The sequence below is a fragment of the Chryseobacterium sp. SSA4.19 genome, assembly GCF_022601875.1.
Taxonomy (GTDB): domain Bacteria; phylum Bacteroidota; class Bacteroidia; order Flavobacteriales; family Weeksellaceae; genus Chryseobacterium.
In genome coordinates, this window is the sequence record NZ_JAKVIP010000008.1 from 1 (window position 1) to 57,671 (window position 57,671).

The following is a 57,671-nucleotide window of genomic DNA, read 5'->3' on the forward strand; positions in this document are numbered from 1 at the left end:
GAAAAATTTTTTGAGCTGTAAGGGCTCAAAATTTTCCAGAATAACTTTTTAACTTACACAGTTAGTGAGACACTACCTGTTAAGGGGAGAACTCAAGCTCTGCACCTCGCAGGTCCAGCTGAAGGCCGGGAAGATCTACTGGCTCGCAGTATTTGAATTTGAAAAGGAAGACCACCTTGTAAAACCCGAAATCATTGCCGAAGCTTCCCTGTCTCTCGAACATCCCATCGTAGCAAAAGCCAACAACGTACGGATCAACATTGGGTCAAAAGAGGAGTTTTTATACCGTAGGCTGGCGATCCAGGCAAGCCAGAAGAGGATTCAGGCCGGCATTGCCTATGTCCGTTCCGGGAAAGGAGCCAAGCGGAAACAGAAGGCATTGTATAGAACAGAAAACCCGGAAAGCCAGTATGTCAGCCACCGGCTCCATGTGTACAGCCGGCAGCTGATCGATTTCTGCATCCGGCAGCAGGCGGGCACCCTGATCCTTAAAAACCAGGAAGACAAGATCGGCATTGCCAAAGAACAGGAATTCGTGCTCCGAAACTGGAGTTATTATGATTTGCAGGCCAAAATAAAATACAAAGCCGAAAAAGCAGGCATTGAACTGATCATCGGATAGCTGAAAAAATAACGAGGGTGCTTGTACACCCGCAGGGTGAGGTTGTGATATGGACACTCACTAAATACCCAACAGTATATACAACGGCGTGGGCTCCTTTTTTACTTAAAATATTAATTGTAAAAAGAGTAAACAATTACTGTAGTAGTACAGAAGAAATTTGTAAGAATCCTCCAAAGAGAAAAATATTTTGAATTTTAAATACCAAAATATTGATGAATTGCAAAACCTATTACAAACCTGCCCTATCGTATTTATACGTAACCTTACAATTGGTAACTTCTACGCTACTGCGGATGTGTTTTTCTCCGTTACTTTGGAATACAAAACAACCCATAAAACCAATAACATGGAACAGACAAACACAAGCTACAATGCAAACTCTTCAGGACAATTACAATTAGGAGGAGGAGCCCAATTTCTGGTGTATATTTCACCGCAAAACGATACGGCTAAAATGATTACCCAATGGAGGGTAACCTTTTCACAGGGAAACTGGAGCCAAACGATTTCAAATGATAAGCCTAATGAGATTCAGACCCCTAATCTTTCAGGAATTTTTGACATCAAAGTGGAACTGTTAAGCGGCTCTACCGGAACATGGCGCGAAATCCCTGCTCAGGAAGGAAGCAGAAATCAGATTGGCTGCAACTCCAACTGCGCTTCTATGGTAGGAATTGTCGCAGACAGCACTTCTCCGGCTCCGGGAGCAATCAATGCTCATTTCTGGACTACGTGGGACGCATTCTGCAAGTCAGGCGCAGAGTAATCTGAAAAACTAACTAAAAAGATTAACAATTTATTGCCGCGGTATTCTGTAACAGCCATTTACAAAATACCGTGGCAATGATTTTTATAAAACAGATGCCGATCCAGCGGCTCCGGATCAGTACAGGCACGGAAACCTACCAGCCAATGACATCAGGTATTTCACAAGATGGCGCAATACATATCACATTCCGGCGCAAGCAGCACTCTCCCCTGCTCACCCTTAAATCCTGAATAGATTTCTGCATTTTAAAGGTCTTGCAAAACGGATATGCCTGTCCGTTTTTTTCATTCTTAAAAAGAGGTTGTTTTATCCGCTCTGTTTATATCATTTTATGATGGGTTTTCTTCGGGTCTTGTTCGATAGTTGTTCGGAAAAAGCATGCTTTTTCCGAACAACTATCGAACAAGACCCGAAGAAAGGTGAAAAAAATCTGGCCGAAACCGGTCATCGTTGGCAAAGCGAATCAAGGTAAAAATATTACCGTTAACCCATGGATTACTTAACTGCCTTGGCATCTTTACCCGGACCTTTTACCGTCGCTTTTTTATTTTTTATTCTTTTCCTTCCTGAAATCCCACGGTGAGAAGGCATACCGGTCTGCCCACAAGCCCAGTTTTTTTGTTTTAGCCTCATTCTGCAGTTTCAGAAGTTCCGTATTTTTTGAAGCCTTGAAATACCACCATCCGAATCCTGCTTTAATGATTTCCTTGGAAAGATATTTATCACCATCGTAAAAGATTCCGGCGACAGTCCTTCCGTACCGGTCTTTTCCCAGGCTGTAAAAAGTAACGGTTTTGCCAAACACCTGCGTACCGGTAAACTGTTTAGCATTTTTTCCGAACGCCTGGCTGTTCTCGGGACAGTCTACTTCAGCCAGCCTCAAGGTTTCCTGACGGTTACCGGCCAGTAAAACAATAACGGTGTCACCGTCATTTATTTTAATCACCTTTCCTTTGGTTTGGGAAAAAATTAAAGCAGAAATAAAAAACAGCGTAATGAAGATTAATTTTTTCATTAAAATGTAAGGGGAATCTTTTATTATGGATTTTGGATTTAAGATAAGATAGAATCAGGAATTCTTAATGAACTCATTACCTACCGATAAGGGCTTCCCAAATTTAAATCAGTATCAAAGATGAGGTAAAATATCCTTTCATACAAATGGATTAATGACCTATTTATCACATTGCTATGTCAAGAATAAAATTTTATTTAACCGCCAATAATGCATAATTGTAAAACAACACCCTATAAACTGTTGAAAACTAAAACACTAAACTGCGTACACATAAAATAAGTACCCACAGGGCACAAAAAAGACTAAAAAAATGTTTTATCGTAAAGAATTTTATATATTTGCACCATCTAACAATTAAAAAAATAATTTACTATGTCAGACATTGCATCAAGAGTAAAAGCTATCATCGCTGATAAGCTTGACGTTGAAGAAACTGAAGTGACTCCTGAAGCTAGCTTCACTAACGATTTAGGAGCTGATTCATTGGATACAGTTGAATTAATCATGGAATTTGAAAAGGAATTCAACATTCAAATCCCTGATGATCAGGCTGAAAAAATTACTACTGTAGGTCACGCTATCGCTTATATCGAAGAAGTAGTAAATAAATAATATTCTTCAACAAAAAAGAACATTAAACAAAGTTTATGGAATTGAAAAGAGTAGTTGTAACCGGTTTTGGAGCAATAACGCCGATTGGGAATAATGCAAAAGAATACTGGGAAAACCTGTTGAAAGGCGAGAGCGGTGCCGCTCCGATTACTCTTTTTGATGCCACAAACTTTAAAACAAAATTTGCCTGCGAGGTGAAGAATTTCGATCCGCTACAGCATTTCGATAAGAAAGAAGCTAAAAAAATGGACCGGAATACCCAGCTTGGACTGGTAGCTGCCAGAGAAGCAGTAGGCCACTCAAGGATTATTGAAGATCATGTAGATAAAAACAGAGTCGGAGTAATCTGGGGTTCAGGAATCGGCGGACTGGAAACATTTGAAACTGAAGTCTTAGGATGGGCTAACACGGATATTCCGAGGTTCAATCCGTTCTTCATTCCTAAAATGATTGCAGATATCACCCCTGGGCATATCTCAATCGAATATGGTTTCCACGGGCCGAATTACACAACGGTTTCTGCCTGCGCATCTTCAGCAAATGCCTTAATTGACGCCAAAATGCTGATCCAGCTTGGAAAGGCTGATGTCATTGTATGCGGAGGCTCTGAAGCAGCCGTTACAGCAAGCGGTGTCGGCGGATTTAATGCGATGATGGCGCTTTCTACAAGAAATGACGATCCTACTACCGCTTCAAGGCCTTTTGATAAAGACAGAGACGGGTTTGTACTGGGCGAAGGCGCAGGGTGTATCATTCTTGAAGAATATGAACATGCAGTAAAACGTGGTGCAACAATTTACGCAGAATTAAAAGGAGGAGGTCTGAGTGCAGATGCACATCACATGACCGCTCCTCATCCTGAAGGGTTAGGTGCCTACCTGGTAATGAAGAACTGCCTGGAAGACGCAGGCTTAACAGCTGATGAAGTAGACCACATCAATATGCATGGTACCTCTACTCCATTAGGTGACATCGCAGAATCCAATGCCATTTCAAAATTATTGGGAGAGCACGCTTTCGACATTCAGATTAATTCTACAAAATCAATGACCGGACATCTTTTGGGTGCTGCAGGGGTTATTGAAGCAATTGCTGCGTTAGGAACGATTATTCATGGTATTGTTCCTCCTACCATCAACCATTTTACTGATGATGAGAATATCGACAGCAGACTGAACTTTACGTTCAATGAAGCTGCGAAGAAAGATGTAAAAGTAGCCATGAGCAATACTTTCGGGTTTGGCGGGCACAACGCCTGCGTTCTATTTACGAAAATCTAATTTTACTGAATGGAGTTACAGAAATACTTTTCTAAATTCCTTCTCAAGCAAAGAAAAAGAACATTAACGGAGAGAGATTATTTTCTCAGTACCCATCTTAGCAAGATTCTTGGTACCGAGGTACAAAATATTGCGCTCTACCGTGAAGCTTTTTCTGTAAAAAGTTCTTCTAAAAACAAAGACAGCAACTACGAAAGGCTGGAGTTTTTAGGAGATTCTGTTTTGGGCACCATCATTTCCTGCCATCTGTTTCATACCTATCCTCAAGCCAATGAAGGATACCTGACACAAATGAAGTCTAAGATTGTGAACAGGAAGAACCTCAATAAACTGGGTGAAGACCTGAAGCTGACCGATCTGCTGCAGAAACAGAATTCCGTAGCTTTAGGGGAAAATATCGCCGGGAATTTATTTGAAGCCTTAATTGGTGCGGTTTATCTAGACTTCCAATATGAAACCTGCAAAAGGATCATCCTGGAAAGGTTGCTGACAGCGACCGAGATCAATAAACTTGAAAATAAAATTGTCAGCTACAAAGGATTGCTGCTCGAATGGAGCCAGAAGAAGAAGCTGAATATAAAATACGAGACCTGCGAGGAAATCCAGGTCAATAAATCGATTGTCTTTCGCTGTCATGTCTGGCTCGGAGAAGAGAAAATCGCCAATGCTACGGAAACTTCCAAGAAAAAAGCGGAAGAGAAGGCAGCGCAGAGGGCATTTTATATCTTAAATAAAAAAGAAAACATACTTGGAAATTCAAAAACTTTATGATCCTGACGATATAGAATTTGAAAATATTACCATCGGATTGGTAAGATTGGCAAAGCATATCCCCGACCATGAGTTTTTCTATACCGTAAACCAGAAAAATGACCTAAATTTCAAACGGATTGATGATTTCATCTTTCAGGGGTCTTACTATGATTATTATTTTTCAAGATTCGAGGCCTACCATAAATTTTCAAAAACCTGTTTTACTTTTATTTCAAACCGGTCTTTTGAAAGTAGACAAAAAAAAACACACACTGAGCTCTTCCTACAAGAAGAAAACATTAAATTTTTATTAAATAATCAGGCAGAAGTGCAATATATTTTGCACAGTTCAGAACAGTTTCCTGATTTTTCCGTAATTTTGCTCCCTGAAAATCTTGTGTTTCCGATTCAAGATTATATATTAAGTTCAGAAGAAGAGCTTTATCAAATTATCCAGTATTATGAATAAGTATTTAAAGAAGACAAAAATTATCGCGACACTTGGTCCGGCGTCATCGTCGAAAGAAGTTATGTTGGGGTTAATGAAAGCAGGTGTTGACATTTTCAGAATCAACTTTTCTCATGCAGACTATGATTTAGTTCGATCAAATATTGAGATCATCAGAGAACTCAACAAAGAATACGGTTTTTCCGTAGGAATTCTGGGTGACCTTCAGGGTCCGAAATTAAGAGTAGGAGTCGTAAAAGAAGGTTCTTACCTTAATCCCGGAGATATCCTAACTTTTACCAATGAAAAAATAGAAGGGGATTCGACCAGAGTTTATATGACCTACCAGCAGTTTCCTCAGGATGTAAAGGCCGGGGAAAGGATCCTTATTGATGATGGTAAACTGGTTCTTGAAGTTACCGAAACCAACGGAATAGATACGGTAAAAGCTAAAACCATTCAGGGAGGGCCTTTAAGCTCTAAAAAAGGGGTTAACCTGCCCAATACACAAGTTTCTCTTCCTGCTTTAACGGAAAAGGATATTCAGGATGCTAATTTCATGCTGGATTATGATGTAGACTGGATTGCTCTTTCTTTTGTGCGCCATGCACAGGATATCATAGACCTTAAAGAATTAATTTCAAAACATCCTAACGGAAAATTCAAGACTCCGATTATTGCAAAAATCGAGAAGCCTGAAGGGGTAAAAAATATTGAGGAAATTTTATTGGAATGTGACGGATTAATGGTGGCCCGTGGTGACTTGGGCGTTGAGGTTCCAATGGAAGAAGTTCCTGCAATTCAAAAAACATTGGTTGAAAAAGCAAGATTCTATTCCAAGCCGGTCATCATTGCTACCCAAATGATGGAGACCATGATCAACAGCTTAACGCCAACAAGAGCAGAAGTAAATGACGTGGCCAATTCGGTATTGGATGGTGCAGATGCCGTTATGCTTTCCGGAGAAACATCTGTAGGAAGATATCCTATTCAGGTGGTTGAAAATATGTCTAAAATTGTAAAAAATATTGAGACGACTCATTTTTATCAGCATAAGAACGAGCCGATTGAGAAAGACTTCAACTGTATTGATGAGAGATTTATTACGAACAGGGTATGTCTTGCAGCGGTAAGAATTGCTAAAACGACCAATGTGTCAGCCATTATTACACTGACAAGCTCAGGATATACTGCATTTCAGCTGGCCGCCCACAGACCGAACTCCCATATCATTGTATACAGTGGAAACCGAAGAGTCATCACTATGCTGAACCTGCTTTGGGGCGTTCATGCCTATTATTATGACATGAAGAAATCTACTGATGAAACGATTATCCAGGTGAATATGCTGACGCATAACCACGGTTATATTGAGTCCGGCGATTTTGTCATCAATATTAATGCAACCCCATCTTATGAAGGTGGTAAAACGAATACATTAAGATTAACTACAGTTTAATCGGTATAGAATATTCTGATCAACGATCAGGTATACATAAAAGCTCGCGGAAATGTCCACGAGCTTTTTATTTTTATACAGAGTCTTATTTTTTAAATAATAAGATATTTTTATGTAAACATTAATTTCCGACAATTGTTCTTGGTGTTACAAACTCTTTTAAAGCCAGCAAGGAAAGCTCCGTACCGTATCCTGAAGTTTTGGTACCGCCGAACGGGAAACGCGGATCAGAACTTGTCATTCTGTTAATATTGACAGTTCCCGATTCTAAGTTATCAATAAAGAATAACTGCCGGCTGCTGTCTTTTGTCCAGACCGAATTGGAAAGACCAAAAGGGATATTATTCGCGATCTCTACAGCATCATGATCATCTTTAGCAATCATCACCATTCCGAGCGGTCCGAAAAGCTCTTCCTGTAAAATCGGGTTTCCCGGCTGTACCCGGATCAGTCCCGGTTTGAATTCATTATCGGAAATCCTTTCAAGCGGAATAATAATTTCTGCACCATGTTCCAGCGCTTTCCGGAATTGTTTTTCAAGGTCATCTGCAAGGTCAGGCCTTGCCATCCCAGCAATTTTGGTTTCCTTATCCAAAGGATCAGCAGGAACATACTTTTTATATTCTTCAATAAATTTAGGAAGGAAGGTATCCTCTATTTTTTCATCAATAATAAATCTTTTGGCAGCTACACAGGTCTGCCCGCAGTTCTGAAGCCTTGCCTGCGCTCCTACTCTTGCTGCTTCTTCCAGATCCGCATCGTCAAGAACGATAAAAGCGTCACTTCCTCCCAATTCAAGCAGTGATTTTTTAATTTTTTGTCCTGCAATGGAAGCCACTTCAGCGCCGGCTCTTTCGCTCCCGGTTAAGCTTACTCCTGCAATGGCATTATGTTCCAGGACCTCTTTTACATCTCGGTGCCCGATTTCAAGATTCTGGAAGACACCTTCGGGAAAACCTGCTTCCAATAATACGTCTTCAATGGCATTGCCACTTCCGAAACAGATGGAAGCATGCTTAAGCACAACTGTATTCCCAGCAAGGATAGCCGGCACCGCAAATCTTAATACCTGCCAGAAAGGAAAATTCCATGGCATAACCCCTAAAATTACGCCTTTAGGAACATACTGAATTTCAGAATAATGATATTCTGATTCTACTTTTTCAGGTTGTAAAATATTTTCTGCGTCTGCATAATAATTCATCATCAAGGCGCATTTTTCCACTTCAGCAATCGACTGTGAGATCGGCTTATTCATTTCTGAAGTAATGATCTTTCCGTATTTTTCGGAATTTGCTTTCAGTATTCCTGCAGCTTTGGCTATATATTTCTGGCGGTCTTCAAACGGCACTTTTTTCCATTCTTTAAACGTATTATCCGCTCTAATTAGTTTATTTTCAATTAATTGTTCCATAATGTCGATCTGTCTAAATTCAGATAATTCAGTGAGTAAGTAATGCTTTTTTAAGCATCGAAAGAATATCAAATATTGTTCCCCTCACCTTTGTGGTATACTGATTTTATCTATGGTAATGTATTACGCCATAAACCATTCATTAATAAGTGTTGCTGCTAATCTTGCCGTCCTGTCCTGGATATCATAAGAAGGATTTACTTCTGCCACGTCTAAAGCCAAGAGTTTGTTACTTTTTAAAATGTGTCTGTAAAAATGCATAAATGAAGCATCAGCGAAAAGCCCGTTGTATGCAGAAGCTGAAACTCCCGGTGCAATTGAAGCATTGAAAACATCCATACAAATGGTAAGATAAAGATAATCCACTGTGTCGAGCAGATCATCAATACGCTGGTATACGGACGGAAGGTTTTCAAAAAAGATTTCATCAGCCAGAATATATTTCATCTTGTATTGATGAGCGGTATCGAACAGCTTAAGCGTATTGGAATTTCTCTGGATCCCGATATGCAGCGAATTGATTTCCCCTTCCTGTGCAATCTGCCAGAACCCGGTTCCGGAACTTGCTCCTACTCCGCTTTCGGGCTGCCTGTTATCGAAATGGGCATCAATATTAATAATTCCGATTTTCTGTTCGGGGAAAGCCGTTTTTACTCCTAAATAATGAGCATAGGTAACTTCATGTCCCCCGCCTACGACCACTGACTTGCCGCCCTTCAGTAAAACCTTGGAAACTTTTTTGGCCAGATCATTCTGCGTATGTTCAAGATTGCCGTCAGTACAGGTAATATTACCGAAATCCAGCAATGAAAAATCAGGAAGAATAACCGGAAAATTAGCCATATTTCTTCTAATGATATCCGGAGCATCTTTGGCTCCCTGCCTGCCTTTATTTCTTCTAACACCTTCATCTACAGCAAATCCGTGTAAAACGAAATCATTCGTTGAAATTGCATCGTAATTACTTTCTTCACTTACTCTCTGAAATATCCTGTGATAAAGAAGTTCTTCACCGTCTAATCTTCCTTGCCAGATCATTTTAAATTCTTTTTTTTAAAATAGAGGTTTTAAATAATTGAAAAATACTACTTATACATTTTAAAAAGAAATAGATAAATAGAATATTTAAACAAAAAAAACTTATAACCATATACCGCAAATTAATATTGAGGTTAATTTTAATTCTTTCTCTAAAGAGATTAAGTAATAGCATATATATTGCCAAGCATCAGCTAAAATCAAAATTGAATAAAATGATATGACAAGGCCAATAACATAAACAATTATTTTTCCCATTTATTCTATTCGTTTTACTCCATCAATATATACATCTGCTGTTTTCAGGCTTCCCTGCTGATACAGGATATTCTGGAAATTGTCGGTTTTAAAAGTAATAAAATCCGCCTTCAACCCCTTTTGTAATTTACCTCTGTCTTCCAGTCCAAGAGCAAATGCTGAACGGAAAGTAATACCCGCTAAAACTTCCGCTGTCGTGAGTTTTTCAAATGTTGCCAAAACCGAAGCCTGAGTAATCAGATTACCCATAGGTGCGGATCCCGGATTCCAGTCACTGGCAATAGCCAGAACAGCACCGGCATCCAGTAATTTCCTGGCAGGAGTAAATTTTTCTCCTAAACCTAAACTTGCTCCTGGTAATGCAGTAGCCACGGTTTCCGATTGTGCTAGAAATTCAATATCCTCGTCCGCCGTTGCTTCAAGATGGTCTGCAGATTTTGCTCCGACCTCCACAGCAATCCTGGAACTTCCGGGTGTAAATTGATCTGCATGGACGGTTATATCAAAACCTAGCTTTTTAGTTTCAAGTAAAAAAGCCCTGCTTTCTTCGGGTTGAAACGCTGATTTCTCAATAAAGATATCCACACGTTTGGCAAGATTTTCTTCTTTTACTTTAGGCAGAATTTCAACAAGAATATACTGCAGATATTCTTCATTGTTCCCTTCAAAATCCCTTGGCTTCAGGTGCGCAGAAAGACAGGTGGGAACCAATGTTGCCTTTGTCTGTTCCCGGGCTTTTTTAACCGTCCGAAGCATTTTCAGTTCATTTTCAACGTCCAAACCATAACCGCTTTTTACTTCAATGGTTGTAATTCCCAGAGAAATTAAAAAATCAATCCTTTCTAATAATGTTTTTAATAATTCTTCTTCCGAAGCATTCCGGGTATGCTGTACCGAGCTCCAGATTCCGCCTCCGCTTTCAGCAATCTCCAGATAGGTTTTTCCTGCATTCCGCATGGCAAAGTCATTGGCACGGTTTCCGCCAAAGCAAATATGGGTGTGAGAATCTACAAAGGCAGGAAGTACAATTTGCACATCTTCAACAGTTTCGATTTCTACAGTTGGATCTTGAGATTTCAAAATTTCAAAATTTCCGACTTGTTGAATTTTATCATTATTGATGAGAATTCCTCCGTCAGTGATGATGTCAATTTGCTCATCGGAAAGTTTTCCTCTTAACGGAAGATTTGCCAGGGTTATCACCTGCCTGAAAGGGCCTATAAGTTTCATGTATCGGATTTACTGCTAATTTTTAATAATGTCGGCTATGATCTGATTTTAAGGACGGAATATTATATACTCATACATTATCCTAAAAGAATCCAGATTGAAATAAGACTGACACTTTCTTATCTTTAAATTTTCCCTCTAAAATAATCAAAAAATCTCTTCTTCTCAAATCTTAATTTTTCCTCGATCTCAACCTCAAATTTTCCTATCTTTACGGTAAATGAAATTGAATTAATGCCTGATTTTTTACATCCCGATAAAGATAATTTTTCTCATGATGAACTCATGCAGGAAGAGCAGATCCGTCCGCAGAGCTTTAAAGATTTTGCAGGACAGAGAAAAACTTTGGAGAATCTTGAGGTTTTTGTAAATGCTGCCAAAAGACGTGGCGGCGCCCTGGATCATGTTTTATTGCATGGTCCTCCCGGTTTGGGTAAAACTACCCTAGCAAATATTATAGCTAATGAACTCGGTGTTAACTGCAAAATTACATCGGGTCCTGTACTGGATAAGCCGGGAAGCCTGGCTGGCCTTCTGACCAATCTTGAGGAAAATGATGTTCTTTTTATTGATGAAATCCACCGTCTTTCCCCGGTTGTGGAAGAATATCTGTATTCTGCCATGGAAGACTATAAAATAGACATCATGCTGGAAACCGGCCCGAATGCGAGAAGCGTTCAGATCGGACTGAATCCATTTACTTTAGTTGGAGCCACCACCCGGAGCGGAATGCTGACCAAACCGATGCTGGCAAGGTTCGGGATACAAAGCAGGCTCGAATATTATACCATTGAGCTCTTGTCTATGATTATTATCCGGAGTGCAAGAGTTTTAGGTGTAAAAATCTATGAAGATGCAGCTATTGAGATCGCCAGAAGGAGCCGCGGAACTCCAAGGATTGCCAATGCTCTTTTAAGGAGAGTCCGGGATTTTGCCGAGATTAAAGGAAACGGTGAAATTGAAATCAACATTACCAAATATGCTCTTGATTCTTTACATGTAGATGAGTTTGGCCTTGATGAGATGGATAATAAAATCATGCGTGTCATGATTGAAAATTTCAAAGGAAAACCTGTAGGAATTTCGGCATTGGCAACTTCCATTGCAGAAAATCCGGAAACGCTTGAAGAAGTATATGAACCGTTTTTAATCCAGGAGGGATTTATTATCAGAACTCCGAGAGGCAGAGAAGTGACTGAAAAAGCATATAAGCATTTAAATATTGCCATCCCTAAAAATCCGGGAGAACTATTTTAAATTCAAGCTTTAATTCAGTCTTAAATCTTTGACTTTTTTATAAAATCGTCAGATTTACAGTTAAAAATTAAGAAATTATGTTTATCCCAAAAATATACAGAAGTGAGGATTACCACCTGATGAAAGAAATCATCAGAGAGAATGCTTTTGCTTTATTAATTTCTTCTGTTGATCAAATCCGGGCGACTCATTCAATGATGCTGCTTAATGAAGATGATCCTGAGAATATCTATATTGAAACCCATGTATCAAGAGCTAATCCGCAGGCAAAAACGCTAAAAGACGGTGATGAGGTTTTATGCGATTTTTTGGGAGCACACAGTTATATTTCAAGCAGCTGGTATGACCACATCAATGTTTCAACGTGGAATTATGAAGCCGTACAGATTCGTGGAAAGGTGCAGTTGATGAATCAGGAGGAATTATACAGCCACCTGGATAAGTTAACAACCAAATTTGAAAATGCTCAAAAATGCCCTGTCATGTTAGAAGATATGGGAAGCTCATTTGTAAGAAAAGAAATGCAGGGGGCCTTCGGAATAAAAATTATTCCGGATGAAATTTTTATTAATCAGAAACTTTCACAGAACAGAAAAGAAGATGACTTCCGGAACATCATTTCACATCTTGAACACGGGAATGACAATGAAAGAAAAATAGCCGATCAGATGAAACGGCTGCAAGATAAAACACAATAAAATCTAATATTATATGAAATTATATCCAATACAATGTGGGAAATTTAAACTGGACGGCGGTGCCATGTTCGGAGTCGTCCCAAAGAGTCTGTGGGAAAAAACAAACCCTGCAGACGAAAGAAACCTGATCGAACTGGGAACCCGTTCCCTTCTTGTGGAAGACGGAAAAAAATTAATATTGATCGATTGCGGGCTTGGAAATAAGCAGGATGAAAAATTTTTCGGACACTATTCGCTTTGGGGAGACGATCATTTGGATAAAAACCTAAAGAAATACGGTTTTATACGGGAGGATATTACTGATGTTTTCCTTACCCATCTCCATTTCGACCATTGTGGCGGCGCCATTGAATGGAATGACGATAAAACAGGATACAGACCGGCTTTTAAAAACGCACAGTTCTGGTCAAATGAAAACCACTGGAAATGGGCTACTGAGCCTAACGCAAGAGAAAAGGCAAGTTTCCTGAAGGAAAATATCATTCCGATACAGGAAAGCGGACAGCTAAACTTTGTATCTCTTCCCAATACAGGAAATTATGGCTTCATGCCTGATCTGAAAATGGATGTGATTTTTGTAGACGGCCACACGGAAAAACAAATGCTCCCGGTTATTCAGTATCAGGAAAAAACAGTTGTTTTTGCAGCAGACCTCATCCCTACAGCCGGCCACATCAATCCGGTATATGTAATGGGATATGATACGAGACCTCTTTTGACGGTAGAGGAAAAGGCAAAATTCCTGAAGCAGTGCATAGATAATGAATATTTATTGTTTTTTGAACATGATGCAAACCATGAGCTGGCCAGCCTTAAAATGACTGAAAAAGGAGTGAGGCTTGATGAGACTTTCAGTTTTAATGATGTTTTCGGATATTAGTTATTAATATGGAAGAATTACATTCAGAAAATCTTAAGACAGAGCCTGACCCGTTATCGGGACCTAAGGTAATCGGCCTGACCGGCGGTATCGGTTCGGGAAAAACGACCGTTGCCCGTTTTATTGAAGAGTTCGGGTTCCCGGTATACTATTCAGATGAACGTGCCAAAGCCATTGTGAATGAAAATGATGGTTTAAAGCTGAGAATAAAAGCACTTTTAGGAGATGAAGCATATGACGAGCATGGGCTTTATGACCGAAAATCAGTATCCGAGAAAGTCTTTAATGATAAGGAACTCCTTCATCAGTTAAATGAAATCATTCATCCTGCTGTGCGGATTGATTTCGAAGACTGGCTTAAAAAGCAGACCAAATATCTGGTTTTTAAAGAGACCGCATTATTGTTTGAATTAAAGCTAAACCAGCAATGCTACAAATCTCTTCTGATAACTGCTGAAGATAATATCAGAATAAAAAGAGTCATGGACAGGGATAGCAAAACCTACCGCGAAGTACAGGCTATTATGGAAAAACAAATGCCTGAAAAGGATAAAATTAAATTGGCAGACTGCATCATTTATAACAATACGAACATAGACGATTTAAAGGACCAGACTGAAAAAGTTATCTTTGATATCGAATAAAAATAAACAAATACATACAGAAACCGTTGGATATTTTCTAACGGTTTTTTTGTGCCTAAGAAATAAAAATAGGCTCCCGTTTCCGAGAGCCTATAAGGATTAATAATTAAATGTAATTTATTCTTTGATAAATTTCTTCTGAGCAGAGATCTCGTTTCCATCCTGGATGTCTATCACATAGACTCCATTAATCAGGTTACGTACATCAATACTGTTATTTAAGATAATTCCGCTGGATACCAACTGTCCTGCAGCACTATAGATTTTATAATTAGCTTTTTTGCTGATATTTTTCACATATAACATTGTTTTAACCGGGTTAGGATAAATTAATATATCCGTCTGATTAATCGGGTTAGGAACAGGAAGTTTAGAAATTCTAACAGTATAATCTTCCACCTCACCATTAGCAAAGTTAGTACAGTTTACCGGGATGGCATCTTTTGACATCGCTACTCTCATAACTACGTATTTATAGTCTGTCAAGCTGATAAATGCATCTGAAGGCACTGTAAATGTTCCGCTGGCTGTATCATCAGCACTCGGATCAGCAGCTAAGATTCTTTCGTTGATATCAAAATAACCGTTTCTGTTGAAATCGATCCAAACCGCTACACCAGCCTTGGTATTTCCTGTAAGCTTCTTATCAATGGTAATCTGGTTTCCTGTAGAACCCTGTACCAATTCAATAAACTTGTTGGTAACACCTGTAAAGTCTGTGTACGTAGAAGCATTAGAAGCATTTTCCATCTTCGGTTTACCATTTGGTGTAACAGTCACTTTTGAAATGTACTCCGTACTCGTTGTAGAATGCATCTGACAGTAAATAATAGTAGGCGTTGTAAAGAAATACGGCAGTGTATAATTACCCGGCGTACCGCTACATACATTTGCCACCTGCATTTCATACTGTGTAAGTTCAGTCAAGCCGGTTAATGTAACTGTGTTAGTAGTCACAGCAACTGTTGTCCAGCTTGGAATGCCTATTTTTCTATATCTTAAAATATAGGTTGCTCCAGGGAAAGGATCCCACACTACAACCGCAGTCGTCGGAGTAAGGCCTGTAATCGTTAATCCCGGAGGAGGCAGTTCGCAGGTTCTGTCTGTAGTAAATACTTTAGGATTTGACCAAGGATTCACCGTTGTTTCCCCATTACAAATATTAGCCACCTGTACTTCATATGTAGTATATGGAAGTAAACCTGTAATCGTATATGTATTGAGAGGCGGAGTAGTAACATTCACGGTTGCCCATCCTGTTGGTCCGCTTCCTACAATTCTATATCTGATCTGATAAGTAGAACTTGCTGCTACAGGAGCCCAATTGATTACTGCCGAATTTGCCGTTACCGTACCGATTGTTACATTCGGAGGGGTAGGATCACATCTCGTAGTAAAAGTCTTTATAGGGGTAAATGTTCCCGGAGATGTTCCGCAGCTTGAAGCGATCTGTACTTCATATTGGGTCGCAGGAGTTAATCCTGATAAATTTAACGGCGGGTTTCCTGTTAATGTAGAAGCCACTACTTCGGTCCATGTACCTGTTCCAAAGACTCTGTATCTTACAATAAATGTAAGACTGCCTGTAGGTACTGTCCAGGTAACATTGGCTGAAGTATGTGTGATTGTGTTAAATGCTAAATTATTAGGTACAGTTGTAGAACAAGGTCTTAATTTAACTGCATAGTCTTCAACTTCTCCATTTACTGCATTCTGACACATTACCGGTGAACTTGAACGTTTCAGAACAACTCTCATTGTAGTTGTTAATGCTCCGCTGTACGCTGTTGCAGGCACATTAAATAATGCCGTTACAGGAGTAGTCGTACTCGCTGCTGAACTCATAATCTGTTCAGAAGCTTCAAATACACCATTTCTATTAAAGTCGATCCAGGCAGATACTGCATCACTCTGTGTAGATCCGGACCATCCTTTAGCTACGGAAATCTTATTCCCTGTAGAACCAATTTCTAAATTAACCAGTGTAGCCGGAGCGGTATAGCTGATATAATTTGTCTGAACGGATGTATTACTCATTGGAGGGATACCCGGATTCACTGAAGTCATCGTCACATTGGAAATGAAATCTGTAGTTCCGGTACCCGTCATATTACAATAAGTAATTGGGGTTGTAGTAAATGGTACAGACGTAGACCAAGGTCCTTGCGTTCCACCACAAATGGTTGCTACCTGTACTTCATATGCGGTCTGTTCCGTAAGACCTGTAATATTATAGCTGTTGCCCGTGATAGGAGTAGGAGATACAATCCATGGTCCAACCGGGTTGGTTGTTCTCCATCTTACCAGATACGTAGCCCCGGTAGATGATATCCAAGAAGCCGTAGCTGTAGTAGCACCTATATTCGTCATAACAATACCTATCGGTGCTGCTGTAGTACATGGCTGGATATCTACGAATTTAACCTGATAGTCTTCAACTTCCCCGTTACTTGTCAAAGTTGAACATGCATCAGTTGGCGTTAAGTAATATACAATAACACGCATCTTCGCTTTATTGGTTCCTGCATACGCTCCTGCCGGAACAGAGAAGTTAGCAGTAACCGGTGTCGTAGAAGAATATCCCAGGTTCATGATTCTCTCACCACCAGGAACAGTAGTCGGGTTATTGTTGAATAGCCCGTCTCCGTTGAAATCGATCCACGCATAAGTGGAATAAGTTCCAGAAGTTATGGTTCTTCCTACGGAAAGTACATTATTTGTAGAGCTACGGGCTAAAGTGATGATTTTCGTAACATCAGTAGAATAATCCGTATATGTACTAGGTCCGGAGTTATTGGACATTGCCGGCGTATTAGTACCTGATACCGTAATATTGTTAATATATGCATCACTAACAGTTGCCGTACCTGAGCTACAATATGAAATTGCAGGCGTGGTAAAGTTAACAGAACCAGACCATGCTCCCGTAGTACCGCCACAAATTGTCGCTACCTGTACTTCATAGGTTGTTGAGCCATTAAGGTTAATAATAGTATAAGGATTGGTTGCTGCTGCAATAGTCGTCCATGCTCCCGTTCCTGTTCTGTATCTTAATGTATAAGTAGCTCCTGTTGCACTGATCCATGAAACCAAAGCGGTAGAAGCCGTTACGTTGGTAACAACCACCGGAGATGGCGGAGCTGTAGTACAAGGTGAAAGATCAATAATCTTTACTGCATAATCCTCAATTTCTCCGTCAGCTACCGTAGCACAAGGGTCCGTGATCGTGTTTGTAGAAAAGATCACCCTCATTCTAAGCGTTTGCGGGCCATTATAGGAAGTGGCAGGAACTGTAAATGTTGCCGTAATCGGTGTCGTAGTACTTGTTGTAGTGTTGATTACTCTTTCATTTGTTTCAAAGATACCATTCCTGTTAAAATCAATCCAGGCTCCGACTGCTAATGAAGACATCGAAGTTGTCAACCATGACTTAGAAACAGAAATGCTGTTATTTGTTGACGTACGAACCAATGTAATCAGTTTCGCAGGATCAGCAGAATAATTTGTATACGTATTCGCTCCTGAGTTATTGCTCATCACATAAGAGTTCGTAGGAGTAACGGTCACATTGGATATATAACCATCCGTATTACTACTTGAGGTGATGTTACAATATGTAACTGCAGGTGTTGTGAAAGGCATCGGCGCTGTATATGTTCCTGTTGTACCTGAACATATATAGGCTACCTGAACCTCGTATTGTGTCTGTTCCGTTAAACCATTAATGGTATATGCACTTGTGGTTAAAGGAACTGTAGTCCATGTTGTTGAACCAAGAGGTCTGTACTGCAATACATAGGTAGCACCCACTGCCGGATCCCACATGACGTAAGCTGAAGTTGCAGTAATATTGGTTACAGCAAGGTTCAGAGGAGCATTGCTTGTACAAGGGATAGGCTGGATTAGTTTCACGGCATAATCTTCTACTTCCCCATCTCCAAAACTCTGACACATTACAGGAGAATCAAAATATCTCATAGCCACTCTCATTCTTGTTGTTGCCGGGCCGCTGTAAGCAGTTGCCGGAACATTAAATGTAGCAGTAACAGGAGTTGTTGTACTTGCAGGAGAATTCATTACCCGCTCGTTGGCTTCAAAAATTCCGTTTCTGTTAAAGTCAATCCAAACTCCTACAGCTTCACTATAGCTAAAGCCTCCAGGATAGAACTTGGATACAGAAACCGTATTTCCTACAGATCCTATAACAAGATTCACCAAGGCACTTGGTACCGTTGTATAATCCGTATACGTAGATCCTACCGAGTTATTGTTCATTACTGCAGCTCCTACCGGCGTCACCGTAACATTGGAAATATATTCTGACCCGAAATTACTGGATGTCATGGTACAGTAATTAAGTCCTAAAGTGGTAAAGTTTACTGATGCAGAGAAAGGCCCCTGAACACCTGTACAAACCGTAGAAACCTGAACTTCATACTGAATCCCGTCACTTAAACCTGTAAGATTCACAGAATTTCCTGTAGAAGGTACGGTGGTCCACGTTGTACTTCCTAACGGGCGGTACTGCACTACATACGTTGAGTTTGCTGTAGCTGCCCATGAAACGGTTGCAGTCGTCTGGGTTATCGCTGAAACGGCAATACCTGTCGGAGCGGCTCCTGTACAACTGGCTAATGAAGCGATTGTAGAACTTCCTATAGCATAAAATACATTTCCTATGGAGCTTACTCTAATTTTAACAGTGCCTCCCAGAGTAAGACCTGTTAAGTTTATAGATTCATTACCGTCATTAGCCGTGGAAGCAGAAACTACAGTCCAAGTTACTCCGTTATCAGTTGTATAATCGATTTTTACATTGGCAACATTATAAGGAGCAGCTGTTGTATTTACAACATCCCATGTAATATTGGTAGGACCATTGTTATAAGCAGTAGTGGTCGTCACTTTGAAAGGACCGTTATTGCCTACAATGATCTGCTGATTGGCAAACTGGGTCTGCTGCTGGGTCGCTACCGGATTATTGTCACGCACCGTAACTCTGAAATTCGTGGTTCTGGCAACTGTAGAAACAGATTCCCATCCATTATTCGAGTTATTTAAAACTCCTGCCAATACTGAAGATAATTTAGGAAAATATCTCGTAGGGCTGGTGGTTGGATTAAATGACCTGAAAGATGCACCTGTAGCAGTAGTCCCTAAATTATTTTTATTGATTGTAGTAGACGCATTATCTACTTCTTCCCAGGTATACGTCATCGGGTCATTTTCAGCATCTGTTGCAGAAGCTGTTAATACAAATGCTGTCCCTTTTGGAATATTGTACGTAGGTAATGCTGTAATTACAGGCGGATTGTTCGTGATAGTAGTTTCTACATCACACGTCTTACTGTTAAGGTTATTCTGAACCTGGGTAATACTTACTGCATGGAAGTAAGGATCTGAGTGTGGCTGAACATCCGTATTCGGGCCCGTAATCCCTGCATATCCCATAATTGTAGAACCGGAACCCGGCTCGACATTAACTCCCGCACCCTCCAATCCATGAGAGAACGTATGGTTAGCTCCCAATTGATGGCCGATTTCATGCGCAACGTAATCGATATCAAAATTATCCCCCTGTGGAATACCGTCTGCCGGGGAAGTATATCCTGAACCTTTCCCTTTCGGTACCGAGGTAGTAGGATTTATACAAACACAGCCTATACAGCCTGCGTTACCACCCCCACCTGAAGCACCAAATAGATGGCCAATATCATAATTATCATTGCCTACATTAGCTGTAAGCGTTTGCTGTAACTCTTCGTTCCATGCTCCTCCTGCTCCGGCTGCAGCTGGTGAGTAAGGATCGGTAGCAGGATTGGTATAAATAACCCCTGGAAAATTCTGTAAATTCAAATGCAGAGCGAAGTCTTTTTCAAACACCCCGTTTACCCGGGTCAAACTCGCATTGATTGCCACTAACGCATTGGCTACAGTTCCCCCAAAAAACTGGGTATATTCTCCTGTTACAGACATGGCTAGCCGCATCGTTCTGTACTTTTTGTCAGAAGATTTCGCAAAGTTGGTTGTCTGGTTAGAAAAAGCTTTGCCGGTTGTATACAGCTTTTCTATTTCTTGTTTAGACAGCCGGTCTTCGTTCATGGAACAAAGGAAGCCTTCATTGCTTTTATCAGTTTTTGGATGCACACCATACACTGTTTTAGACTTGTCAGCCGGCTCTATGAATTCATACTGACCTTCCTTGATGATCATCGACTGAAAATCATCAGAAGCAAGACTGAATCTCAGGTACTTGCCGGGATCATCTATCCCAACCCCTACATATGAGCCTAATTGATACTGATCTGCCAGTTCTTTTACGACCACAGGGAAGCTGTAAACGGCAAATTTTTCAATTTTTCCTCCTAAAGTTGGCAAAGAAATGGTGACGGGCTTTGCATTTCTGCCCGTTTCCTGTGCTTTTGCCAATTGAGACTTTAGTAAAGAAATGTCTAGAGAATAATAGTTCTTAATATCAGAACCTACTCTGGATTTTTCTCCTCTGAATGTCGTCGGACTCCATTGTGCACTGGTTATCGCAAACAAAAAGAGGAAAAAGAAAGAAGTAAAATTTTTCTTCATAACTTTCTCAATATATTAATTAAACAAATCTAATCATTTTTTATTATTAATTTATAAGATATAACTAATTTTTTTTATAGAAATTCCACAATAATTCAGACCTTATATATGAAATAAAAAAAACACATATTGATAAATGAAAGTTCACCAAGCAAACATTTTTAGTTTCTCTGATAATGTAATATAATTTATCTTTCTCCTAATATCAGGCTCATATTAAAACAAAAATCCCCGGGGATAACCCGGGGATTTTATAGTATTAAAATCTATTAATTATTTCTTGATAAATTTGGAATTGAATGATTCTTTTCCTTTTTCTTCAATAGTAATAACATATGTACCTTTAATAAGCTCAGAAACATTAATTTGTCCGTTACTGATATTTCCTTGTCTCACTAACTGACCAGCTGCGCTGTAAATTTTATAAGAAGATTTATCAGAAACTTTAGTCACATTTAAAATGTCTGATACCGGATTCGGATAAATCTGGATATCATTTTTAGGTCCTGCTATATCATCTGTGGCTAATTGAGCATTTACAATCACACTGTAATCTTCAACTTCTCCGTTCGGAAAAGCTCCACATGCAAATGAATCCGGAATAGAACTTCCTGCAGATTCTGGTGTCATTAAAACAGTAACAACTCTCATTCTTAATGGAGTATTCGTTAAAGCTGTTGCCGGAACAGCAAATGTTCCCGTTTTAACAGTTGCTCCTAACGGTAAAGCATTTGTAGGCATATTAAGAACTCTTTCGTTTGCATCAAAAGTTCCGTTCTTATTAAAGTCAATCCAAACTGCCATTCCATTCATTGCCGCAGCAGCAAGTGTTGTCGTAATAGAAACACTGATTGTATTATTTGAGCTGTTAAGCAACAGGGTAGGCCGCAGTGAAGGATTTGCAGTAAAGTTTGAATACGCTGTACCAAGTGTTGTATTGTTTACAGCTCCTAAGGTTAAGTTAGAAATATAGTTATACTGTCCGCTGCTGCTGCCTGCAGTACAATAGGTAATAGCAGGAGTTGTAAATGTTGTAACAGCAGAATAAGCACCAGGAGTTCCTGAACAAACTGCAGCTACCTGTAATTCATAGTTCGTCGAATCTGCCAATGCCGTCAGTGTTACGGTAGGTGTACTTGAAGTGGTCTGTTGCCAGGTTGTTTCTCCCACTTTTCTATAACGAATAATATACGTAGCATTTGAAACCGGAGTCCAGTTTACAGTTACCCCATTATATGTAATCCCGCTTGTAGTAACCCCTGCTACAGCCGATCCGTCACACGGAGCATATGTTGCTACATTAATTTTACCAATTGCATAGAATACATTATTGATAGAAGATACTCTTAATTTGATAGCCTGCCCATCCAACGTGGAAGGGAAAGTAAAGTTTTCACTCCCGTCATTAGGAGTAGAAGCGACTAATGTAGTCCAGGTAGTTCCGTTATTGGTTGTATAGTCTATTTTAACATTGGCAACATTATAAGGAGCAGCGGTTGTATTGGCTACAGCCCATTCAATGGGTGTTGGTGTGTTAACATTAGCATATTGAGTAGTCACCCTAAACGGCCCGTCGTTTCCTACAACAATTGTTTGAATTTCATAATTTGTTTGCTGCTGATTAGCAACAGGGTTATTATCTCTTGCAGTAATAGCAAAGTTGGTTGTTCTTGCAACTTTAGAAACAGCTTCCCAAGTATTCCCACTATTATCTAAGACTCCGTTTAATACAGACTCTAATTTAGGGAAATAACGAGTTGGGACTGTACTAGGAGCTACCGATCTAAAGGATGCACCTGTACTTGTATTTCCTAAGTTTGTTTTATTAATAACGACATTCGTATTATCAACTTCCTCCCAAGTATAAGTCATAGGGTCATTTTCTGCATCTGTTACATTGGCAGTTAGCACAAAAGCCGTTCCCTTTGGAATGTTATATGTTGGCAAAGCCGCAATTACAGGAGGGTTATTTGCAATTACAGTTTCAACATCACAAGTTTTTGAGATTAAATTGGTTTGTATCTGCTGTATACTTCCTACGTGAAAATACGGATCTGAATGAGGCTGTACGTCAGTTGTAGGCCCCGTAATACCGGCATATCCCATAATCGTAGAACCTGATCCCGGCTCCATCTGAACAGGCGCTCCCTGCATTGTATGTGAGAAGGTGTGATTTGCACCTAATTGGTGGCCCATTTCGTGAGCAACATAATCAATATCAAAATTATCTCCGGAAGGTGGGTTTGCAGCTGTCGGAAGTGTAGACCCTGTGGCCGGGGAAGTAATCCCTGAACCTTTACCATATCCTACCACCGAGTCATAACCGGTTCCAACAGGACTCATACAAACGCAGCCTATACAGCCTGCATTTCCTCCTCCTCCAGAAGCACCGAATAAATGACCGATATCATAATTAGCCTGTCCTACCTCCGTAGCCAGTATATCACGAAGAGACGTATTCCAGGAAGCAGGTGGTTGGGAAGCATTTGTAACAGCTGCATACGGGTCAGTAGCCGGATTAGGATACACCAATGCAGGATAGCTTAATAAGTTTAAGTGTACTGCAAAATCCTTCTCAAATACGCCGTTCACTCTCGTTATTGTAGCATTAATTTGGGTTAAAGCACCCGCAACGCCTCCAAAAAACTGAGTATATTCACCTGTTGTAGACATTACCAGCCTTAATGTCCTGTACTTTTTATCAGAATTCTTGGCAAAGTTTGTTGGTTGGTTAGCAATAGACTGACCATTTTTTAATAATAAATCTACTTGTTTTACAGCTGTTGGATCCTCCCCTGTAGAACATAAGAAACCATTTTCATTCTTTTTAGATTTGGGATGTACTCCATAAACCGTTTTATCAGAATTTGCAGGTTCGATAAATTCATATTCCCCTCCTTTAATAATCATGGACTGAAAATCATTAGGAGCAAGTGAAAACCTTAAATATTTAGACGGATCATCAATCCCCACCCCAACATATGAACCTAATTGATATTGATCAGCAAGATCTTTTGCCATAACAGGGAAACTGTATACTGCAAACTTTTCTACTTTACCACCCATTGTCGGTAAAGAAATTTCCACTGCTTTAGCATTCGGGCCGGTTTCCTGAGCAGTTGCCAGCTGAGATCTTAAAACAGAAATATCCAATGAATAATAGGCCCTAACATCAACCTCTTTTCTCACTTTCTCTCCTTTAAATACAGTCGGCGACCATTGTGCAGTTGCAGCACCCAGCATAAAAAGAGAAAAGAAAGAAGTAAAAAATTTCTTCATAGCTTTTCAATTAAATTTAAAGCCAAATATACTTAATTTAAGGTATTCATATTATATTCTAATCACAATTAACTAAAAAAATCATTTTCAGCAGTATATTAACATAAAAACAAATAATCCCCAGAAAAATCTGAGGATTATTTTATTATTCAAAATGAATAAGTAATATTATTTTTTGATGAACTTGGAATTAAATGATTCTTTTCCTTTTTCATTAACGGTAATAACATAGGCTCCTTTAATTAATTCAGAAACATTGATCTGTCCCTTATTAATATTGCCCTGTTTTACTAACTGACCAGCTGCACTGTAAATTTTGAATGAAGCTTTATCAGAAACTTTAGTGATATTTAAGATATCTGATACCGGGTTCGGATAAATCTGAATATCATTTTTAGGACCGGCTACATCATTAGTACCTAATGTTCCACTTACCATTACGCTATAATCTTCAGTCTCACCATAGTAGAAATTTGTACCACAAGCGAAAGCAGAAGGAAGAGATGCGCCATTATTTCCAGCACCTGCATATATATACACTACCCTCATTCTCAATGGCTGATTTTCTACTGCTGTAGATGGTACTGTAACTGATGAAGTATATTGCGTTAAAACAGCAGAAGATACCTCAGCGTTCAATACTTTTTCAGAATCTTCAAATGTTCCGTTTCTATTCCAATCTATCCATACAGAAGCCGCATCATAAGAAGCTTCACCTCCTACACTTACAGTTAAAGTATAAGGAGAAGTTCCTTTTACCAAATTAATCTGCAATGCAGGGTTAGCAGTATAATTTGTATAGGTAGAAGCGGTAGAAGGATTATTAACATTTGCCAATGATACATTAGAGATATATTCGTCTGTAGTATACACAGTAGAAGAATCACAATAGGTAACTGTAGAAAAAGTAGTCACTGTAAAGTTTACTGATGCAGAATACGATCCTGTAGTACCCGAACATACTGCAGCTACCTGCACTTCATATAACCCTGCTGTTAAGCCGTTAATATTGATTGCAGATCCTGATGTTGTAACTTCTGTCCAAGTAATGTCAGAAGTTTTCTTATAGCGCACAATATAGCTTGTGGTTGTTCCTGAATAAGGGATCCAATAGATTGAAGCACCTCCGAGTGAAGAAATTGCTGTAAGACCAGATGGTGCAGTACTGCTACAAGGTGACAAAGTAGTAAGCGCTACACTTCCTATAGTATAAAATACATTTCCGATAGAAGAAACTCTCACTTTAATAGTACTTCCATTCAATGAAATCGGGAATGTAAAGCTTTCAGAACCATCATTGGGTGTAGAAGCAGAAAGCACAAACCAAGTAGTACCATTATCTGTAGTATAATCAATCCTTACATTAGCTACGTTATAAGGCGATGCCGTAGTATTGGCAACAGCCCATGAAATAGGTGTTGGAGAGCCATTTGCTTCCGCTACGGTAGTAGTAACCTTAAATGGGCCGTTATCTCCCACAACAATAGTTTGCGTAGCAAATTGAGTTTGCTGTTGAAGTGCATTTGCATTGTTATCTCGTACCGTTACGGCAAAGTTAGTCGTTCTCGGAACCATAGAGACTGATTCCCAAGCATTTCCTACATTATTCAATGTCCCATTTAATACAGAAGAAAATTTAGGAAAATATCTTGTAGGATTAGTAGATGGCACAACAGAACGGAATGATGCGCCGGTAGAAGTTGTTCCTAAATTATTTTTTTTAATAATTGTACTTGCATTATCTATTTCTTCCCACGAATAGGTCATTGGATCATTTTGTGCATCGGTAGCAGAAGCCGTCAAAACGAATGCTGTTCCTTTAGGAATACTGTATGTAGGCAGAGCAGCAATTACTGGAGGGTCATTCGTTATAGACGTTTCTACGTCACAAGTTGTACTTTGTAAAGTCTCTAATACCTGCCCTATACTTACCTTGTGAAAATAGGCATTTGAATGAGCCTGTACATCGGTAGTAGTACCTGTGATTCCAGCATATCCCATAATTGTACTTCCAGATCCCGGCTCAACATTTACTCCCGCACCTTCCAATGCATGAGAAAAGGTATGATTACCCCCTAATTGATGCCCCATTTCGTGCGCAACATAATCGATATCAAAATTATCACCTTGAGGAATACCATCTGCTGGAGAAGTAAAGCCTGAACCTTTACCTTCTGGTTCCGCAGTCGTCGGATCTGTACATACGCAACCTATACATCCAGCATTACCGCCTCCTCCGGTAGCACCAAATAAATGTCCAATATCGTAATTAGCATTACCAACTTCGGTCGTAAGTGTTTCCTGAAGCTGCAAGTTCCAATCTGGGCTTCCACCACTAGAAGCAGGAGAGTAAGGATCCGTTGCTGCATCTAAATAAATAATTCCAGGATAATTCTGAAGATTTAAGTGTAGAGCAAAATCTTTTTCAAATACTCCGTTTACTCTGGTCATTGTGGCATTAATCGCAGCTAAAGCACCCGCTACTGTTCCTCCATGAAATTGAGTATATTCTGCTGTAACAGACATAGCCAGTCTCATCGTTCTATATTTCTTGTCAGAGGATTTAGAAAAATTGCCAGGTTGATTAGTAAAAGAACTGCCGTTTTTCAGCAATCCAGCAATCTGTTTCTTCTGATTAGCAGTTTCGTTTGTCCCACATAAAAAAGGGTTGGTATCTTGTGCCTTTTTTGTTTTAGGATGTACCTCGTAAATGGTTTTATTATTAAGCTGAGGCTCAATAAATTCATACCCTTCATTTCCAACAATCATCGATTGGAAATCATTTGGAGCTAAGGAAAATCTTAAATACTTAGTAGGATCATCTATCCCTACTCCTACATAAGAACCTAGCTGATATTGATCTGCCAGTTCTTTAACTACAACAGGAAAGCTATATACGGAGAATTTCTCTATTTTCCCAGTAAGGGTAGGTAAAGAAATAATTACCGGTTTTGCATTTGCTCCCATTTCCTGCGCATTACTCAATTGAGATCTCAGTAAGTTCAGGTCTAGTTTATAGTACCCGTTACTTCTTACATTGGATTTGCTGACATCAAATTCCGCACTTCTTTTCTTAACATCATCTTTTTTAAAGGAAGTCGGTGTCCATTGCCCGAACACAGCCCCCCCTACCAAAGAAAACATTAAAGTAGTAAGTAATCTTTTCATAAATTAATTTAATTATAATTTTTGCCAAATGTAACCATTTTTAAACATCATATCATCAAAAATCATAGTATTTTTTCACTACAATACTGTTAAAATAACATTAATCTTAAAAAAACAAAAACTCCGGCATAAACCGGAGCTTTATATTATAAATAAGTTTTACAACAATATTATTTATTTTTAGAATTTATACGCAATATTCCAAGCAAATCCCATATTGAATTTGGAAGAGCTTTTTCCGAAACCGGGTACGATCATCGGTTGGATTTCATCCTGTTTTGTCGTAAATAGCAGATATCTGGGCTGTAGATTTAAATCAATAAAAAAATCAGACTCAAACAACTGTACCCTTCCTCCGAGGGTACCTTCCAACCAATAAGAAGACTGGCTGGATGAAGGGAATCCTACAGAGGAACTGCTTCCTCCATATCCACGGACCGGCACCGCCCTGTATTCCTGCCTGTAAAATGAGCCCCCTATTTTTCCGCCTCCGTAAAATCCGTTGAATTCATTTTCAGGATCTTTTGCCAGCATATAAAATGCGCCCAGCTTCAGGAAAGGGCCGCTCACTTTTGCATCATAGCTGTTTTTCTGATATACATTAGACTCAAAACCGGCTTCTATGATGCCATGAATATTATCCTTTATTTTTGATGATATAAAACCCTGGTATAATTTCCGGTCTGAAAAAAAAGAAACCCCTGCGTTGAGAATATCTCCGCCTACCATAAAATTAGGTTCATATTTCCATTTTTCTTTCTTAGTTTCCTGCTTATTATCCTGAGCGAAGCTCAGCACGAATAATACACTAAAAAAGAAGGTAAAGATTTGTTTTTTCTTCATTTTCTATAAAATTTTGTCCTTCTTCTATACCTTTTACCGGGACTGCTGTTGATGGAGTTAAAACTGAATTCACATTTTCATACGTTTTTTTTATTCCGCATCCCGGGGAAACATAAATAGATTTTGTTGTGTAATTTACTCTTACCTTAGATTCGGCTCCTTTATTGGCAATTCTAAAATAGATATCGGTATAGGGAGCATCATCCACTCTTAAAGGGATTACCCTTGAGGTTATCTTTGCCTGTCCCCCCAATTGTACTTTTCCCGATCCGTAATCAACTGCAACATAAAGTGAGTCTAAAGTACTTTCTTTCCCACTTTCAAAGTTTCTGAATGACACTTTCATTCTCGGGGTTCCTTCTCCGCTTTCACAGATATCATCATCTCCTCCGCATGAAAAAAGGAGATTAAAAAAACAGACGGTGATAAGAAATTTAAAATATTTCATAATAGGATCTGATCGTATTCAAATATAAATAAAATTATTTCTTAATCAGTAAAGCAATATTTTCCACATGATGTGTTTGCGGGAACATATCCACCGGCAAAATTTTCACCACATCATAATGTTCTTTCATCAAAGCAAGATCCCGTGCCTGCGTTGCTGAATTACAGCTTACATACACCACTTTTTCAGGAGCAAGTTTCAGAATCTGTTCTACCACTTTCTGATGCATCCCGTCTCTCGGCGGATCGGTAATCAGAACATCTGCTTTGGGATGACTGGCAAGGAATTCATCATTGAAAATATCTTTCATATCCCCGCAATAGAACGTTGTATTGGTAAGGCCGTTAAGTTCTGCATGTTCAATTGCCGCATCAATGGCTTCCTGCACAGATTCAATTCCAATCACCTGTTTTGCATTTCTGGCCACATACTGGGCAATGGTTCCGGTACCCGTATATAAGTCATACACCACTTCCTCTCCTTGCAGATCAGCAAATTCAAGTGTTTTTCTGTATAATTCCAAAGCCTGCTTATAGTTGGTCTGAAAGAAAGACTTCGGTCCGATCTTAAATTTCAGTCCGTCCATCTCTTCCATTAAATAACCTTCCCCGAAATACACATTGATATCCAGATCGTAGATGGAATCATTCGGTTTAGGATTGATGGCATAGACCAGCGTCTTAATCTGAGGGAAGGTTTCCAATAGAAACTCAAAAAGCTTTTCCCGGTTTTCTTTTTCTTCTTTGTACAGCTGGAAAAGAACCATCCATTCTCCTTTTGAGTTTTGCCTCATCATTAAAGTTCTTAAAAAACCTTCGTGATTCCTGACATCAAAAAATTCCAGACCGTGTTTTACAGCATATTCTTTTACTGCCAGGCGTATGGTATTTGAAGGCTCTTCCTGAAGAAAGCATTCTTTAAGATCAAGAATTTTGCTCCACATTCCGGGAATATGGAAGCCAAGCGCATCCCTGTTGCCGAAATTCTCTTCGGAACTAATTTCATACTGGGTCAGCCAACGCGCATTGGAAAAAGAAAATTCCATTTTGTTTCTGTAAAAATACTGTTCTTCAGATCCAAGGATAGGAACGGTTTCAAAATGATCAATACCACCGATTCTTTTAATGTTGTTGTACACTTCCTCCTGCTTGAAATCAAGCTGTTTTTCATAACTCATATTCTGCCATTTGCAGCCGCCGCATACGCCAAAGTGAATACATTTGGGATCTACTCTGTACGGTGACTTTTCAAGCAAATCCACAGCCTCACCTTCATAGTATTTCGATTTTGCTTTTTTCACCCTTACATTTACAATATCTCCGGGAATTGCTCCGGAAACCATTACTGTCTTTCCTTCTTCTGTCCTGCCTATCGCAACCCCTTTCGCGCCGGCATTTAAAAGCTTTATATTTTCAAGAATAAGATTCTTTTTCTTTTTCATCCGTAATCTTCTGTTTGTCCCATGGAACTGTCCCGTCTCATGAGTAATTTATTTATTTGCTGAAACAGCTTTGTTTCATCCTGCAAAAATACAATAAAAAAAACCTTATCCGGAGACAAGGTTTTTATATGTATTCAATTTAAATTATTTTGTCTGTGCCGGCTGAGGGTTTGCCTGTTGTGCCGCCTGAGCTGCAGGATCGATTTGCATACCCTGACCTTGCTGCTGCAACTGAACCCCAGGATTCACTTTCGGAGCGGATAGCCCTGTCTGTTTATCCAAAACGGTTACCAGTTCAGGATCGCCTAAATTAAAGAACGGTTTGCTGGCAATTTTACCGTCTTTATCTACAATAATGAAACAAGGTAATTTAAATCCGTAAACTCCGTATTTTTTAGCAATATCAGAGTTCAATCCTCCGTCGCCATATACATTAGTTCCCGGTATTCCTTTTAACAAAGAGTTACTTGTTTTTACAAACTGATCCTTAGTATCGTCAACGTTAATAAAAACGAAGTTCATTTTAGATTTGTAGAAATTCACGACTTCTTTCAATACCGGAATAGTAGCTTCCCCGATATAAGGGTTCCAGGAAGCGTAGAAAGCAAGCATGTAAGGTTTGCCTTTATTTTCAGAAAGATTGTAAGATTTTCCGTCTGCCTTTACCAATGCAGCTTCCGGAGCCTGCTCCCCGATTTTAAAGCCGTTGATGGCAAACTGAATTTTCTTCAAATCTTCTTTAATGGTTGCATCTTTAATATCCGTATCGATGATCTTTTTAATTTTTTCAGCCGTTTTTTCAGGAGTACCAGGGTGGATATCGGATTGAGCCATTACAAAAGCCAATAAATAATCCTTAGCAGTCTGTGAAAGGTCTTTCTGATTCTTTTTTAAATATTCTGAAAATAATTCCGAAGTGGTAATATCTTTTTTCCCAACACTGTTTGCCTGAGCATATTTCTGGAAGTCCGGGCTCATTTTAGCCAAAAGATACTGTCTGTAATAAGGGTTCTCTTTTACCATCACCTCTTTGTTTTCCTGAAGTTTATTTTCAAAATCGGTAAAAGCTTTCGTTACTTTGAAAGACGGGTTGCCCATTTGCTTATGGCTCATGTCATATTGATTCATGATAGTAAGCAAAGTGCTGGCAAGGTCATTTTTCTTCCATGTTACGATTTCATTATCAGGATTGAATTTTTTAACATTTTCTTCGATATTTTTATTAACATCAGCCTGAACTTTTTCTATTCCTTTTAAGAATGTTTTTTCATCTTTCATCAGAAGCTCATTCATATTAACAGTTTGGGCATAATTGGAAAGATATTTCTGAGTAGCCGTGAAGAAATCATTGTTATTTTTAGCATCACCCGTGATGACATATTCAGAAGGGAAAGTCATTCCGTTCCCTGAAATTTCAAGTTTCTGTCCTCCTTTTAAATAAATTAAATTCTGTTTTCCGCCATAAGACATTACATACATTCCGCTTTTAGGAGCCTCAAAGCTTCCCGCGAAAGTTCCGTCCTTGTTTACACCGATATTGATTAATGGTAAAGTGGCTACGCCTGAAGCCTCAATAAATTCGATTCTCTCTAATGGAGAACCTCCTGTGATTTTTCCTTTTACTTCAACTTTTTTAGAGCAAGACATCGCGAAAACAGCGATGATAAACAATAAAAGATATTTTTTCATTTCTAATTTTATAATTACGCAAAAATAAGTTTTTCAATAAACTTAATCCAATTAAATACTATTTTTATGAAAGATTTAACTAAAAAAATCGCCATCCGGTAAGGAGACGATTTTTTTAGTTATATTATTTCAATTTTATCCTCTGTCAGCCAAAGCCACAATATATTCACGGTTCATTCTGGCAATATTTTCAAGGGAAATTCCTTTCGGACATTCCACTTCACAGGCACCGGTATTTGAACAGTTTCCGAAACCTTCTTCGTCCATTGCCGTTACCATATTCAATACTCTTCGTTTTGCTTCTACCCTACCCTGAGGTAAAAGAGCAAATTGTGAAACTTTAGCCCCTACGAAAAGCATGGCAGATCCGTTTTTACATGATGCCACACAGGCACCACAGCTGATACATGCTGCTGCGTCCATTGCTTTGTCTGCATCTTCTTTAGGAACCGGAATTGCATTGGCATCCAGTGTATTTCCAGAAGTATTTACTGAGATGAATCCACCTGCAGCCATAATTCTGTCAAACGCACTTCTGTCCACGATCAAATCTTTGATTACCGGAAACGCAGCACTTCTCCAAGGTTCGATAACGATGGTTTCACCATCTTTGAACATTCTCATGTGAAGCTGGCAGGTCGTGATACCTGTATCCGGACCGTGGGCTCTACCATTAATGTACAGCGAACACATCCCGCAGATCCCTTCACGACAGTCATGGTCGAAAGCGATCGGTTCTTTTCCTTCGTTAATAAGATTTTCATTAAGAATGTCCAACATTTCTAAAAATGAAGAATCTGTTGATACATCCGATATTTTATAAGTCTCAAACTGACCTTTAGATTTATTATTTTTTTGTCTCCAAATTTTCAGCGTAAGATGTAAGCCTTTTTTTGCACTCATAATTGTATATTTAAAGATTGGAGATTATTTGTAACTTCTCGTTTTCACCTCGATGTTGTCATAGATCAGGTCTTCTTTATGCAACACTTCTGCATTAATGTCGTTCCCCTGATATTCCCAAATCCCAACGTATTTGAAGTTTACATCATCTCTTTCGGCTTCTCCGTCCGGAGTAGAATGATCTTCACGGAAATGCCCTCCGCAAGATTCATTTCTGTGCAGCGCATCAATAGCCATCAATTGTCCTAATTCAAGGAAATCAGCTACCCGGAATGCTTTTTCAAGCTCCGTATTCATTCCGTCATTATCACCCGGAACTTTTACATTCTTCCAGAAATCATTTCTAACCTCTTCAATTTCTCTGATAGCTTCTTTTAAGCCTTCAGGCGTTCTTCCCATCCCTACTTTGTTCCACATAATGTGTCCCAGCTGCTTATGGAAATGATCTACTGAATGGGTTCCTTTATTATTTAAGAAGAAATCAACTTTCTCTTTAATTCCTTTCTCAGCTTCGTCAAATGACGCAGAATTGGTAGGAACGGTTCCTGTTCTGATATCTGCGGAAAGGTAATCAGCAATGGTGTAAGGAAGTACGAAATATCCATCAGCCAGACCCTGCATCAAAGCTGAGGCTCCCAATCTGTTGGCTCCATGGTCTGAGAAATTGGCTTCCCCGATCACAAAACATCCAGGAATAGTAGACTGAAGGTTATAATCCACCCAAACGCCTCCCATCGTATAGTGAACAGCAGGATAGATTTTCATTGGTGTTTTATAAGGGTCATCAGCCGTAATTTTCTCATACATTACGAATAAGTTACCATACTTTTCTTCTACCCAGCTTTTACCAAGATCGTAAAGTTGCTGGTCGGTAGGATTCTGAATATGCTTCTCAATAGCAGCTTCTCTACCTTTTTTCATAATTTCCGTGGAGAAATCAAGATATACCCCTTCCTGGGTATCATTATTTTCAATTCCGTATCCGGCATCGCATCTTTCCTTTGCTGCCCTCGAAGCAACGTCTCTAGGCACAAGATTACCGAATGCAGGGTATCTTCTTTCTAAATAATAATCTCTGTCTTCTTCTTTAATATTTTCAGGTCTTAATTTTCCTTCTCTGATTGCTACTGAATCTTCAATTTTCTTAGGAACCCAGATTCTTCCTGAGTTTCTTAATGATTCAGACATCAAAGTTAATTTAGACTGCTGTGTTCCGTGAACCGGAATACAAGTCGGGTGAATCTGCACATAGCAAGGGTTTGCGAAATATGCTCCTTTTTTGTGGATTTTCCAAGCTGCAGAAACATTTGATCCCATGGCATTGGTAGAAAGGAAATATACGTTTCCGTAACCCCCAGAAGCAATCACCACTGCGTGAGCCGAATGTCTTTCAATTTCACCTGTTACCAGGTTTCTTGCGATAATTCCTCTTGCTTTTCCGTCCACAATAACAAGATCCATCATTTCATGACGGTTGTACATTTTGATCCTTCCTTTACCAATCTGACGGCTCATTGCAGAATATGCACCTAACAATAGCTGCTGTCCGGTCTGTCCTTTTGCATAGAAGGTTCTTTTTACCTGAACCCCACCGAATGAACGGTTATCCAGCTGACCTCCGTATTCTCTACCGAAAGGAACTCCCTGGGCAACGCATTGGTCGATAATATTGGCAGAAACTTCAGCTAACCTGTATACGTTAGCCTCTCTTGCTCTATAGTCACCTCCTTTAATTGTATCATAAAACAATCTATAGGTAGAGTCACCGTCTCCCTGATAGTTTTTAGCAGCATTAATACCTCCCTGAGCAGCAATTGAGTGTGCTCTCCTAGGAGAATCCTGGTAGCAGAATGCCTTCACATTATATCCCTGCTCAGCCAGAGTAGCCGCTGCAGAACCGCCTGCCAATCCTGTACCCACAACAATAATATCAATCTTGTCTCTGTTGTTTGGGGCAACAAGGTTCATATGATCTTTATGATTTTTCCATTTATCCTTTAAAGGACCTGCTGGAATTTTAGAATCTAATTTACTCATATTATTATATTGATATTATTGAGTTACAAAATGATAAACTGCGATAAAAATGAAACCTGCAGGAATAAGAATGGAATACCATTTTCCCAATGCTTTGATTACAGGTGTATATTTCGGGTGTCTCGCTCCGATAGACTGGAAAGAAGACTGAAACCCATGACCTAAATGCAGCCCTAATAAAACAAAAGAAATTACATACAAAGCCACTCTCCATAAATCTGCAAACTTCTCATGAAGTTCCGGCCAGAAACGTTCAGCATCCGGGGAAATCCCGTCAATATACTTATAGCTTACTTCATGAAACCAGAAATCATAAATGTGAAGCACCAGAAAAGCCAACACAACCGCTCCCGAAATAAGCATATTCCTTGACATCCATGAAGAATTGTCTGATGGATTGTTAGAAGCATATTTTACCGGACGCGCACTTTTGTTCTTTATTTCCAGTACAAATCCCATGATAAAATGGAAAATAACTGCAAAACCAAGAACAGGCTGCATTAAGAACTGCACAAAAGGATTATAGCCCATAAAATCTGATGCGGTGTTAAATGCGTCACGATTCAGGACTGATAACAAATTGGTCGTCAAATGCAGTATAAGAAAGATCAGCAAAAACAGAGCTGATAATGCCATAGCATATTTTCTACCTATTGTAGAACTTGTTAAACCTGCCATATAAGTTTAAATTTGATTTTTCACAAAATTAAGCATTGTTAACTACAACAAAAAGTGAGAAATCTCACAAAAAGCCAGTTTGTAATCTTTCTAAATAAGAATATAGCCGTTTAAGTAGAGGAAATATAAAAAGTAAGCATTTAACGTATGGAGTATGTTTTACCATTATAGATAACCTCCCGCACAGTACCGGGGAAATGTCTGATTTCAAAATCATTCAGCCTTCTGGAGGAACAATAGGGATTAACTATAAACCTGATCACTTTGTTTTGGTCAACATCTTCTTTTATCCAGAAACAGGCTTTATCTCCTTTCTTCAATGACAGGATGTTACTTTTAGAAAATTCATGGACTAAAATTTCTGTTTTTTGGTTTTCGTAAATGTTTAAGCTTACTCTTAAGATTAAAAATATAAATAGAGCCATCATCAGCCTTGCCGAATTTCTAAAATTGAACTTTAAAACAGCAAACCTTGTCAGGTAAATAATGATAAAAAGAAAAAACACTTCAGACAGGCTCATTGAAATATTCTCAAAAAACACAGTTTCAAAACCTGCAAACCAATGAATAATTTTCAACAATATCTGAATAGCATAATCATAGATTACATTAATCACATAAAAATCAATTTTAAAAGCTATTAAAGCCGTCATGATAAATGACATGACGATAATAATCTCCGAAAAAGGAACGATAAAAAAGTTAGCAACTACGGAAATCAATGAAAACTGATGAAAATAATACAAAACCAAAGGAAGCGTTACCAACTGTGCGGAAACGGAAATAGAAATCGTATTAAACAGTATTTTCTTAAACCAATTGTTCTGCTTAGGCAAATGATTCAGTATCGGCTGGTTCAGCCAAAAAATTCCAAGGACAGCGAGAAAGCTTAACTGAAAACCTACATCGAATATCTGCTGAGTATCAGCAATTAAAATAATAAAGGCAGAAAGCGATAACGAGTGCAGCAAATCAGGTTTCCGCTGAAGCAGAACGTAGATAAAGTACACTGTCAACATAATGCTTGAACGGACAACCGAACTTCCAAAACCGATGAATATGGTAAAAAGCCAGATAAAAGCCAGACTTGAAACAATAGCATATTTTCTGAATTTTAACGGCAAAAATTTCATCAATACCAGATAAAACAACCCAAAAATCACCACAATATGCGTCCCCGAGATGGCCAAAAAATGCACCAGCCCCGACCTGTTGAAATCCTGGACGGTCTGTGCATCTATATCGGTACGGTCTGCCAAAATAATTCCTTTTAAAAATTCCCTTGATACCGGAGAAATTTCTGTTTTATCAATATCCTGAAGAACCTCCGCCCTCTTCTGGGAAAATTTCTCATTCAAATTCAAATCACTTCTGCCAGCAGACAAGATGACATCATTGACATAGCATTGATAATAAATATTTTTACGTTTCAAATATTTTGTATAATCAAACTGAAAGTCATACTTCGGAGGTTTTGGACTTGATACATAAGCCCGGGTTTTGTAATAATGATTAAAGTCTAAAAGACGTTCATTCCTCGGAACATATAAAATAGTATTAAAATGTTCTTCTCCTATTTGGGCCACCGCCTCATACTTTCTGTTTTTTTCATTGGAATTGAGTTTTTTGGAAATTCTGAAAACAATAGTTTCATTCTTAGAAAAAGAAATATTCTTAGAGTAGGAAGCATTAAAAAAATGCAATATAATTCCTATTCCGAAAAACATACATCCCAATACATAAGGTTTTGCTTTATGGAATACATATGGTGTCAAAAAAGTCGCAATTAAAACAACCGTGCAGAACCCGATAAGGAGAAAAACAGAATATTCACCGAAAGAAAAATAATCCTGAAAGAAAATCCCGAGGATAAAACAAATAACCAGAATAAGAAGCGGCTGTTTATTCAATTTCAAAATTTGTGGTATCCAAATATATTTATTCGGATAAAAATTCACAAATCAAAATTTTAAAATTTTAAAAGCAGAGCTGTATTTCCCGAAACAAGGAAAAATAGCAGAATAATTTTATACAATTTTGAATAAATGATTAAAATTTTTAAGCTTTCAAAATTACATCAGCAGCATTTTCACTCGCTCCTTTTCCACCCAGTTTCATCCGCAACAGTTCGTAATCTTTAAGAACAACAAACCTTCTTTCTGTTTCAAGAATCATTTTCAATTCTTCCACAAGGTTATTTGTATTAAGTTCATCCTGAATAAGTTCCTTAACCACTTCCCGATCCATAATCAAATTAACTAAAGAAATATATTTTATATTCTTCACCAGCCTCTTTGCAATCGCATAAGAAATTTTGCTTCCCCGGTAACAAACTACTTCAGGTACATTTAACAAAGCTGTTTCCAAAGTGGCCGTTCCGGAAGTAACCAAAGCAGCCTTTGAACACCTCAGCAGATCGTATGTTTTATTAGAGACAAAATGAACATGTTCATCCACATATTTTTCATAAAAACCCTTGGGCAAACTGGGCGCTCCGGCAATGACAAACTGGTAGTCTCTAAAATAAGGCCTCACGGAAAGCATGATTTCCAGCATTTTTTCTACTTCCTGTTTTCTGGAACCCGGCAACAAGGCAATAATTTCTTTTTCATTCAACCCATGATCCGCTTTAAAATCATGAACTTTAATATCTTCAAGGGTTGAGATCGCATCGAGTAAAGGATGTCCTACAAAATGCGAATCCACCCCATGTTTTTTATAGAAATCTTCCTCAAACGGAAGGATCACCATCATTTCATCAACATATTTTTTAATGATCTCAACCCGTCCTTCTTTCCAGGCCCAAAGCTGCGGTGAAATGTAATATACCACCTTAATTCCTAATGCTTTGGCGAATTTTGCAATCCTTAAATTAAATCCGGGATAGTCGACCAGAACCAGGACATCCGGTCTGTTATTTTTTATATCCTCCTTGCAGAATTTAATATTATTCAGAATGGTCCGAAGGTTCATAGCCACCTCCAGAAATCCCATGAAAGCCAGATCCCGGTAATGCTTTACCAAGGTTCCGCCTTGTGCTGACATCAGGTCGCCGCCCCAGAACCTGAATTCAGAAGCCTGATCTTTCTGTTTTAAAGCTTTCATTAAATTACTTCCGTGTAAATCTCCAGAAGCTTCTCCTGCAATGATATAATATTTCATTTTTCTGAAATCTTAATGTGTTTTTTAGGTTATCAGGAACCTCTTAAATTTTTTCCCCATCTTATTTAATTATGGGAAACTTCTATCATAGGAATAGAAAGCAAAGTAAGAGACGTACGATCTTAATTTGTAAATTTGTTCAAAGATAATGATAAAAATGTCAGAAGAATTTGAAATCAGGAATAAAGTTGCAGAAAGCGGTCTTATCAATTTTGACCTTACAGATCTGGTTCCGAAAGGAATGAGAAAAGGGATTGACCTTAAAGATTTTCTTTTTATGGAAATGATTTTAAAAGAAAAAGATTTTCGTGAAAAAGTAGCAGCCATTGATGTTAATGAATACAGGGATGCATACATTTATATTTATAATTCCGCTGATGCCATTGTCCCGCTCTGGGCTTATTTTTTAATTACTGCAAAGCTTACTGAGGCGACTAAAAAAATTGTTTTCGGTAATCGTGAAGACCTTGAAGTAATCCTCATGCACCATGCAATTCAAAGTTATGACTTTGACGAAATGAGGGGAAAAAGGGTACTTGTAAAAGGCTGCTCGGATAAAGAAATCCCGGAAAATGCTTATATAGAGTTGGTAGAGCAGCTGCAGCCGATTGTTAAATCCCTGATGTTCGGTGAAGCATGTTCAAACGTTCCGATTCTTAAAAATTAACTATTAAAGGCTCCTGCTCTGTGTTTTAAAATTTAGGGAATATTTTTTGATAAACTTATATATCTTAAAACAAAAACATCAGAAATTATGAATTTAATTGATCTTCTCACAGGAAATACCGGCAGCCAGGTAGCCGATAAAGCTGAACAGAAATTCGGAATCAGCAGAAACCAGATTATTGCCTTATTAGCAGTTGCTGCACCGCTGATTATCTCTTATCTGCGTAAAAAATCCCAAGATTCTACCGAAGCAGAATCCTTAAACAATGCCCTGGATAAAGATCATGACGGAAGTATCCTGGATGATGTTTCCCAAGCTGATGCAAGACAGGATGAAGGAGGCTCTATTCTAAACCATGTTTTTGGCGGAGATAAACAAACCATAGAAAATAAGCTTTCCCAGAATACAGGTATTTCCATTGATAAGATCGGTCCCATTTTATCCATGCTGGCACCAGTTATTATGGGATATATCGGAAGGGAAAAGCAACAGAACAGCGTAGGCGCGGGAGGACTTGGCGATCTTTTGGGCGGAATTTTAGGCGGAGCACAGAATCAGGCTCAGCAACAGCAATCTAATCCGTTGAATGATATTTTAGGAAGTGTGCTCGGAAAAAACAGTTCTCAATCTCAATCGTCAGGAAATCCATTAAATGACATTCTGGGAAGTGTTCTAGGTGGAGATCAGAAAAAGCATCAAGGCGGACTGGGAGATATCCTGGGAAGCTTTCTGGGCGGAAAATAATTTAATTTTGTTATAAAAAAAGACCGGAGAAATTATTCTCCGGTCTTTTTATGTTTAGCTCTTGGCTTTTTCCTCTGAAGCGGCAACAGGTTTCGAAGCTTTTCTCAGTCTTCTTTTTCCGTAACTTCCATTGTTAATTTTACCTCTCCTGGATTTTTTATCTCCTTTTCCCATAGTAATACATGTTTAGTTGATTTGATACGAAGTTAAAAAATATGTGTTAAAAATAAAAACCCGTGCTGTTAAAATTTTTATAAAACTAAACTTTAACAGTTTTCCATTTACCTCTTTTAAACAGGATAAATGCAATAATGGTAATTATTGTTTCTGCTACGGGAATGGATATAAAAACTCGTTTCGGTCCCATTCCGAAATATTTTGAAAGAAAATATGCCAAAGGAATCTGAAACAGCCAGAAGCCGAAAAGATTAACCCAAGTCGGTGTCCAGGTATCGCCGGCTCCGTTGAAAGCATTGATCATCACCATCCCGATTCCATAGAAAATAAATCCCACGCTCATAATATGTAACGCATTTTTAGCAAAATTTTTAATCGCGAGGTCCTGTGTAAAAAATCCAACTAAAACATCTCCTAAAAAGAAAAATATCAAACTCACGGTTATCATAAATATCACATTGTAGACTACAGTTTTCATAACGGACTGCTCAGCCCTTACCAATTGTCCAGCTCCCATATTCTGGCCAACCAGAGTTGATGCAGCATTGCTTAATCCCCAGGCCGGAAGCATAAAGAACATCATCAGCCGTAACGCTGTCTGATAACCGGCCGATGCATTTTCACCTCCCGTAGTTGCCACCGGCTGAGCAAGAAAGATCCAGCTGCAGGAAGCAATAACGAACTGGAAAATTCCAGGTGTAGCAATTTTGACGATTGATTTTACAATTTTGTAATCAGGTTTAAAATAACGAAGTAAGATCCGGACCTGGGTATCAGCAACCAAAAGGTGATATAATTGGTAAATCACTCCTATGCTTCTCCCGATTGTTGTGGCTAGGGCTGCACCGGTAAGACCCATTGCGGGAACAGGTCCGAACCCTTTAATTAAAACAGGACACAGGATAATATTCGCAATGTTGGCAATCCATAGGGACTTCATGGCAATCGCCGCATTTCCGGCTCCCCTGAAAATTCCGTTGATCAGGAACAAAAGCATAATCACCACACTGCTTCCCATCATGATCCTTGTAAAGTTTTTTCCATAGGCGGCCGCCTCCGGTTTTGAACCCATCAGGACTAAAATCTCTTCAGCATAGATCACCCCTAACACACTTAAAATAAAAGTGACTATAAAAGACACCAGTAAAACCTGTGCGGCACTCCGGGAAGCCTGCTCAGGATTTTTCTCGCCGATTCGCCTTGCCACCATTGCTGTAGCAGCCATGCTCATCCCGATAGCAATGGAATACATAACGGACAGCACAGATTCCGTAAGCCCGACGGTCTGAATAGCATAACCGCTTTCTTTCAGGTGTCCGACAAAATATAAATCGACTAATGCAAAAACCGATTCCATGGCCATTTCCAGCATCATCGGAATAGCCAGAAGAAGCACGGCACTTCTTATACTGCCTTTTGTATAATCTGCCTCTTTGCCACTTAACGCTTTTTTGATAAAAGCTAAATATCTTTTCATTGGTGGTAAGTAAAGTTTTCAACAAAAGTATAGATTCAGAAATAATTCAGGCTTTGCATATGAAAAGTTTTAAAAAAGATTTTAAAAAAAACAACAACAAATATTTATTGTTTTACGATAAATATTTATACCTTTGCAACAATAAAGTATAACAACATGAAAATTATAGGAAAAAATTCTCTTTCACACTACATCAGCCATCTGCTTTTTGTATTATTTATTTTATTTGCATTCCAATGTGTTTATACACTTATTGGTTTTGCAGTTTCATACTATAACTTTAAGACAGGAAACCATATACTGTCGGATTTTTTCATCATAGGAAATGATGTGGGATGGTCTAAAAACAGATGGACCATTCCCATGGACAATCTTATGAAATTCAAATTTTTTATTCCCTTTACTGAGCAGAATCTTGTAACGGGATTATTCAATGTAGGATACATACTCAAGGATATAGGAAGGAGCATCTTTTTTGTTCTTTTTCTATATAGCAGTCACCAGATTTTTAAAGGAATCAGTAACGAAAATGTATTTAATATCAAAGTCGTAATTTGGTTAAGAAGATTCGGCTGGCTTAATATTATTTTTACAACAATCATTATTATTATTAATTTCTTTAATGCAAAAGACTTTTATGCCTTCGCGTATTCAGGAATATCATTCTTATTCTTTGGTGGATTAATATTATTTATAACAGAGTTTTTCAAAAAAGGTCTGAAACTCCAAAACCAAGCAGATTTAACAATATAAATTATGTCGATCATTATCAACGTAGACGTCATGTTGGCGAAAAGAAAAATGCAGTCTCAGGAACTTGCTGAGAAAATTGGCATCACCCAGGCCAATCTTTCCATTTTAAAAACCGGAAAAGCTAAAGCCGTGAAACTTTCTACATTGGAAGCTATCTGTAAAGCTTTGGATTGCCAGCCTGGAGACATCTTAGAATATGTAAAAGATTAAGAGTCTTTAAGATTTTAAACTAAAATTTTCTGTTAAAATTGATTTCAACATTATAAAATTACATAAACATTAGGATTCATCATTCTCAAAGCTGGATCATCTTACTAGATTAGACAAAAATTTTTAACCATGAGAAAATATATAATTACTGCATTTCTGACAATATCATCACTTTCCTTTTCCCAAAAGAAAATAGATAATCTCAATTTTGAAAAAGTAAACAATAATCTTCCTGTAAATTGGGAAATTTTTGGAAACGGGAAAGCAAAAGTTTTTGCAGATCACACTGAAAAGCAGGAAGGAAAATTCTCCACCGTAATCGAATCCGATGAAAATAATGGTTTCAAAGGACTCGCCCTCAAACTTCCGGAAAATTATGCAGGAAAACAAATTACTTTCTCAGGTTATATTAAAACGGAAAATGTTACAGACGGCTTTGCCGGTCTTTGGATGAGAATTGATCCTGATATTGGATTTGATAATATGCAGTCTCAAGGATTACATGGTACAAACGACTGGAAAAAATATGAAATTACGTTAAAGTTGTCTCCAAAAAATACAGAGAAAATTGTAATTGGCGCACTACTTTCCGGGAAAGGAAAAATGTGGGTTGATAATCTCAAAATTACTGTTGACGGAAAAGATATTACTCATGCTAACATCTTCGAAAAGAAATTAACCAAAATAGATTTTGACAAAGAGTTTGACAGCGGTTCGAAAATTTCAAATATTGACTTGGGAAAAAACAATTTTGAAAACGTCAAAAACCTTGGACTTATTTGGGGATATCTCAAATATTATCACCCAAATATTGCCGCAGGAAACTATAATTGGGATTATGAACTTTTCAGAATATATCCAAAAATTGCACGAGCTCCAGCAAGCCAGAGAGATAAAGTTTTAACAGAATGGATTAAAGGTTTAGGTAAATATCAAACTTCAAAGATAGCTGAACCTCAGAATTTTAAAATAAAACCAGACCTTGAATGGATTACCAATTCAGGCTTTTCTAAAGAATTGACAGAGGAACTTTCAAAATTAAAAAATGCCAAAAGGCCAAAGGCAAATTATTATGTTAACCTTTTAGAACCTGTAGGAAATCCTGATTTTAAAAATGAAAATCCTTACATAAGAATGAATTATCCTGATGAAGGTTTTCGTTTGCTATCGTTATACAGATATTGGAACATCATTCAGTATTATTTTCCTTACAAAAACCTCATCGACGAGGACTGGAAAGGAGTTTTAACCGAATTCATACCCAAATTCGTAAATGCAAAGAATGAATCCGAATATGCTTTGGCTTCATTGGAAATAATTGGTAGAATTCATGATGCCCATGCCAATATCTGGAATTATAATCCGTCGCTAGAAAAATATTTTGGAGACAGATATACTCCGATCAAACTTACCTTTGCAGAAGATAAAGCGGTGGTAAATGGCTTTTATAACAATGAATTAGGTCAAGAAACAGGTTTAAAACAGGGTGATATTATAACAGAGATCGATGGTAAAAATATAGATACAGTTATTAAAAATATGCTGAAATACTTGCCTGCATCTAATTACCATACACAATTGAGGGATATTTCAAGTAAATTATTGCGTAGCAATGAAAATGCTATTCACCTTAAAATTTTAAGAAACAATAAAAAGGAAGAAAAGACAATAAAAACGTATAAATTTTCTGAAATTAATTACAGAAACGAAGATAAAGAATTTTTCAAAATGCATAGCAAAGATATCGCTTATCTTTATATGGGAAGTGTGGAAGAAAAAGGCATCTCAACTGTCTTTGACCAGATTAAAAATACAAAAGGACTGGTTATCGATTTAAGAAGTTATCCTGCAGATTTTGTAGTTTTCAGCATGGGAAAACTTTTAAAACCAAATTCCAGTGACTTTGTAAAATTCACTAAAACGGGTAATGGCCAACCCGGACTTTTTACTTTTACAAAAAATGAAAATCTACAAGGGAGTGGCAGCAATTATCATAAAGGAAAAATTGCTATTTTAATTAACGAACAAACCCAAAGCAGAGGAGAGTTCCACGCAATGGCTTTCAGAACGGCCCCAAATGCAAAAGTTTTCGGGTCGACAACAGCTGGAGCCGATGGAAATGTTTCTAAGATTATTCTTCCCGGAAATATCTCAACTATGATCAGTGGAATCGGCATCTATTACCCAGACGGAAAAGAAACCCAGAGAGTCGGGATTGTTCCTGATGTAGAAGTAAAACCAACGGTTGAAGGAATTAAGAACAATAAAGATGAAGTGCTTGAGAAAGCAATAGAATGGATTAACAACTAACCTGTTATTCAATCTACATACTTTAAGAAATAATGTTCTATACCGAGTCCGTCTCACAATTAGTGAAAACGGACTCTTTTTATGATTTTTCTCGACCTCCTGTCTGAGAATGATTTTCGTAAAGTCGATTTTCAACCCACATCATTGAGTTGTGAGAATGACTCTTTTATTTCCTTCAAATTGTCATTTTAGGCTCAGCTTATATCATTAATTATTTGATCATTATGAGGTCAGTCTCAAAGTATTTAAAGCCGAAACCCATTCGTTCCGCGTACATCTTGCACATGACTTATGATTTGCAGTGATTTCTTCTGCATGCCCGCAATAGGTACATGCATAGAAACCAGGTTCTTTGATGACTGAGGATTTCTGATGATACAGTTTGGGAAGCACAGGCAAACCATAACAAACCTCATCATCCGGGAAATAGTAAAAACTAATATTTCCGGTAGTCTCCAATATCGCAGTTTTTACCTGTCCTAAATGTTCAATAGACTCCTGGCGCATTTCTGCGAAAAATTCATCTTTTGCAAAGGTATGATCCTTTTTTACGCCAAGAACGAATTGCCCATTTTCAATAACGTAAAGCGGTTCACCTTCAATAATATTTTCAAATCTTTCATTCTTACTTGCAACATACGTTATGACGCGGTACAGAATAATAATTGCACCAAATACAATCACCGATGAGAGTATGGGTGCTTCTTTATTGAACATCGGATCTCCGGCAGCCGATCCCATAGCAATGATAATCGCCACTTCAAAAAGAGACAGCTGCCGTACTCCCTTTTTTCCGGAAAGCCTTAAAATAAACAGCACTAAAGCAAACATGATCAGGGTCCGCACAATTATTTCAAAAATAAAATCAGTGTTAAGGTCTCCTATAAAAACATTATTCCAGCTCGTATCCATGTGTTGATTTAAAATGATTTGATTCCAATAGTTACAAATTTCCAGCCATATCTTCATCTCGTACACTTGGTGCAACTTTCCATGAATTAGTTTGAACAGGTTGATTATATAACTATACAAAAATCTTATCTTTGCCAACGGAAAATTCAAAGTTCTGAACTGAACTTTAAATATTGAACTTTAAACAAATAATTATGTTTCGATCACACACCAACGGAGAATTGTCTCTCGGGAATCTTAATGAAGAAGTTATACTTTCAGGATGGGTACAGACCATTCGTGACAAAGGATTTATGATTTGGATAGATTTACGGGATCGTTACGGAATTACGCAGTTGGTTTTTGACCAGGATCGTTCCTCTCCGCAACTCATGGAAGAAGCTAAAAAGCTGGGCCGTGAATTTGTGATTCAGGTAAAAGGAAACGTGATTGAAAGGGTAAGCAAAAACCCTAATATTCCGACTGGGGAAATTGAAATCCTCGTTAAGGAATTAACGGTTCTTAATGAATCCCAACTTCCTCCGTTCACCATTGAAGATGACACGGATGGCGGTGAAGAATTAAGGATGAAATACCGTTATCTTGATATCAGAAGAGCTCCGGTAAGAGATAAACTGATCTTCCGTCACAAAATGGCACAGAAAGTAAGAAATTATCTTTCAGACGAAGGATTTATTGAGGTTGAAACTCCGGTTTTGATCAAATCTACACCGGAAGGAGCGAGAGATTTCGTGGTTCCGAGCAGAATGAATCCGGGACAGTTTTATGCATTACCGCAGTCCCCGCAGACTTTCAAGCAATTGTTGATGGTAGGCGGAATGGATAAATATTTCCAGATTGTAAAATGTTTCCGTGATGAGGACTTGAGAGCCGACAGACAACCGGAATTTACACAAATCGATTGTGAAATGGCTTTTGTAGAACAGGAAGATGTCATGAATGTATTTGAAGGCATGACGAAAACCTTAATCAAAGATATTACAGGACAGGAATTCGGAGCTTTCCCGAGAATGACGTTTGCCGATGCCATGAAGAAATACGGTAACGACAAACCGGACATTCGTTTCGGAATGGAGTTCGTGGAGCTGAACGAATTGGTAAAAGGAAAAGATTTTAAAATATTTGACGATGCAGAACTGGTTGTCGGAATTAATGTTGAAGGTTGTGCAGACTATACAAGAAAACAAATCGACGAGCTGGTTGATTGGGTAAAAAGACCTCAAATCGGAGCTTCAGGAATGGTTTGGGTAAAACTCCAGAATGACGGCGTAATAATGTCTTCTGTGAATAAATTCTACAACGAGGAAGATTTAAGGCGTGTCGCCGAGACATTTAATGCAAAAGAAGGCGATTTAATGCTGATTCTTTCCGGGAACGAGCACAAAGTAAGAACTCAGCTTTCAGCGTTAAGAATGGAATTGGGAAACCGTTTAGGATTAAGAAAAGGAAACGAATTCGCACCACTTTGGGTGGTTGACTTCCCATTATTGGAATTTGACGAAGAAAGCGGACGCTATCACGCTATGCACCACCCTTTCACTTCTCCAAAGCCGGAAGACATTCATTTACTGGAAACAGACCCGGGAAAAGCAAGAGCAAACGCTTACGACATGGTATTGAACGGAAATGAAATCGGTGGCGGTTCCATCAGGATTTTTGACAAAGAACTACAATCTAAAATGTTTGATTTGTTAGGATTCTCTAAAGAAGAAGCAGAAGCACAATTTGGATTCTTAATGAACGCCTTTAAATACGGAGCGCCGCCTCACGGCGGATTAGCTTTCGGATTTGACCGTTTGGTAGCCATTCTTGACGGAAACGAGGTGATCAGGGATTATATCGCTTTCCCTAAGAATAATTCAGGACGGGATGTTATGATCGATGCGCCTTCTTCGATTGCTAATGAACAGCTTGATGAATTGGAATTACAATTGAATTTAAAAGCATAATTGCTTAAAAAAATAATTAAATTAGAAGCGGGGAATTTTTCTTCGCTTTTTTATTATGAAAAAACTGAACCTTATTATAATAGCCTTTTTCTTCATTACTGCCTGTCATTCGGAAAAAACAGAATATTCAAAAGAAATAGTGGGTGAATGGGCCGTTGAAAGAGATGAGAAAAATGAAGAACGGCCGATATCGCCCTTTAAAGAGGATCCACAACTAATAATTTTTGAGGAAGACGGCACTTATATCGACAAAAAAGGTTTTTACAAATTTGAAAAAGATAAAAAGACAAACGAAAATAATACATTGTATTTTGGAGAAAAGACAAGATATAAAATAAAGGGTGACTCGTTGCTTATTTTCAATCCTGCAGAAAATAATTTTAATGTAAGCAGAATTGTATCTATGACAAAAAGCAAGATTATTTTGGAACAAAAAAATAAATCCCTAATTTCCTTAGTTTCATATTCAGGCAAAAAATTCAGTAATCCTCCCATCGATAAAATTATTGTTTCGAAATCACCATGTTTAGGAAGTTGCGCTATCAACTCCTCAATTGTAGATAATTCCGGAAATCTCTTCTTTTATGGCGAATCTTACAACTCAAAAAATGGTTTTTATAAAAATACTGTCTCTAATCAAAAGTCAAAAGAGGTCTTTAATGAGCTGCAATGTGTGGATATTAACAATCTAAAGACAGAATACACTATACCTGTGACCGATTTATCTTCAGAAAGCATAACATTTGTATTAAAAGGAAAAATAATTAAGACAGTCTATAATTATGGTAATGCATCTCCATTTGAATTAAGGAGATTGATCCGTAATATCAGTTATCTATATCAGAACATTCCTTTAAAGCGTATTAATCTGAAAGATCCTTTACTATTATTTAATATGAGATCGAAAACACACCAAATATCTTTTACCGGTGAATCTGAGAGTTTTTACCTGTTTCATGAATTATTAAAATCAAATCCGATTATTGATAGCCCTAAAGAACTTCCATATTCAGGAAAATACCGTCTCAGCCTTCCGGAAAACGATAATTATGAAAAGCTAAATTCCTATGAAAGAACTGTAACTACGGATGGTAAGATTTTTAAAGTACAACAAAGAGACTACACATTTAAAACATTCGATTTAGGCTACAATTTCTTTATCAAAAATGATTTAATTACCAATAAAGGAATAAAATAGAGATTTGTTTATGACAAAAATCTGACATTTAAGACTAAATAAAATATAGACACCTCTCAGCTCGTCTCAACAGAAAATCGGAGAAAAATTCTCCGATTATATAAAATTCTCAATATTTAAAACTGATTTATAAATATCCATTTTCCACCAACCAGACCGCAATTCTTTTCAGCGTAAGAGAATTTGGATCTACTGTTGAGATGGAACCCATTTTATCTTTTTGCGGAATAGCAACCACTTTTCTGACATTATCCTTTGCAGAAAATAACTCAAAATTCTGGGCATTATTTCCTCCTGCAAAGCTTACTTTAGCGACCAACACTCCGCTCGGAACAAAAAACTCATAAGAATCTTGTCCGCCTCTGTTTCCTGTAGACATAAAGAATCCGATTTTTTCACCTTGTTCGATTGATTTATCCTGCTTCAGTTCGATTGGCCAGTTTTTGTTACGGGATACTAATGTATAATTCACTGCCGCTCTTGGGGAAACTCCTTTTGAGGCTATTAATTCCGTTACTTTAGCTTCATTCAGGGTATTTCCATCAACAACTCCGCCTTTTCCGATGAGGTTCACAAAACCTTTTTCCATTCCTAATGTGGATAATTTGAAAATTCCCACCTGATTGGTTGGCAAAAACGTAAAACGGTAGTACATCGTTGTATTATCGTTCTTATCACCCTCGAATTCTGTGCTCAAAACAGCAATGACTAATTTTTCGCCATTCATTGAGTAAAGATTAAAATTTTTAGTTAAACCAAAATTTTGTTTCTGTACCTCAACTTTCCCTATTTTGTTACCATCTACAGAGATGATATTGCTTTTGTAATCCACTTTTTGAGCAGACAAAAAGATAGTAAGCCCAAGAATAAATAAAAATGTAAAAACTGCCTTCATGATATATTTTAATTTCGGAGCCAAAATACAAATAATTGACTGACTCTTCTTATCAATCCAATCATTTAAATATCAAATTTTTAATTATAAATACCACAATTAACGAATATTTTTCGCCCGGCACAATCATTGTACACTTTACTCAAAATCAAGACAATGAAAGCAATCTGGAACGGCGCCATTGGATTTGGCTTAGTCAACATTCCTGTTAAAATATATTCTGCCACGGAAATCACAAAATTGGATCTTGATATGCTGGATAAATCCGATTATTCCAATATCAGGTTTAAGCGTGTAAATGAATCTACGGGAAAAGAAGTAAAGTGGGAAAATATTGTCAAAGGATATCTTATGGACGACAAATACATTATTCTGGATGAAGAAGATTATGAGGCAGCGAGTCCCGAAAAATCAAAAATACTTTCTATTGACCAGTTTGTAAAGGAAGAAGAAGTCGATTCTGTTTATTTTGAAAACCCTTATTATCTGGAGCCACAAAAAAATGGTGAAAATGCTTACCGGCTTTTACTTAAGGCTTTAGCAAAAACTGAAATGGTAGGAATCGGAACTTTTGTCTTGCGCGAAAGCGAAGCCATCGGAATGATCAGGCCTTATAATGATGATATATTAGTATTAAACAGGTTAAGGTTTGCCCAGGAAATCCGAGAATATGATGATTTGAAAATTCCCGCTAAAAAAGCGCCGAAACCTGCAGAATTAAAGATGGCTATTAATCTTATTGAACAGCTTTCTCAGGAATTTGATCCTACCATGTATAAAGATTCTTATTCTGACGAACTTTTGAAAATTATCAAACAGAAAGCAAAAGGCAAAACGGTAAAAGCTAAAAAAACTGAACCCATCGAAGATGGTAAAGTGGTCGATTTAATGGCACAGCTGAAAGCCAGTTTACAGAATTCCAAATCTAAAAATGCATCCTGATGGCCTTACAAGATTACAATAAAAAAAGAAGGTTCGATGAGACCAGTGAACCTAAAGGCACTGCCAAAAAAAGCAAGGATAAATTGATTTTTGTGATCCAAAGGCATGCAGCTTCACGGCTTCATTATGATTTCAGGCTGGAAATGGATGGCGTTTTGAAAAGCTGGGCTGTTCCGAAAGGTCCCTCATTAAACCCGAAAGATAAACGCTTGGCGATGATGGTAGAAGATCATCCTTATGATTACAAAGATTTTGAAGGGAATATTCCTGAGGGAAATTATGGTGCCGGACAGGTTGAAGTCTGGGACAGTGGCACCTATGAGCCTCTGGATGAAACCAGCAAACTTTCTGACGAAAAAGAATTGCTTAAAGAATTAAAAGCAGGTTCGCTGAAGTTTATACTCCATGGTAAAAAACTGAAAGGCGAATTTGCTTTGGTCAAAATGAAAAATTCTGAAGGAAACGCCTGGTTACTCATCAAGCATAAGGATGAGTATTCTGAAGAGCATTACAATGCCGAAGATCACACCTCTTCAAAATCTGAGGTTTCAAAGTTTTTAGAGGAAAAAAAAAGCCTAAAAACGAACAAAAAGAATATATAGCTTCTTATAAAAGATTTAAAGATCCAAGCTCGCTGAGTGAAGAAAAAAAGCTTTCTTCCTATATTAAGCCGATGTTGGCCAAACTCCATGATGAGGCGTTTGATCATAAAAACTGGATTTTTGAAATTAAATGGGATGGCTACCGTGCAGTTGCAGATCTTAGCCGGGACGAACCACAATTTTATTCGCGTAACGGTATTTCTTTCCTGTCTAAATTTAAAAAAGTAGCCAATGATTTCAGCAGGCAACATCATAAAATGATCCTTGATGGCGAAATTGTTGCTTATGATTCCCATGGAAGACCCAGTTTCCAGCTGTTACAGCAAATTATGGATCATCCTGACCTAGCCTTGGTCTACCAGGTTTTTGACCTGCTCTGGCTGAACGGGCACTCTACAGAAAATCTTTCTCTGATTCAAAGGAAAGAACTTTTAAAAGAAGCTTTAACAGAAACGGAAGTTATCCGGTATTCCGACCACGTAACTGAAAAAGGAATCGCTTTTTTTGAAGAAATGAACAAGATGAAGCTGGAAGGCATGATGGCTAAAAAAGCTGACAGCGTATATATTGAAAACAGCCGAACCACCGACTGGCTGAAAATTAAATTTTCCAATACCGATGAAACGGTTATCTGTGGTTTTACAGAACCAAGGGGCTCCAGAAAAGGCTTCGGTGCATTAATCCTTGGAAAATATATTGACGGCGAACTGACCTATTGCGGTCATACCGGTACAGGCTTCAGCCATGAATCCTTATTGGAGCTGCGAGAAAGGCTTGAGAAGATTGCTGTTAAAAGCTCTCCGTTTCACCATATACCCACAACCAATTCCCCGGTTACATGGGTACAGCCTGAGCTGGTATGCGAAATTAAATATTCAGAAATAACCAATGACGGTATTTTCCGTCATCCTGTTTTTATCGGGATCCGTGAAGATAAAGAACCGGAAGAAATCACGGGTACGACACGATCCATCACCGAAAAATCTATAGATATGAAATCCAAAACCACTGTTCCGAAAAAATCAAAAATGTCTGATGATGAAAGCGAAATTAAATTAAACCGCCATACCGTAAAACTAACCCATCAGGATAAAATCTATTTTCCGGATGATGATATCACGAAGGGAGATATTGTGGAATATTATCAGTCAGCCGCAGAATACATTTTACCTTACCTAAAAAACCGCCCCTTATCGCTGAACCGTTTTCCAAATGGTATTGAGGAACAGGGATTTTATCAGAAAGATGCAAGTGACAATACCCCGGAATGGGTGAAAACAACCAAAGTGTTTTCAGATTCTACCGATAAATATATCGATTATATCATCTGTAATGATAAAGCTACTCTTGCCTATCTTAATAATTTAGGCTGCATTGATATGAATCCATGGAACAGTGCACTTCCCGATCTTGAACATCCGGATTATCTTGTCCTTGATTTGGATCCTTCAAAAAAGAATACCTTTGACGATGTCATCGAAACCGCTTTACAGGTAAAGGAAGTTTTACAGTCAATCAAAGTGAACGGTTACTGCAAAACTTCCGGAAGTACGGGAATTCATATTTATATTCCTATGGGAGGAAACTATGATTTTGACCAGGTAAAAGATTTCGCACACATTTTAATGAAACAGGTTAACAAAAAACTTCCGAAAATAACAACGTTAGAAAGAAGCCTGCAGAAAAGAAGCAGTAATAAAATCTATCTTGATTATCTTCAGAACAGGCAGGGTCAGACGCTGGCCAGTGTTTACAGCATAAGGCCTAAAGAAGGCGCATCCGTATCAATGCCTTTAGAATGGGACGATTTGAAACCGGGATTAAAACCGACAGATTTCAATATTCATAACGCCATAAAAAGAATTAAAGAAAAAGGAGATCTTTTTAAACCGGTCTTAGGAAAGGGAATTGACATGATGGCCGCTTTGGAACTGTTGCAGAATCTGAAATAATATGTATATTGGCTGTGAATCTATATAATGAAAAATTTTGGCACAGTCCTTTTATTGGTATTCTTGTTAATTTCTTGTAATAAAGAAGAACCGTTTTCAAAAAATACTGAATATTCATTTGAAGATATTCTGGATCATACAGATACCCTGTCAATAAACTCCCGATTTGATGAGTGTGGAGAATGGGGTGGCCATAAAGAGTATATAAAAATCTATTCATCTGACAAAAAAGAAATACTAAAGTATACAAAATATAAAGTAAACTGTGGAAACACAAATCATGTAGGTCAAATTATTCAAACAAAGGATTTTTCAAAAACAATTGTTTTATCAAAAGCTCAAAATAAGGCTGTAATGTATTATATGAATAATTTATTACAATTAAAATTCATTACTCAATCATTTGGCAACAGTGGAAATTCTTTTTCAATTAAAAGAAGTGATGGAAGCTTACATATTTCACACTATGGAAGCAGTCGCCTGCTGCTCAACAATTATAATGCTTTAATGAATGCTTTAGATTTTGACAGCATAAAAATAAATAACTAAGGCAGCTTAGCCACCAAACTTTCCGGTAATATTTTTAAAATCAAATAAATAATTTTCCATTTGAAATTCGGAACAATGATAAAGGAACTTCCGGCATTAACAATGAATTTTGCTACGTAATCCGGTTCCATAATCAAGGATTCATTTAATTGTAAACCTTCATTAATTTTTGTCCTTATGTAACCGATGATCAAAGCATTAACTTTAATATTTCTCGATATCAGCTCCTGTCTTAATCCTGACAGATATTGTGTGAACGCTGCTTTTGTACTTCCATATACAAAATTACTTTTTCTACCCCGGACGCCTGAGAGCGAAGATAAACCGATGATTCTTTCTAAACTTTTATTGGTTGTATCTGATGCAATAATATTGAGAATAGAAACGGCTCCCATATAATTGACCATCATCATTTGCCGAGTGTTTTTAAAATCCTTCAATGCTATTTCATTGTCTATAAGAAAACCTGCTGCATATAGTACGATGCACGGTTTAACAGGGAGCTCATTATAAAATCTTTGATGTGAATCAAAATCCACCGCATCAAAGTGCAAAACCGTGACCCACGAATTCAGGTCATTTTCTTTTACAAATATATCGAGTGACTTTGTATTCCTGGAAGCTGCCAATACGGAAAATCCTTTTTTGCAATACTGTTTTATACATTGCTTAGCAACATCTGAATTGGCTCCTAAAATAAGAACGGTTTGATGGGTATTTTGATTCATCGGATAAAGATATTATAAACCGGACATTTCATTAATCATCGTACAATTGAATATTTACTTCAATAAAGATTGATTATTGACTTATTATTCAACATGAATATAACAGAGATTTTAACAGAATGCTATCTGTTTCATTAATAGATCTAAAAGTTTCGGCGGGGTGAGCTTTGCTCACCCCGCCGAAACGAATATTTTTCAAACTGGAAAATTAGTTTTTCTCAGTTTCAATCTCTTTTTTTTCAGCAGTTTTATCTGCAGTCTTCGCTTTATCTCCGAAACGCGCTTCTGTAAACTCTCTTGAAACAGCCGCTTTTTCGAATTTCAGTTTTCCTGATAAGGTTTCAATGATGAAACCATCATCCTGAACCTGAGCAATTCTCCCATGCAGACCGGAAGTAAGAACAACCCTGGTTCCCACTTTTAAAGTTTCCTGGAAATTTTTCTCCTGCTTCTGCTTTCTCATCTGAGGTCTGATCATCAGGAAATAAAACCCTACAAACATTACCCCCATCATAATCATCATCATGGATGAGTTTCCTCCCTGGGCAGGAGCCTGTAAAAAAATGGCTGATAAACTCATAGGATTACGGTTGAATATTCGCAGTGAATGTTAATTTAATCGGTGCTTTTTCTACATTGGCAAACACATCCGCAAATTTATTAACGTTTCCATCAAAATTCGATGAATCGAAATGCAATGTAATTTTTCCTTTTTTACCCGGCATGATCGGCTCTTTAGTGAAATCGGGAGCCGTACATCCGCAACCTGGTTTTACCTCAGAGATTACCAAAGGATTGGTTCCGGTATTGGTAACTTCATATACATGCTCTACTTTGTCTCCTTTTTTGATTTTTCCGAAATCAAAGTTGCTTTCAGAAAGAGCCACGGTAGTTAATGGCTGATTGGAAGCCGGAGCAGCAGCGGTCTCAGATGAAACAGGAGTTACAGCAGCAGAATCGCCAGGAGCTGTAACTGCCGGTGCAGCATTTGCTGTAGAATCTGCAGCAACAGTTTCTGTTTCTGCTGTCTCCTTACTTTCTTTTTTGCAGGAAACTAAACCAAAGCCTATGACAGATAAGGCAATAATGGATAACGTCTTTTTCATATAATTAATTTATATTCTATTATGATCTTTACAATATTTATCTAAAATTCCGTTAACGAAGATATTCGAGCGGTCTGTAGCAAATACTTTGGCAATCTCGATATATTCATTAATAATGACTCTTGAAGGGGTAAAAGGGAAATTATCCAGTTCCGCAATGGCCGTTGATAAAATAACTTTATCCATAAGGGAAACCCTGTCCAAATCCCAATTCTCTAATCTTTCCTGAAGTTTCTTTTCATTGTTTTCCCAGCTGTCCAGCGTATTCCTCAATAATTTGATGGCAAACGTTTTGTCTTCATCATCTTTGATCATTTTGATCAATGTCCTGCTTTCTTCATCTTCTTTCAGGAAACCGATTGTTTTCTGAACCATTGAGTTGGCAATATGAATATCGTCATACCAAGAAATTTCTTTATCCCCGAGGTAATCATGAAAATCATCATTTTCAGCAATGTATCTTAAGAACAGTTTTCCGATAAATTTCTGATCTTCTTCAAAAGAATACCCTTCTTCCTTCATAAAATCCTGATACCGTTTTCCGCTTGTCATTCTCTGAAAAGTTTTCACTAAAAGATCATCATGCATATCCCATTTCAATTGCTTGTGCTGACCTGTAAAAAATAATCGTTCCGGATTTTCTTCAAGCTTCTTTAAGACCTTGTTATTGATGAACTTTTGGTTAGGATTGGTATCAGCATCCGATTTGATATATTTGTTCTTCCCGATTTCAATCTGATGTTCTGCCAATTCTTTAAGAGCAACCAAAAAATTCAATTCGTAGATGTAAAGATGATAGATTTTCTCTATTCCACTAAACATATTCTTCTCTAACACATCGAACTTTACTGGGTTCTGATAATATGAGTACACAGTCTGTACTGTTTTTTCACGGATTTGTCGTCTTCCTAACATTCAAAGAGCTTTTTATGGGCGCAAAGATACAAAATTTAAAATTGATGAAATTCTTAGTCTGATTACATTTTTGTAATTTTGCAAAACTTTATGAAAGCATTAAAAACTCTCAACCCTTATTTCTGGAAGCACAAAATATTGTTATTTTGGGGGGTATTATTTATTATTGCCAGTAATTTTTTCAATATTTATAAAATCCAGTTTGTAGGGAAATCAGTAGATGAACTTACAAAAAACGGAAATCTGGGATTCAACCGTCAGGTTCTGCTTTATGTAGCTATTATTGTAGGCTGTTCCCTGTTAACCGGTTTTTTCACTTTTATGATGCGGCAGACCATTATTGTAGCGTCACGGCGTATCGAATATGAATTGAAGAATAAAATTTACCGCCATTATCAGGATCTCTCTTTAACGGAATATAAACAGACCACTATCGGAGATTTGATGAACCGTTTAAGTGAAGATGTGGTTGCAGTAAGGATGTATCTTGGCCCGGGAGTGATGTACGTAGCCAACCTGATCGTCCTTGTGGTGATTACAGCAATTTATATGTTGAAAACGGATGTTTCAATGACGCTCTGGACCTTGCTTCCTCTTCCTGTTTTATCATACGCGATTTATAAAGTAAGTTCTGTGATTAACAGGAAATCGAAGATCATGCAGAAAAGCCAGTCTGCCATCTCTACATTTGTACAGGACAGTTTTTCAGGGATCAGGGTGGTGAAATTCTTTGCCCGTGAACAATACATTGAAAAAAATTATGGTGTAAAAGTCACCGATTACCAGGACAAAGCCCTCGATCTTGCAAAAACAGAAGCTTATTTCTTTACTATTATCCTGTTCGTCATCGGCCTGCTGAATGTAGCCATTATCTGGATTGGCGGCCAGAAATATATTGCCGGGGAATTGAGCATCGGTAAAATTGCAGATTTTTTTATGTACATCAATACCCTGATCTTTCCTTTCTCTATG

The 57,671-nt window shown here is 38.0% G+C and carries 46 protein-coding genes and 1 pseudogene (1 of these 47 running past the window's edge); 23 read left to right on the plus strand and 24 right to left on the minus strand.

The features are described from left to right. Positions 1–79 precede the first annotated feature (79 nt). A pseudogene (locus MKJ01_RS07075) lies at positions 80–622 on the plus strand (hypothetical protein); the annotation flags it as partial. A gap of 220 nt (positions 623–842) precedes the next feature. Beyond that, positions 843–1,391, plus strand: a complete 549-nt coding sequence (locus tag MKJ01_RS07080; RefSeq protein ID WP_241613171.1) for a hypothetical protein — start codon at positions 843–845, stop codon at positions 1,389–1,391. A gap of 547 nt (positions 1,392–1,938) precedes the next feature. Here MKJ01_RS07080 and MKJ01_RS07085 read toward each other — a convergent pair. Beyond that, positions 1,939–2,409 (minus strand): thermonuclease family protein, encoded by a 471-nt coding sequence (locus MKJ01_RS07085; protein WP_241613169.1) that lies wholly within the window; start codon positions 2,407–2,409, stop codon positions 1,939–1,941. 375 nt (positions 2,410–2,784) lie between these two features. Here MKJ01_RS07085 and MKJ01_RS07090 point away from each other — a divergent pair, with 375 nt between their 5' ends. The 5 genes from MKJ01_RS07090 to pyk are packed head-to-tail and all read left to right on the plus strand — an operon-like array spanning position 2,785 to position 6,964. Continuing rightward, positions 2,785–3,024: an acyl carrier protein gene (locus MKJ01_RS07090; protein WP_002976354.1), complete on the plus strand. Its 240-nt coding sequence runs from the start codon at positions 2,785–2,787 to the stop codon at positions 3,022–3,024. Positions 3,025–3,059: 35 nt separating this feature from the next. Beyond that, on the plus strand, positions 3,060–4,304 hold the full coding sequence (gene fabF, locus MKJ01_RS07095; protein WP_241613167.1) for a beta-ketoacyl-ACP synthase II: 1,245 nt from the start codon (positions 3,060–3,062) through the stop codon (positions 4,302–4,304). A gap of 9 nt (positions 4,305–4,313) precedes the next feature. After that, entirely contained in the window at positions 4,314–5,075 is a 762-nt protein-coding gene (rnc, locus tag MKJ01_RS07100) for a ribonuclease III (RefSeq protein WP_241613163.1), read from the plus strand. Continuing rightward, positions 5,053–5,526, plus strand: a complete 474-nt coding sequence (locus tag MKJ01_RS07105) for an IPExxxVDY family protein (RefSeq protein ID WP_241613161.1) — start codon at positions 5,053–5,055, stop codon at positions 5,524–5,526. The genes rnc and MKJ01_RS07105 overlap by 23 nt, the downstream gene beginning before the upstream one ends. Then, positions 5,519–6,964 (plus strand): pyruvate kinase, encoded by a 1,446-nt coding sequence (gene pyk, locus MKJ01_RS07110; protein ID WP_241613159.1) that lies wholly within the window; start codon positions 5,519–5,521, stop codon positions 6,962–6,964. The genes MKJ01_RS07105 and pyk overlap by 8 nt, the downstream gene beginning before the upstream one ends. Positions 6,965–7,085: 121 nt before the next feature. On the opposite strand, the gene MKJ01_RS07115 is transcribed toward pyk, so the two are convergent. The 3 genes from MKJ01_RS07115 to hutI form a co-directional block, all read right to left on the minus strand. Further along, positions 7,086–8,378 (minus strand): aldehyde dehydrogenase family protein, encoded by a 1,293-nt coding sequence (locus MKJ01_RS07115; RefSeq protein WP_241613157.1) that lies wholly within the window; start codon positions 8,376–8,378, stop codon positions 7,086–7,088. Between the two features lie 123 nt (positions 8,379–8,501). Next, positions 8,502–9,416, minus strand: a complete 915-nt coding sequence (gene hutG, locus MKJ01_RS07120) for a formimidoylglutamase (RefSeq protein ID WP_241613155.1) — start codon at positions 9,414–9,416, stop codon at positions 8,502–8,504. 258 nt (positions 9,417–9,674) lie between these two features. Beyond that, entirely contained in the window at positions 9,675–10,904 is a 1,230-nt protein-coding gene (gene hutI, locus MKJ01_RS07125; RefSeq protein ID WP_241613153.1) for an imidazolonepropionase, read from the minus strand. Between the two features lie 234 nt (positions 10,905–11,138). Here hutI and ruvB point away from each other — a divergent pair, with 234 nt between their 5' ends. The 4 genes from ruvB (at position 11,139) to coaE (ending at position 14,383) form a co-directional block, all read left to right on the plus strand. Further along, positions 11,139–12,161 carry a Holliday junction branch migration DNA helicase RuvB gene (ruvB, locus tag MKJ01_RS07130; RefSeq protein WP_241613151.1) on the plus strand — a complete coding sequence of 341 codons (1,023 nt, stop codon included), beginning with the start codon at positions 11,139–11,141 and terminating at the stop codon, positions 12,159–12,161. 77 nt (positions 12,162–12,238) lie between these two features. Beyond that, on the plus strand, positions 12,239–12,859 hold the full coding sequence (locus MKJ01_RS07135; protein WP_241613149.1) for an FMN-binding negative transcriptional regulator: 621 nt from the start codon (positions 12,239–12,241) through the stop codon (positions 12,857–12,859). 13 nt (positions 12,860–12,872) lie between these two features. After that, positions 12,873–13,739 carry an MBL fold metallo-hydrolase gene (locus tag MKJ01_RS07140; RefSeq protein ID WP_241613147.1) on the plus strand — a complete coding sequence of 289 codons (867 nt, stop codon included), beginning with the start codon at positions 12,873–12,875 and terminating at the stop codon, positions 13,737–13,739. A gap of 8 nt (positions 13,740–13,747) precedes the next feature. Further along, on the plus strand, positions 13,748–14,383 hold the full coding sequence (gene coaE / locus MKJ01_RS07145; RefSeq protein ID WP_241613145.1) for a dephospho-CoA kinase: 636 nt from the start codon (positions 13,748–13,750) through the stop codon (positions 14,381–14,383). Between the two features lie 117 nt (positions 14,384–14,500). Here coaE and MKJ01_RS07150 read toward each other — a convergent pair whose 3' ends face one another. The 12 genes from MKJ01_RS07150 to lpxB all read right to left on the minus strand — a co-directional run bounded on the left by MKJ01_RS07150 (position 14,501) and on the right by lpxB (position 38,613). Further along, complete coding sequence (locus MKJ01_RS07150; RefSeq protein ID WP_241613143.1) at positions 14,501–20,965, minus strand: GEVED domain-containing protein; 6,465 nt, start codon at positions 20,963–20,965, stop codon at positions 14,501–14,503. A 273-nt stretch (positions 20,966–21,238) separates the two neighbouring features. Continuing rightward, positions 21,239–24,244: a reprolysin-like metallopeptidase gene (locus tag MKJ01_RS07155; RefSeq protein ID WP_241613141.1), complete on the minus strand. Its 3,006-nt coding sequence runs from the start codon at positions 24,242–24,244 to the stop codon at positions 21,239–21,241. A 168-nt stretch (positions 24,245–24,412) separates the two neighbouring features. After that, positions 24,413–27,412: a reprolysin-like metallopeptidase gene (locus tag MKJ01_RS07160; RefSeq protein ID WP_241613139.1), complete on the minus strand. Its 3,000-nt coding sequence runs from the start codon at positions 27,410–27,412 to the stop codon at positions 24,413–24,415. A gap of 180 nt (positions 27,413–27,592) precedes the next feature. Beyond that, positions 27,593–28,255 carry a DUF6048 family protein gene (locus MKJ01_RS07165; protein WP_241613136.1) on the minus strand — a complete coding sequence of 221 codons (663 nt, stop codon included), beginning with the start codon at positions 28,253–28,255 and terminating at the stop codon, positions 27,593–27,595. Then, the gene (locus MKJ01_RS07170; protein WP_241613134.1) at positions 28,221–28,703 is read right to left on the minus strand and encodes a hypothetical protein; all 483 of its coding nucleotides are present in this window, start codon (positions 28,701–28,703) and stop codon (positions 28,221–28,223) included. The genes MKJ01_RS07165 and MKJ01_RS07170 overlap by 35 nt, the downstream gene beginning before the upstream one ends. A gap of 34 nt (positions 28,704–28,737) precedes the next feature. Then, on the minus strand, positions 28,738–30,144 hold the full coding sequence (rlmD, locus tag MKJ01_RS07175) for a 23S rRNA (uracil(1939)-C(5))-methyltransferase RlmD (RefSeq protein ID WP_241613132.1): 1,407 nt from the start codon (positions 30,142–30,144) through the stop codon (positions 28,738–28,740). Positions 30,145–30,288: 144 nt separating this feature from the next. Further along, positions 30,289–31,833: a TlpA disulfide reductase family protein gene (locus MKJ01_RS07180; protein ID WP_241613130.1), complete on the minus strand. Its 1,545-nt coding sequence runs from the start codon at positions 31,831–31,833 to the stop codon at positions 30,289–30,291. A gap of 135 nt (positions 31,834–31,968) precedes the next feature. Next, on the minus strand, positions 31,969–32,736 hold the full coding sequence (locus MKJ01_RS07185; protein ID WP_241613128.1) for a succinate dehydrogenase/fumarate reductase iron-sulfur subunit: 768 nt from the start codon (positions 32,734–32,736) through the stop codon (positions 31,969–31,971). Between the two features lie 24 nt (positions 32,737–32,760). Further along, on the minus strand, positions 32,761–34,773 hold the full coding sequence (locus MKJ01_RS07190; RefSeq protein ID WP_241613126.1) for a fumarate reductase/succinate dehydrogenase flavoprotein subunit: 2,013 nt from the start codon (positions 34,771–34,773) through the stop codon (positions 32,761–32,763). A gap of 15 nt (positions 34,774–34,788) precedes the next feature. Then, positions 34,789–35,451 (minus strand): succinate dehydrogenase cytochrome b subunit, encoded by a 663-nt coding sequence (locus MKJ01_RS07195; protein ID WP_241613125.1) that lies wholly within the window; start codon positions 35,449–35,451, stop codon positions 34,789–34,791. Positions 35,452–35,591: 140 nt separating this feature from the next. After that, complete coding sequence (locus MKJ01_RS07200; RefSeq protein ID WP_241613123.1) at positions 35,592–37,367, minus strand: ComEC/Rec2 family competence protein; 1,776 nt, start codon at positions 37,365–37,367, stop codon at positions 35,592–35,594. Between the two features lie 142 nt (positions 37,368–37,509). Next, positions 37,510–38,613, minus strand: coding sequence for a lipid-A-disaccharide synthase (gene lpxB, locus MKJ01_RS07205; RefSeq protein ID WP_241613122.1), 1,104 nt, complete (start codon positions 38,611–38,613; stop codon positions 37,510–37,512). A gap of 157 nt (positions 38,614–38,770) precedes the next feature. Here lpxB and MKJ01_RS07210 point away from each other — a divergent pair, with 157 nt between their 5' ends. Together MKJ01_RS07210 and MKJ01_RS07215 are read left to right on the plus strand one after the other, a co-directional pair. After that, positions 38,771–39,280, plus strand: coding sequence for a DUF2480 family protein (locus tag MKJ01_RS07210; protein ID WP_241613121.1), 510 nt, complete (start codon positions 38,771–38,773; stop codon positions 39,278–39,280). 87 nt (positions 39,281–39,367) lie between these two features. Then, positions 39,368–40,024, plus strand: coding sequence for a DUF937 domain-containing protein (locus MKJ01_RS07215; RefSeq protein ID WP_241613120.1), 657 nt, complete (start codon positions 39,368–39,370; stop codon positions 40,022–40,024). Positions 40,025–40,078: 54 nt separating this feature from the next. Here the strand turns inward: MKJ01_RS07215 and MKJ01_RS07220 are convergent, their stop codons facing one another. Together MKJ01_RS07220 and MKJ01_RS07225 are read right to left on the minus strand one after the other, a co-directional pair. Then, on the minus strand, positions 40,079–40,198 hold the full coding sequence (locus MKJ01_RS07220; RefSeq protein WP_241613119.1) for a 30S ribosomal protein THX: 120 nt from the start codon (positions 40,196–40,198) through the stop codon (positions 40,079–40,081). A gap of 85 nt (positions 40,199–40,283) precedes the next feature. Beyond that, positions 40,284–41,678, minus strand: a complete 1,395-nt coding sequence (locus tag MKJ01_RS07225; RefSeq protein WP_241613118.1) for an MATE family efflux transporter — start codon at positions 41,676–41,678, stop codon at positions 40,284–40,286. 156 nt (positions 41,679–41,834) lie between these two features. On the opposite strand from MKJ01_RS07225, the gene MKJ01_RS07230 reads away from it, so the two are divergent. From MKJ01_RS07230 to MKJ01_RS07240, 3 genes are all read left to right on the plus strand, one after another. After that, positions 41,835–42,431, plus strand: coding sequence for a DUF2975 domain-containing protein (locus MKJ01_RS07230; RefSeq protein ID WP_241613117.1), 597 nt, complete (start codon positions 41,835–41,837; stop codon positions 42,429–42,431). 3 nt (positions 42,432–42,434) lie between these two features. Further along, a complete protein-coding gene (locus MKJ01_RS07235) occupies positions 42,435–42,641 on the plus strand; it encodes a helix-turn-helix transcriptional regulator (RefSeq protein WP_241613115.1) in 207 nt (68 codons plus the stop codon). A gap of 129 nt (positions 42,642–42,770) precedes the next feature. After that, positions 42,771–44,951 (plus strand): S41 family peptidase, encoded by a 2,181-nt coding sequence (locus MKJ01_RS07240; protein ID WP_241613112.1) that lies wholly within the window; start codon positions 42,771–42,773, stop codon positions 44,949–44,951. Positions 44,952–45,173: 222 nt separating this feature from the next. Here the strand turns inward: MKJ01_RS07240 and MKJ01_RS07245 are convergent, their stop codons facing one another. Beyond that, the gene (locus MKJ01_RS07245) at positions 45,174–45,863 is read right to left on the minus strand and encodes a DUF421 domain-containing protein (RefSeq protein WP_241613110.1); all 690 of its coding nucleotides are present in this window, start codon (positions 45,861–45,863) and stop codon (positions 45,174–45,176) included. 194 nt (positions 45,864–46,057) lie between these two features. Here MKJ01_RS07245 and aspS point away from each other — a divergent pair, with 194 nt between their 5' ends. After that, entirely contained in the window at positions 46,058–47,812 is a 1,755-nt protein-coding gene (gene aspS, locus MKJ01_RS07250) for an aspartate--tRNA ligase (RefSeq protein WP_241613108.1), read from the plus strand. Positions 47,813–47,867: 55 nt separating this feature from the next. Next, a complete protein-coding gene (locus tag MKJ01_RS07255; RefSeq protein ID WP_241613106.1) occupies positions 47,868–49,010 on the plus strand; it encodes a DUF6438 domain-containing protein in 1,143 nt (380 codons plus the stop codon). A gap of 127 nt (positions 49,011–49,137) precedes the next feature. On the opposite strand, the gene MKJ01_RS07260 is transcribed toward MKJ01_RS07255, so the two are convergent. After that, a complete protein-coding gene (locus MKJ01_RS07260; RefSeq protein ID WP_241613104.1) occupies positions 49,138–49,905 on the minus strand; it encodes a hypothetical protein in 768 nt (255 codons plus the stop codon). A gap of 156 nt (positions 49,906–50,061) precedes the next feature. Between MKJ01_RS07260 and MKJ01_RS07265 the strand changes: the two genes are divergently transcribed. The 4 genes from MKJ01_RS07265 to MKJ01_RS07280 all read left to right on the plus strand — a co-directional run bounded on the left by MKJ01_RS07265 (position 50,062) and on the right by MKJ01_RS07280 (position 53,950). Further along, positions 50,062–50,847, plus strand: a complete 786-nt coding sequence (locus tag MKJ01_RS07265; RefSeq protein ID WP_241613102.1) for a Ku protein — start codon at positions 50,062–50,064, stop codon at positions 50,845–50,847. Next, a complete protein-coding gene (locus tag MKJ01_RS07270) occupies positions 50,847–51,449 on the plus strand; it encodes a DNA polymerase ligase N-terminal domain-containing protein (protein ID WP_241613099.1) in 603 nt (200 codons plus the stop codon). Before MKJ01_RS07265 ends, MKJ01_RS07270 begins: the two co-directional genes overlap by 1 nt. Positions 51,450–51,520: 71 nt before the next feature. After that, on the plus strand, positions 51,521–53,401 hold the full coding sequence (ligD, locus tag MKJ01_RS07275; RefSeq protein WP_241613097.1) for a DNA ligase D: 1,881 nt from the start codon (positions 51,521–51,523) through the stop codon (positions 53,399–53,401). Between the two features lie 27 nt (positions 53,402–53,428). Continuing rightward, positions 53,429–53,950, plus strand: a complete 522-nt coding sequence (locus MKJ01_RS07280; protein WP_241613096.1) for a hypothetical protein — start codon at positions 53,429–53,431, stop codon at positions 53,948–53,950. Here MKJ01_RS07280 and MKJ01_RS07285 read toward each other — a convergent pair. The 4 genes from MKJ01_RS07285 to MKJ01_RS07300 form a co-directional block, all read right to left on the minus strand. Beyond that, positions 53,947–54,678, minus strand: coding sequence for an SDR family NAD(P)-dependent oxidoreductase (locus tag MKJ01_RS07285; protein WP_241613095.1), 732 nt, complete (start codon positions 54,676–54,678; stop codon positions 53,947–53,949). The two genes, MKJ01_RS07280 and MKJ01_RS07285, sit on opposite strands and share 4 nt — an antisense overlap. A 208-nt stretch (positions 54,679–54,886) precedes the next feature. Then, positions 54,887–55,258: a preprotein translocase subunit YajC gene (yajC, locus tag MKJ01_RS07290; RefSeq protein ID WP_241613094.1), complete on the minus strand. Its 372-nt coding sequence runs from the start codon at positions 55,256–55,258 to the stop codon at positions 54,887–54,889. 4 nt (positions 55,259–55,262) lie between these two features. Beyond that, on the minus strand, positions 55,263–55,784 hold the full coding sequence (locus tag MKJ01_RS07295; RefSeq protein ID WP_241613093.1) for a DUF1573 domain-containing protein: 522 nt from the start codon (positions 55,782–55,784) through the stop codon (positions 55,263–55,265). Between the two features lie 9 nt (positions 55,785–55,793). Then, entirely contained in the window at positions 55,794–56,699 is a 906-nt protein-coding gene (locus MKJ01_RS07300) for a transcription antitermination protein NusB (protein WP_241613092.1), read from the minus strand. 90 nt (positions 56,700–56,789) lie between these two features. Here MKJ01_RS07300 and MKJ01_RS07305 point away from each other — a divergent pair, with 90 nt between their 5' ends. Beyond that, positions 56,790–57,671, plus strand: partial view of an ABC transporter ATP-binding protein gene (locus tag MKJ01_RS07305; protein WP_241613091.1) — the 5' portion only. The gene runs 780 nt beyond the window's last position; only the first 882 of its 1,662 coding nucleotides appear in the window; it begins with the start codon at positions 56,790–56,792; its stop codon lies off the right edge, out of view.

Bases quoted from the DNA above. Each gene is read 5' to 3' on its own strand.
- MKJ01_RS07085 (WP_241613169.1), bottom strand. From the start codon at position 2,409: ATGAAAAAATTAATCTTCATTACGCTGTTTTTTATTTCTGCTTTAATT.
- MKJ01_RS07090 (WP_002976354.1), top strand. From the start codon at position 2,785: ATGTCAGACATTGCATCAAGAGTAAAAGCTATCATCGCTGATAAGCTT.
- fabF (WP_241613167.1), top strand. From the start codon at position 3,060: ATGGAATTGAAAAGAGTAGTTGTAACCGGTTTTGGAGCAATAACGCCG.
- rnc (WP_241613163.1), top strand. From the start codon at position 4,314: ATGGAGTTACAGAAATACTTTTCTAAATTCCTTCTCAAGCAAAGAAAA.
- pyk (WP_241613159.1), top strand. From the start codon at position 5,519: ATGAATAAGTATTTAAAGAAGACAAAAATTATCGCGACACTTGGTCCG.
- MKJ01_RS07115 (WP_241613157.1), bottom strand. From the start codon at position 8,378: ATGGAACAATTAATTGAAAATAAACTAATTAGAGCGGATAATACGTTT.
- hutG (WP_241613155.1), bottom strand. From the start codon at position 9,416: ATGATCTGGCAAGGAAGATTAGACGGTGAAGAACTTCTTTATCACAGG.
- hutI (WP_241613153.1), bottom strand. From the start codon at position 10,904: ATGAAACTTATAGGCCCTTTCAGGCAGGTGATAACCCTGGCAAATCTT.
- ruvB (WP_241613151.1), top strand. From the start codon at position 11,139: ATGCCTGATTTTTTACATCCCGATAAAGATAATTTTTCTCATGATGAA.
- MKJ01_RS07135 (WP_241613149.1), top strand. From the start codon at position 12,239: ATGTTTATCCCAAAAATATACAGAAGTGAGGATTACCACCTGATGAAA.
- MKJ01_RS07140 (WP_241613147.1), top strand. From the start codon at position 12,873: ATGAAATTATATCCAATACAATGTGGGAAATTTAAACTGGACGGCGGT.
- coaE (WP_241613145.1), top strand. From the start codon at position 13,748: ATGGAAGAATTACATTCAGAAAATCTTAAGACAGAGCCTGACCCGTTA.
- MKJ01_RS07150 (WP_241613143.1), bottom strand. From the start codon at position 20,965: ATGAAGAAAAATTTTACTTCTTTCTTTTTCCTCTTTTTGTTTGCGATA.
- MKJ01_RS07155 (WP_241613141.1), bottom strand. From the start codon at position 24,244: ATGAAGAAATTTTTTACTTCTTTCTTTTCTCTTTTTATGCTGGGTGCT.
- MKJ01_RS07160 (WP_241613139.1), bottom strand. From the start codon at position 27,412: ATGAAAAGATTACTTACTACTTTAATGTTTTCTTTGGTAGGGGGGGCT.
- MKJ01_RS07165 (WP_241613136.1), bottom strand. From the start codon at position 28,255: ATGAAGAAAAAACAAATCTTTACCTTCTTTTTTAGTGTATTATTCGTG.
- MKJ01_RS07170 (WP_241613134.1), bottom strand. From the start codon at position 28,703: ATGAAATATTTTAAATTTCTTATCACCGTCTGTTTTTTTAATCTCCTT.
- rlmD (WP_241613132.1), bottom strand. From the start codon at position 30,144: ATGAAAAAGAAAAAGAATCTTATTCTTGAAAATATAAAGCTTTTAAAT.
- MKJ01_RS07180 (WP_241613130.1), bottom strand. From the start codon at position 31,833: ATGAAAAAATATCTTTTATTGTTTATCATCGCTGTTTTCGCGATGTCT.
- MKJ01_RS07185 (WP_241613128.1), bottom strand. From the start codon at position 32,736: ATGAGTGCAAAAAAAGGCTTACATCTTACGCTGAAAATTTGGAGACAA.
- MKJ01_RS07190 (WP_241613126.1), bottom strand. From the start codon at position 34,773: ATGAGTAAATTAGATTCTAAAATTCCAGCAGGTCCTTTAAAGGATAAA.
- MKJ01_RS07195 (WP_241613125.1), bottom strand. From the start codon at position 35,451: ATGGCAGGTTTAACAAGTTCTACAATAGGTAGAAAATATGCTATGGCA.
- lpxB (WP_241613122.1), bottom strand. From the start codon at position 38,613: ATGAAATATTATATCATTGCAGGAGAAGCTTCTGGAGATTTACACGGA.
- MKJ01_RS07210 (WP_241613121.1), top strand. From the start codon at position 38,771: ATGTCAGAAGAATTTGAAATCAGGAATAAAGTTGCAGAAAGCGGTCTT.
- MKJ01_RS07215 (WP_241613120.1), top strand. From the start codon at position 39,368: ATGAATTTAATTGATCTTCTCACAGGAAATACCGGCAGCCAGGTAGCC.
- MKJ01_RS07220 (WP_241613119.1), bottom strand. From the start codon at position 40,198: ATGGGAAAAGGAGATAAAAAATCCAGGAGAGGTAAAATTAACAATGGA.
- MKJ01_RS07225 (WP_241613118.1), bottom strand. From the start codon at position 41,678: ATGAAAAGATATTTAGCTTTTATCAAAAAAGCGTTAAGTGGCAAAGAG.
- MKJ01_RS07230 (WP_241613117.1), top strand. From the start codon at position 41,835: ATGAAAATTATAGGAAAAAATTCTCTTTCACACTACATCAGCCATCTG.
- MKJ01_RS07235 (WP_241613115.1), top strand. From the start codon at position 42,435: ATGTCGATCATTATCAACGTAGACGTCATGTTGGCGAAAAGAAAAATG.
- MKJ01_RS07240 (WP_241613112.1), top strand. From the start codon at position 42,771: ATGAGAAAATATATAATTACTGCATTTCTGACAATATCATCACTTTCC.
- MKJ01_RS07245 (WP_241613110.1), bottom strand. From the start codon at position 45,863: ATGGATACGAGCTGGAATAATGTTTTTATAGGAGACCTTAACACTGAT.
- aspS (WP_241613108.1), top strand. From the start codon at position 46,058: ATGTTTCGATCACACACCAACGGAGAATTGTCTCTCGGGAATCTTAAT.
- MKJ01_RS07255 (WP_241613106.1), top strand. From the start codon at position 47,868: ATGAAAAAACTGAACCTTATTATAATAGCCTTTTTCTTCATTACTGCC.
- MKJ01_RS07260 (WP_241613104.1), bottom strand. From the start codon at position 49,905: ATGAAGGCAGTTTTTACATTTTTATTTATTCTTGGGCTTACTATCTTT.
- MKJ01_RS07265 (WP_241613102.1), top strand. From the start codon at position 50,062: ATGAAAGCAATCTGGAACGGCGCCATTGGATTTGGCTTAGTCAACATT.
- MKJ01_RS07270 (WP_241613099.1), top strand. From the start codon at position 50,847: ATGGCCTTACAAGATTACAATAAAAAAAGAAGGTTCGATGAGACCAGT.
- ligD (WP_241613097.1), top strand. From the start codon at position 51,521: ATGTTGGCCAAACTCCATGATGAGGCGTTTGATCATAAAAACTGGATT.
- MKJ01_RS07280 (WP_241613096.1), top strand. From the start codon at position 53,429: ATGAAAAATTTTGGCACAGTCCTTTTATTGGTATTCTTGTTAATTTCT.
- MKJ01_RS07285 (WP_241613095.1), bottom strand. From the start codon at position 54,678: ATGAATCAAAATACCCATCAAACCGTTCTTATTTTAGGAGCCAATTCA.
- yajC (WP_241613094.1), bottom strand. From the start codon at position 55,258: ATGAGTTTATCAGCCATTTTTTTACAGGCTCCTGCCCAGGGAGGAAAC.
- MKJ01_RS07295 (WP_241613093.1), bottom strand. From the start codon at position 55,784: ATGAAAAAGACGTTATCCATTATTGCCTTATCTGTCATAGGCTTTGGT.
- MKJ01_RS07300 (WP_241613092.1), bottom strand. From the start codon at position 56,699: ATGTTAGGAAGACGACAAATCCGTGAAAAAACAGTACAGACTGTGTAC.